We start from the raw sequence: 49,827 nt of genomic DNA on the forward strand, positions 1-49,827 counted from the left end.
CCGATGAAGAACTGCAAGACTTCACCCCTGACTTTATCGTGATGAACGGCGCGAAATGCACCAACCCGCAGTGGAAAGAGCAGGGTCTGAACTCCGAAAACTTTATCGCCTTCAACCTGACCGAGCGTATCCAGCTGATCGGCGGTACCTGGTACGGCGGCGAAATGAAGAAAGGGATGTTCTCGGTCATGAACTACCTGCTGCCGTTGCGCGGTATCGCCTCCATGCACTGCTCGGCGAACGTCGGGGAAAAAGGCGATGTAGCAGTGTTCTTCGGCCTTTCCGGCACCGGTAAAACAACGCTGTCCACCGATCCAAAACGTCGTCTGATTGGCGACGATGAACATGGCTGGGATGATGACGGCGTGTTTAACTTTGAAGGCGGCTGCTACGCGAAGACCATTCGCCTGTCGGAAGAGGCAGAGCCGGATATCTACCACGCGATTCGCCGCGATGCGCTGCTGGAAAACGTCACCGTGCGTGCCGATGGCTCTATCGACTTCGACGATGCGTCTAAAACCGAAAACACCCGCGTCTCTTACCCGATCTACCACATCGAGAACATCGTCAAGCCGGTATCGAAGGCGGGTCACGCCACGAAGGTGATTTTCCTGACCGCGGATGCATTCGGCGTGCTGCCACCGGTTTCCCGCCTGACCGCCAGCCAGACGCAGTACCATTTCCTCTCCGGCTTTACCGCTAAACTGGCGGGTACCGAGCGCGGTGTGACCGAGCCAACCCCAACCTTCTCCGCCTGCTTCGGCGCGGCGTTCCTGTCGCTGCACCCAACGCAGTACGCGGAAGTGCTGGTGAAACGCATGCAGGCATCCGGCGCCCAGGCATACCTGGTAAACACCGGCTGGAACGGTACGGGCAAACGTATCTCCATCAAAGATACACGCGCCATCATCGACGCGATTCTGGATGGTTCGCTGGATAACGCCGAGACCTTTACGCTGCCGATGTTCGATCTGGCGATCCCAACAGCGCTGCCGGGCGTGGATACGCGTATCCTGGATCCGCGTAACACCTACGGTTCACCGGAACAGTGGCGTGAGAAGGCTGAATCGCTGGCGAAACTGTTTATCGAAAACTTCGAGAAGTATACCGACACCCCGGCGGGTGCTGCGCTGGTGAGTGCGGGACCGAAGCTGTAGGTAAAAGCAAAAAGGCAACGAAAGTTGCCTTTTTTAATGTTTTTTCCCTCTCCCCGTGGGAGAGGGCCGGGGTGAGGGCATCAGGCCCCACCCTTTTTTAACTCTCTTTCACCTGACCCCGTAAAACCGGCACCGGTAACCACGCACGAATGCTCAAACCACCCCGCTCGCTGGTGCCAATTTCCAGCAGTCCGTTATGGTTATCCACAATACGCTGCACAATCGCCAGGCCTAAGCCGGTTCCGCTGGTGCTGCGCGCGCTGTCGCCGCGCACAAATGGCTGGAACAGGTGCTTACGCTGCTCAGGCTTGATGCCCGGGCCATCGTCTTCCACCTGGAACCAGGCGCGGTTGAGTTCCGTACCGCTGCTGACTTTGATCCAGCCGTTGCCGTAGCGCGCCGCGTTGACCACCATATTCGCCACCGCGCGTTTAATGGAGAGCGGGTGCATACGTACCTGAATCTCACCTGCCTGAAGGTCGGTCGCAATTTCACGTTCGTAGCCGCTTTCGGCAGCAACCACTTCGCCCAGAACCGCATTCAGATCCGCCATCTCCATCGGCATCTCCTGCCCGGTGCGCAGGTAGTCGATAAACTGCTCGATGATGGCGTTACACTCTTCGATATCCTTGTTGATGGACTCTGCAAGATAACCATCCTGCTCGCCCATCATCTCCGTCGCCAGCCGGATACGCGTCAGGGGCGTGCGAAGGTCATGGCTGACCCCCGCCATCAGCAGCGTACGGTCGTCCGCCAGCTGTTTAACGCCTGCCGCCATGTGGTTAAACGCACGCGTTACCGAGCGCACTTCCGATGCGCCATACTCGCGCAGCGGCGGTGGGATAATACCTTTACCGACCTGTAATGCCGCATGCTCCAGGTCGACCAGCGGTCGGTTCTGGATACGAATAAACAGCCATGCGCCGCCGATGGCCAGCAGCATGATCGCCAGGGTGTATCGGAACAGCGGTGAGAAGTCGCCCTGATGAATCTCGGTGAGCGGAACACGCACCCAGATGTTGGGTGACAGCCAGGTTTTCAGCCAGACAACCGGCGAGCTTTTATTGACCTCAACGCGCACTTCCGTCGGGCCGCCAAGCTGCTGCGCCATCTGCTGGCTGAGGAATTCATAGTGCTGCGCCCAGCGCAGGCCGGCATCTTCCGCCGCTTCGTTCGAGTAGAGAGAAATGCCCAGCTCACGGTAGATTTCCCGACGGAACGCCGGGGGAACAACCAACTGCGTGCCGTCCTCCAGTTGCAGTTTGTCGGTCATCAGCATACGCACTTCGTATGCCAGCACCTTATTAAACTGCTGGAGGCTCGGCAGGATTGCAAAGTTCAGCACCACCAGGTAGGTCGTCACCAGACTGACAAACAGCAGGGTGACGATCAATAACAGCGTGCGGGCAAACGAACTTCGCGGCGAGAAGCGCATTCGCCTCATGCTTTAGAGCCGTCCGGGACAAACACGTAGCCCAGACCCCAAACGGTCTGAATATAACGAGGATGCGCCGGATCTTCTTCCACCATACGACGCAGACGAGAGATTTGCACGTCGATAGAACGCTCCATCGCGGAGTATTCACGACCACGCGCCAGGTTCATCAGCTTGTCACGGGAGAGCGGCTCACGCGGGTGGCTGACCAGCGCTTTCAGCACCGCGAACTCACCGCTGGTGAGCGGCATTGGCTCATCTTCACGGAACATCTCACGGGTGCCGAGGTTCAGCTTAAACTTACCGAATGCAATGACGGCCTCTTCCTGAGATGGCGCGCCCGGCAGTTCGTTCGCCTGACGACGCAGCACGGCGCGAATACGCGCCAGCAGTTCACGCGGGTTAAACGGCTTTGGAATGTAGTCATCAGCGCCAATCTCAAGGCCGACAATACGGTCGACTTCTTCACCCTTCGCCGTCACCATGATGATCGGCATCGGGTTGCTCTGGCTGCGCAGACGGCGGCAAATAGAGAGCCCGTCTTCGCCAGGCAGCATCAGGTCCAACACCATCAGGTGGAAAGATTCACGCGTCAGCAGACGATCCATCTGTTCCGCGTTCGCGACGCTACGAACCTGGAAGCCCTGCTCGGTCAGATAACGTTCCAGCAGCGCACGCAGGCGCATGTCGTCATCTACGACCAGAATTTTGTAGTTCTCTTGCATTGTGTGTACTCCCAAAGGTTCGGATAAGCCTGGAACAGCGTATTCTAAAAAAGTGCACGGGTTCGACCAGCAAATTCTGGTATAAATTCTAGACGAAATTGTTACAAAGCATATTTAACAGCAGCTTATCTGTTCATTTCATCACATAAATCATTATTAATCTTGTCTGTTACACTGTGCGCTACGTATTGTGCGCAAAGACAGTTAACCGGCATTAAAGGCTGCACCATGAAAACGCCTCTGATCACCCGCGAAGGGTACGAGAAACTCAAAAAAGAGATGGATTACCTGTGGCGCGAAGAGCGTCCGGAAGTGACCAAAAAAGTCACCTGGGCCGCAAGTCTGGGCGACCGCAGCGAGAATGCGGACTATCAGTACAATAAAAAGCGACTGCGCGAAATCGATCGCCGGGTACGCTACCTGACGAAGTGTCTCGAGAATCTCAAAATTGTCGATTACTCCCCGCAGCAGGAAGGTAAAGTGTTCTTCGGCGCGTGGGTCGAAATTGAAAACGACAACGGCGACACCCTGCGTTTTCGTATCGTCGGCTATGATGAAATTTTTGGTCGTAAGGATTACATTTCTATCGATTCACCCATGGCCCGCGCCCTGCTGAAAAAAGAGGTGGGCGATTTAGCCGTTGTCCAGACGCCCGCAGGTGAAGCAAGCTGGTACGTCAACGAAATCGTGTATGTTAAATAGTCCGAGAGCGCCCTCCCCGGCTGGCATTTTTTAGTGTCAGCCCGTATAACTATCCCCCTGATTTTCGATCCACAAGATGAACTGATCATGATGAAAGAGTCGCTCTGCCGCATTATTGCGGGTGAACTTCAGGCCAGAGCCGAACAGGTAGAAGCTGCCGTTCGCCTGCTTGATGAAGGGAACACCGTGCCGTTTATTGCACGTTATCGTAAGGAAGTCACCGGCGGTCTGGATGACACGCAGCTGCGAAACCTTGAGACCCGTCTGGGCTATCTGCGCGAGCTGGAAGACCGACGTCAGGCGATCCTCAAATCTATCGGCGAGCAGGGCAAGCTGACCAGTGACCTGGAAAAAGCCATTAACGGTACCCTGAGTAAAACCGAACTCGAAGACCTCTATCTGCCGTACAAACCGAAGCGCCGCACGCGCGGGCAGATTGCGATCGAAGCCGGCCTTGAGCCGCTGGCCGATCTGCTGTGGAACGAGCCGTCTCACGATCCGGAAACCGAAGCCGCCAAGTTTATCGACGCCGATAAAGGCGTAGCAGACACCAAAGCCGCGCTGGACGGTGCTCGCTATATTCTGATGGAGCGCTTCGCCGAAGACGCGGCGCTGCTGGCCAAAGTGCGTGATTACCTGTGGAAGAACGCGCATATCGTCTCCACCGTGGTGTCCGGCAAAGAGGAAGAAGGCGCGAAATTCCGCGACTATTTCGATCACCACGAACCCATTTCTACCGCGCCGTCTCACCGCGCGCTGGCGATGTTCCGCGGCCGTAACGAAGGCGTGCTGCAACTCTCCCTGAATGCCGATCCGCAGTTTGACGAGCCGCCAAAAGAGAGCCACTGCGAGCAGATCATTATGGATCACCTCGGTCTGCGCCTGAACAACGCCCCGGCGGACAGCTGGCGCAAAGGCGTGGTGAGCTGGACCTGGCGCATCAAGGTGCTGATGCACCTCGAAACCGAGCTGATGGGCACCGTGCGCGAGCGCGCCGAAGACGAAGCGATCAACGTCTTCGCCCGTAACCTGCACGACCTGCTGATGGCTGCGCCAGCTGGCCTGCGCGCCACCATGGGTCTCGATCCGGGTCTGCGTACCGGCGTGAAGGTGGCCGTGGTTGACGGCACCGGCAAGCTCGTTGCCACCGACACCATTTACCCGCACACCGGTCAGGCAGCGAAAGCGGCTGTCGTCGTCGCCGCGCTGTGCGAGAAGTACAACGTTGAGCTGGTTGCCATCGGTAACGGTACGGCGTCCCGCGAAACCGAACGTTTCTATCTCGACGTGCAGAAGCAGTTCCCGAAAGTGACGGCGCAGAAAGTGATCGTCAGCGAAGCGGGGGCATCAGTCTACTCCGCCTCTGAGCTGGCAGCGCAGGAGTTCCCGGATCTGGACGTTTCCCTGCGCGGCGCGGTCTCTATCGCCCGTCGTTTGCAGGATCCGCTGGCGGAGCTGGTGAAGATCGACCCGAAATCCATCGGTGTGGGCCAGTATCAGCACGACGTGAGCCAGACGCAGCTGGCGCGCAAGCTGGATGCGGTAGTGGAAGACTGTGTTAACGCCGTCGGCGTGGACCTGAACACCGCTTCCGTTCCCCTGCTGACCCGCGTGGCGGGCCTGACCCGTATGATGGCACAGAATATCGTCGCCTGGCGTGATGAGAACGGTCAGTTCCAGAACCGCCAGCAGCTGCTGAAGGTGAGCCGTCTGGGGCCGAAAGCATTTGAGCAGTGCGCGGGCTTCCTGCGCATCAACCACGGCGATAACCCGCTGGATGCCTCTACCGTTCACCCGGAAGCGTACCCTGTTGTTGAGCGCATCCTGGCCGCGACTCAGCAGGCGCTTAAAGACCTGATGGGCGACAGCAGCGCGCTGCGTAACCTCAAAGCGGTGGATTTCACCGACGAACAGTTCGGTGTGCCGACGGTCACTGACATCATCAAAGAGCTGGAAAAACCGGGCCGCGATCCCCGTCCTGAGTTTAAAACCGCGACCTTTGCTGACGGCGTGGAAACCATGAACGACCTGCTGCCGGGCATGGTGCTGGAGGGGGCGGTAACCAACGTCACCAACTTTGGCGCGTTTGTGGATATCGGCGTGCATCAGGACGGTCTGGTGCATATCTCTTCCCTCGCCGACAAGTTCGTTGAAGATCCGCACACCGTGGTCAAAGCGGGCGACATCGTGAAGGTGAAAGTGCTGGAAGTGGATCTCCAGCGCAAGCGTATTGCCCTGACCATGCGTCTGGACGAGCAGCCGGGCGACACTAACGCGCGCCGTGGCGGTAATGGCGGTGGCCGTGAACAGCAGCGTCCGGCAGCGAAAGCCGCGAAGCCACGCGGACGTGACGCACAGCCAGCAGGCAACAGCGCGATGATGGATGCGCTGGCAGCGGCGATGGGTAAGAAACGCTAATACTGTAAATGCCCGGTGGCGCGACGCTTACCGGGCCTACGGTTTTGTAGGCCGGGCAAACGCAGTGCCGCCCGGCAAGCAGGCCGCAGGGAATTAAAATAAATAAGTTGTATCCATATTTAAACCACGAATTATCACCTCATTAACAAATAGCCTTCTTTTTATTTTCACCTCAATTTCGCAAATATTGAGCAAGGTCAAGCAGACCGCAAATTAATACGATTAACAACATCCCGTCACATTTTTATTATTGCTGATAAAAACTATTCTCATTATCATCGCAGTGTAGATTATTTAACCTCTCGTGGAATCAGGCGCTATGCAATTCACTCCAGACAGTGCGTGGAAAATTATCGGTTTTACCCGTGAGATAAGCCCGGCCTATCGGCAGAAGCTGCTGTCCCTGGGCATGCTACCCGGCTCATCGTTCCAGGTGGTGCGCGTTGCGCCGTTGGGCGATCCTGTTCATATCGAAACCCGACGCGTTAATCTGGTTCTGCGTAAAAAAGACCTCGCATTAATTGAAGTTGAATCTTTATCCCGTTAACAAGCCAGCGGTTTCAGTGAGTCTATTACAATGAAAAAATTAACTATTGGCTTAATTGGCAATCCTAATTCCGGCAAGACAACCTTATTTAATCAGTTAACCGGCGCACGCCAGCGTGTGGGAAATTGGGCAGGCGTGACGGTGGAACGCAAAGAGGGCCAGTTCACTACAACAGATAATCAGGTCACGCTGGTTGATTTACCGGGGACCTATTCACTCACCACGATTTCATCCCAGACCTCACTCGATGAGCAAATTGCCTGCCACTATATTCTGAGCGGCGACGCGGATCTGCTCATCAATGTGGTGGATGCCTCCAATCTCGAACGAAATCTGTATCTCACGTTACAACTGCTGGAGCTGGGTATTCCCTGCATCGTAGCGCTTAACATGCTCGACATCGCCGAGAAGCAAAAGCTGCGCATCGACGTCGACGCCCTCTCCGCCCGTCTGGGCTGCCCGGTGGTTCCGCTGGTTTCTACCCGCGCACGCGGCATTGACGCCCTGAAGCTGGCGATTGACCGCCACACGGGCAATGCCGACGTCGAACTGGTGCACTACGCCCAACCCCTGCTGCGCGAAGCCGGGCAACTGGCGCAGGAGATGGACAACAGCATGCCCGCCAGACAACGTCTGTGGCTTGGCCTGCAAATGCTGGAAGGCGATATCTACAGCCGCGCCTACGCAGGCGATGCGGCGGATAAGCTGGGCGTCGCGCAGGCTCGCCTGAGCGACGAGCTGGACGATCCCGCTCTGCATATTGCGGATGCGCGCTATCAGGCCATCGCCGCTATCTGTGACGTGGTCAGCAATGCATTAACCGCTGAACCCAGCCGCTTCACCGCCGCCGTGGATAAGATTGTGCTCAACCGCTTCCTAGGTTTGCCGATCTTTTTACTGGTGATGTACGTGATGTTCCTGCTCGCCATTAACATCGGCGGTGCATTACAACCTATCTTTGATGGCGGCTCTGTCGCTATCTTCGTGCACGGTATTCAGTGGCTGGGCTACACCCTCCACTTCCCGGAATGGTTGACCATCTTCCTTGCGCAGGGGATCGGCGGCGGGATCAACACCGTCCTGCCGCTGGTGCCGCAGATCGGCATGATGTACCTGTTCCTCTCCTTCCTTGAGGATTCCGGTTACATGGCGCGCGCGGCCTTCGTGATGGACCGCCTGATGCAGGCGCTGGGGCTGCCGGGCAAATCGTTCGTGCCGCTGATTGTCGGCTTCGGCTGTAACGTGCCGTCCGTGATGGGCGCGCGTACGCTGGATGCCCCGCGCGAACGCCTGATGACCATCATGATGGCGCCGTTCATGTCCTGTGGCGCGCGTCTGGCGATCTTCGCGGTCTTTGCCGCGGCGTTCTTTGGTCAGGAAGGGGCGCTGGCCGTCTTCTCCCTGTATGTGCTGGGTATCGTGATGGCTATTCTCACCGGCCTGATGCTGAAGCACACCATCATGCGTGGCGAAGCGTCGCCGTTCGTGATGGAACTGCCGGTTTATCACGTTCCGCATCTGAAAAGCCTGATTATTCAGACATGGCAGCGCCTGAAGGGCTTCGTTCTGCGCGCCGGTAAGGTGATTGTGGTGGTCAGCATTTTCCTGAGCGCCCTGAACAGCTTCACCCTGAGCGGCCAGGCCGCGGACAACATTAATGACTCTGCCCTGGCCTCCGTCAGCCGGATCATTACGCCGGTCTTCAAACCGATTGGCGTTCAGGAAGACAACTGGCAGGCAACCGTGGGCCTGTTCACCGGCGCGATGGCAAAAGAGGTGGTTGTCGGCACCCTGAACACGCTTTACACCGCGGAAAACATCCAGGAAGAGGAGTTCAACCCGGCAGCGTTCAACCTCGGCGATGAACTGCTTGGCGCGGTGGAAGAGACCTGGCAGAGCCTGAAAGACACCTTCAGCCTGAGCGTACTGGCGAACCCGATTGAAGCCAGCAAAGGCGATGGCGAAATGGCGACCGGAGCAATGGGCGTGATGGGCCAGAAATTTGGCAGCGCGTCGGCGGCCTACAGCTACCTGATCTTCGTCCTGCTCTATATTCCATGCATCTCGGTCATGGGCGCCATTGCCCGTGAGTCCAGCCGCGGCTGGATGGGCTTCTCCATTCTGTGGGGGCTGAACATTGCCTACTCGCTGGCGACCGTGTTTTATCAGGCCGTCAATTACAGCCAGCATCCGCGCTACAGCCTGGTCTGTATCCTCGCGGTGATCCTGTTTAACGTAATGGTGATTGGCCTGCTGCGCCGGGCGCGTAGCCGCGTTGACATTAACCTGCTGGCAACGCGCAAAACCCCAACGACCTGCTGTAACAGCCCAGCAGGCGACTGTCACTGAGGGGAAAAAGATGGCATCGTTGATTCAGGTTCGTGACTTACTGGCGTTACAGGGACGAATGGAGGCGAAGCAGCTCAGCCTCAGCCTGCATACGCCGCAGCCGATGATCGATGCCATGCTGGAAAGGCTGGAGGCGATGGGGAAAGCCGTGCGCATTCAGGAAGAGCCGGACGGTTGTCTGTCCGGCAGTTGTAAGAGTTGTCCTGAAGGCAAAGCCTGTCTCAGGGAGTGGTGGACGCTTCGCTGATAAAACCGGACAGCGCCGAACAAAACTCAGCAGGATGAGAGATGAACGGCGCATGTGCCGCTTTGGCAACCACCATTGATTTACTCTCCGGCCACAGCGCATCCAGCAGCGGAACCACCTTGCGCGGAACCAGTCCATCCAGATAGCCATAAATACGCAGATGCGGCACCGTTAACGACGCCAGCGGCTCGCGCAGATCGGCCGTTTTCAGGATCTCCAGTCCACCGTTCAGCACCTCAACCTCCGGCATCGGCAGAGAAAGCACCGTCTGCTTCAGCGTCCGTGCGTCCTGACGGGCGGTTTCTGTTCCCATGGTTTGTAGCGCCAGAAAACGCTCCACCGTCCGCTGGAAGTCTTCGCTCAGCTGATGCTGGAACCCGGCCAGCACCTCGGGTTTAATGCCCGGCCACGCCTCGCGGGCGCTGAAACAGGGTGATGAGGCAACGGTGATCAGCGCCTGGACCCGCTCAGGATGGCGCAGCGCAATCTGGCTTACCACCAGCCCGCCCAGGCTCCAGCCGAGCCAGACGGCTTTTTGCGGCGCCGCTTCCAGAACCTGCTCCGCCATGTCGTCAAGCGTCATCGCGCCATAGCCGTGGCTACGGCCATAGCCCGGTAGATCCACCAGGTGTACCGTGAATTGCGAGGCCAGTTCCTCACTTATGCAACGCCACACTTCGGCGTTCAGTCCCCATCCGTGCAGCAGCACAAGATGACAATTTCCCGTCCCAACGGTCTGCCACCACAGCGTCTTCATCAGTTAACGTTCTCTTTTTTCACATGGAGGTTGCGTATGCTAACAGTGCCCGGCTTGTGCTGGCTATGCCGAATGCCACTTGCGTCGAGCGCGTGGGGCGTCTGTTCCGTTTGCACGCGAGCGCTGGGTTACCTGAAGGGCTGTCCGCAATGCGGCTTGCCTGCCGTCAGCCAGACGCTTCCCTGCGGCCGATGCCTGAAAAAAGCGCCGCCGTGGAGCGCGCTGGTGGCGGTGGATGATTATGTATTGCCGCTGAGTCGTCTGGTTCATCAGTTCAAATTTTCCAGCCAGATCGCGCTGGCGCAGCCGCTGGCACGCCTGTTATTACTGGCGGTATTGCAGGCGCGAAGAACGCGAGGACTGCCGCCGGTCGACACGCTTGTGAACGTCCCACTGTTTCAGCGCCGCCACTGGCGGCGGGGATACAATCAAAGCGACCTGCTGTGTCGTCCGCTCGCCCACTGGCTGGGTTGCCGGTACCCCGCCTCTGCACTGAAACGTACTCATGCCACTGCCGTTCAGCACCGGCTCAACGCCCGGTCGCGCAAAAGGAACCTGAAAAACGCCTTTCGCCTTGAATTGCCGGTCAACGGCCTCCATATCGCGATTGTGGATGATGTCGTCACCACGGGCAGTACCGTGGCTGAACTTTCCCGACTGCTTTTGCAAAGCGGCGCCGCGTCAGTTCAGGTATGGTGTCTGTGCCGTACCTTGTAGCCCTTCTTCAATGGGCGTATGATTATACCCAGGTAATTTAGTCAACTATTAGGCCAAAGCTATGATCCGTATTTCCGATTCTGCACAAGCGCACTTTGCCAAACTGCTGGCAAATCAGGAAGAAGGGACGCAGATCCGCGTGTTTGTGATCAATCCAGGCACTCCGAATGCAGAATGTGGTGTCTCTTATTGTCCTCCGGATGCCGTGGAAGCAACTGACACTGCCCTTAAATTTGAACAGCTCACCGCGTACGTTGATGAGCTGAGCGCGCCGTATCTTGAAGATGCGGAGATTGATTTCGTCACCGACCAGCTGGGTTCTCAGCTGACGCTGAAGGCACCGAACGCGAAAATGCGTAAAGTCTCTGACGATGCCCCGCTGATGGAGCGTGTGGAATATCTGCTGCAATCGCAGATCAACCCGCAGCTGGCCGGCCACGGGGGACGTGTTTCCCTGATGGAAATCACCGAAGATGGTCTGGCAATCCTGCAATTCGGCGGCGGCTGTAACGGCTGCTCCATGGTCGATGTCACCCTGAAAGAAGGGATCGAGAAGCAGCTGCTGAACGAATTCCCGGAACTGAAAGGCGTGCGCGATCTGACTGAGCACCAGCGCGGCGAGCACTCCTACTACTGATTCAGTGCCCGTCTGTATTGCCCGGTGGCGCTGCGCTTACCGGGCCTACATTTTCTTGCCTCCCCCTCTATATGTTGACCTGCGTCTCATAATTCAAATTTTGCCTCCCTGGGTGATTCTCAATCACGTCATGTTACCCGTATCATTCTCGTGGGCACTCAACACCCTTATAACAGCCGACTAAACTTAACGTTTTCGCAGGCATCAGTATGAGTGCCGTTAACACTCTGTTCCCAGTTGGGACAACCGGAATTTGTCGTTGAAACAATGACGTTACCCATAACAATTCAAAGGCCAGGTCAATCATGCCATTAGTCATCGTCGCTATCGGTGTTGTGTTATTACTGCTCTTGATGATCCGCTTCAAAATGAACGGATTTATCGCTCTGGTTCTGGTGGCACTTGCAGTCGGTCTGATGCAGGGAATGCCGCTGGTTAAAGTTATCAGCTCCATTAAAGCCGGTGTCGGCGGTACGCTCGGCAGCCTGGCGCTGATCATGGGCTTCGGCGCCATGCTCGGTAAAATGCTCGCGGACTGCGGTGGCGCACAGCGTATTGCCACCACGCTGATCGACAAATTTGGTAAGAAGAACATTCAATGGGCAGTGGTGTTAACCGGTTTTACCGTCGGTTTCGCGCTGTTCTATGAAGTGGGCTTCGTCCTAATGCTGCCGCTGGTGTTCACCATCGCCGCTGCCGCCAACATCCCGCTGCTGTTCGTGGGCGTGCCGATGGCTGCGGCGCTGTCCGTCACCCACGGTTTCCTGCCGCCGCACCCGGGTCCAACGGCTATCGCCACCATCTTCCACGCCGATATGGGTAAAACCCTGCTGTTCGGTACGATTCTGGCGATCCCGACGGTGATTCTGGCAGGCCCGGTGTATGCGCGCTTCCTGAAAGGCATCGATAAGCCTATCCCGGAAGGGCTGTACAGCGCCAAAACCTTTACTGAAGAAGAGATGCCAGGCTTTGGCGTCAGCGTCTGGACCTCACTGGTACCGGTGATCCTGATGGCGATGCGTGCCATAGCAGAGATGGTTCTGCCGAAAGGTCACGCGTTCCTGTCCGTTGCGGAGTTCCTGGGCGACCCGGTAATGGCAACGCTGATTGCGGTATTGATTGCGATGTTTACCTTCGGTCTTAACCGCGGTCGCTCCATGGATCAGATCAACGACACGCTAACCTCTTCCATCAAAATCATCGCCATGATGCTGCTGATCATCGGCGGCGGCGGCGCGTTCAAGCAGGTGCTGGTCGACAGCGGCGTGGATAAATACATCGCTGCCATGATGCATGAAACCAACGTATCGCCGCTGCTGATGGCGTGGTCTATCGCCGCCGTTCTGCGTATTGCGCTGGGCTCTGCGACCGTTGCGGCGATTACCGCAGGCGGCATCGTGGCACCGCTGATTGCCACGACGGGCGTCAGCCCTGAACTGATGGTTATCGCGGTCGGTTCGGGCAGCGTGATTTTCTCCCACGTGAACGATCCGGGCTTCTGGCTGTTCAAGGAGTACTTCAACCTGACCATCGGTGAAACCATCAAGTCCTGGTCCGCGCTGGAAACCATTATTTCGGTGTGCGGTCTGGTCGGAGTGCTGCTGTTGAATATGGTGGTTTGATGTAAAAAAGCCGGGTAGCGCTGACGCTGACCCGGCCTACATTCTATTCCCTCTCCCTCTGGGAGAGGGTTAGGGTGAGGGTGAAACTACCGCTTATTACCCACCGCTCTTCTGCGCTTGTCCAAATCCTTAATCAACCTGTTCACCCCGTCATCGGCGAACATCGCTTCAAGCGTTGTGGACAGTTTGCGTCGCCAGTTTTTGTATTGATAGCTGGTGCCGGGGATGTTTACCGGCTCCGCCATATCAATCCAGTCTTCCGGTTGCAGACCGAGCAATGCGCTGTTGCTGTCGGCAATATAGCGCTGTAAGCCACGATTAAGCGTTGGCGTCATCGACATCAGCGACGCCTTATGCCCGGCGCGCTTCGGCAGACAGCCATGCTTATGCAGCGCGTCCAGCAGCCCCTGTTTCGCCAGCTCGCGATCCTGATACAACCCGCGCAGAACCTCTTCATCCGGGTAGAGACCTAACGTTTTGCCGAGCGTCAGGTCGCCGCTTTCCCAGTAACCTCTGAGCGTAGGAAGATCATGCGTCGTCGCGACTGCCATTGACTGTTCAGGGTACGCTTTCGGCGCGCGGAAGGTTTTCTCATGGTCGTTTTCAAAATACAGCACTTTGTAGGAGTAAACGCCGCTGTCGCGGAGCTTACTGACAATTTCCACCGGCACGGTTCCGAGATCTTCGCCAATCACCATGCACTGATGACGTTTACTCTCCAGCGCGAGGATTGAGAGCAAATCGTCCACCGGATATTGCACGTACGCCCCGTGGTCAGCCGTTTCACCGTACGGGATCCACCACAGGCGCAGCACGGACATCACGTGGTCGATACGCAACGCGCCGCAGTTCTGCATGTTAGCGCGCAGCAGGTCGATAAACGGCTCGTAGGCACGCGCCGCCATCACGTGCGGATCCATTGGCGGTAAGCCCCAGTTCTGACCAAGCGGGCCCAGAATATCCGGCGGCGCACCCACCGAAGCATTCAGGCAGTAAAGCTCGCGGTCACACCAGGTTTCCGCCCCGCCTTCCGCCACGCCGACGGCCAGATCGCGATACAGCCCGATCGGCATGTTATAGCCCTGGCTCACCTGCCAGCAGGCGGCAAACTGGCTGTACGCCAGCCACTGCAACCAGAGATAGAAATCCACCTCGTCGGCATGCGTCTCACAGAACGCCTTCACTTCCGGGGTATCCACGGACTGATAGGCTTCCGGCCACACCGGCCAGCCCCAGCGCATCTCATCCTCCTGGACCTGATACGCATGCAGCGCATCAAACGCTGCCTGCCAGTAAAGGCTCTCACCTTCCTGCATCACAAACTGGCGGAAGGCTGCCATCTGCTCGTCGTCACGCTTCGCAAAGCCCTTCCATGCCAGACGCAGCGCCGCCATTTTCAGCGCGGTCACGGAGGCATAATCGACCCAGTCCGCATCGCGGGCCTGTTTCAGCATCTGTTGGGTGGTGTCCAGCTTCCACCACGCCTGCGCCTCTTTGCTGTTTTTGAAATCGTCTAACGCGTTAACGTCGATATAAATCACGTTCAGCCAGCGACGGGACGACGGGCTGTACGGGCTGGCGCTTTCCGGGTTGGCCGGATAGAGGGCGTGGATCGGGTTGAGGCCGATGAACGCGCCGCCGCGCTCGCCCACGGATGCCAGCATCTTTTTCAGGTCGCCAAAATCGCCAATGCCCCAGTTACTGTCCGAACGCAGGGTATAGAGCTGCACGCAGGCGCCCCACAGCTTTTTGCCTTCAAGCAGCGCCTGCGGCTCATAGCAACGCTTTGGCGCCACAATCACCCGACAGTGAAAACGCTGGTCGTCCCGGGTAAGCGTAAGCGTGTGGTAGCCCTCCGGCAGCTTCGCCGGAAGGTTAAGGGTTTTGCCGCCGGTGGCATGGCCTTTGTGCTGATGCCCCTCTTCGGTGGTGAGCAGCCAGCTGAACTCGCCGCGCCCTTCCACCGCCAGCGGCATCTTTTTGCCCGCGGTAAAGACCTTCACGTTCGGCACCGGCGCACCCGACGCTTTCGCGTCGGTTTTGTGCATGGCATCCAGCAAACGTCTTTTGGTGTCCGCACCAATAGACTGCGGTTTGCCGTGCGCATTGATGTAACTGAGGCTAATTCCCGCCGCCTGCGCGGCACTGTCCAGACGTTTACTCTCCATCGCGCTTCCTTAGCGTTTTGCCTGCCAGATACGAGCCTGATAATCACGGATTGAGCGGTCAGAGCTGAACATACCGCAGCGCGCGGTGTTCAGGATACACGCGCGGGTCCAGGCATCCTGGTCGCGATACAGCACGTCGACCTGCTTCTGCGCTTCAACATAAGCCGAGAAGTCAGCCATCACCAGGTACGGGTCGCCGCCCTGTTTGTCCATGCTGTGCAGCATCTGGTCAAACGCGTGCTTGTCGCCGTCGCTGTACTTCCCGCTTTCCAGCTCTTTGAGCACCGCATCCAGCACTTTGTCTTTTTTACGCCATTTCACCGGGTCGTACCCTTTGGCTTTGATGGCTTTCACTTCTTCAACAGTATGGCCGAAGATAAAGATGTTCTCTTCGCCGACCTTCTCGGCAATTTCGACGTTCGCACCGTCCAGCGTGCCGACGGTCAGCGCACCGTTCAGGGCCAGCTTCATGTTGCCGGTACCGGACGCTTCTTTACCGGCGGTAGAGATCTGCTCGGAAATATCCGCCGCCGGGATCAGCATTTCAGCCGCAGAAACGCAGTAGTCCGGCAGGAACACCACCTTCAGCTTATCGCCCACTTTCGGATCGTTGTTGATCGCCGCCGCCACTTTATTAATGGCGAGGATAATGTTTTTCGCCAGGTAGTAGCCCGGCGCCGCTTTCGCACCGAACAGGAACACGCGCGGAACGCGGTCGGCCTGTGGATTCTCGCGGATCTCTTTATACAGCGCCAGAATGTGCAGCAGGTTCAGGTGCTGACGTTTGTACTCGTGCAGACGTTTGATCTGGATATCGAAAATCGCATTCGGGTTGATCTCAATCCCGGTGCGCATTTTCACGAACTCAGCCAGACGAACCTTGTTCTCCAGCTTAATGGCGCGGTACTGCTCGCGGAACTTCGCGTTGTCGGCCTGTTTTTCCAGGTTGATGAACTGGTCCAGGTCGTTGGCCCACTCTTTCTTCAGGGTTTTGTCCAGCAGGCCGGCCAGCAGCGGGTTGCACTGCTTGATCCAGCGACGCGGCGTGATGCCGTTGGTCACGTTATGGAATTTGGTCGGCCACAGCTGGTGGTATTCCGGGAAAAGATCTTTGACCACCAGATCCGAGTGCAGCGCCGCCACGCCGTTCACCGCAAAGCCGCTGACCACGCACATGTTCGCCATGCGCACCTGTTTGTCGTGTACCACGGCCAGCTTCGCCCAGACGGCTTTGTCACCCGGCCAGGTTTTCTCCACCAGCGTTTTGAACTGGTCGTTAATCTTATTGATGATCTGCATATGGCGCGGCAGCAGCGTTTTCACCAGCTTCTCATCCCAGCACTCCAGCGCTTCCGGCATCAGGGTGTGGTTGGTGTAGGCGAAGGTGCGGCTGGTGATGGCCCAGGCGTCGTCCCAGCTCAGCTGATGCTCGTCGATCAGCACGCGCAGCAGTTCCGGGATGGCAATGGTCGGATGCGTGTCGTTAAGCTGAATAACTTCGAAGTCCGGCAGTTGAGCCAGCTTGCGGCCCGCCAGGTGGTGTCGACGCAGAATGTCCGCCACGGAGCAGGCGCACTGGAAGTACTGCTGCATCAGACGCAGCTTTTTACCCGCCAGATGATTATCGTTCGGATAGAGGACTTTAGTCAGCTTCTCGGCGTCGATCCCCTGCTGCTCGGCGCGCAGGAAGTCACCGTCGTTGAATTTGGTCAGGTTAAACGGATGCGCGTGCTTCGCCTGCCACAGACGCAGCGGCTGCGCCACGCCGTTACGGTAGCCGAGTACCGGCAGGTCCCAGGCTTCACCGGTAATGGTGAACGCCGGTTCCCAGAGTCCCTGCTTCGTGACTTTCCCGCCAATCCCGACCTGCACATCCAGCTGCGCGTTGTGGCGGAACCACGGATAGGTATTGCGGTGCCAGTCGTCCGGCGCTTCCATCTGATGGCCGTCGGCAAATGACTGACGGAACAGGCCGTACTGATAGTTCAGGCCATAGCCAATCGCCGACTGGCCCACCGTTGCCATGGAATCCAGGAAGCAGGCTGCCAGACGTCCCAGACCGCCGTTACCCAGCGCCGGGTCAACCTCTTCTTCCAGCAGATCGGTCAGGTTGATGTCGTGTTCTTTCAGCACGTCACCGACCTCCTGATACCAGCCAAGGTTCAGCAGATTGTTACCCGTCAGACGGCCAATCAGGAACTCCATCGAAATGTAGTTGACGTGACGCTGGCCTTTCACAGGCTTCGCCACAGGCTGAGCGTCCAGCTGTTCTGCGAGCGCCCCGCTCACCGCCTGCCACCACTGGTGAGGCGTCATCTCGTTTGCAGCATGAAGGCCAAAACGCTGCCACTGACGCGTCAGGGCAGCCTGAAATTGAGCTTTGTTGAAAGTAGGCTGTGACATAGGGAATCGGCATCCTGTAGAGAGAAAACACATTTGGCGCTAGTGTGCCTGGCTCATTGCGCCTCTTCCTCCTCCTGTCGGGGATTAGGCAGGGAGGAGTAGCGGGGATGAGCATAAAAGTGTGATCGAGGCCACTGTGTAAGTGTGCGCTTCGCGGAAAAAGCGATCCCGGAAGAACGTCAAAGAAATGAAATGCAGTTTCGGAAGAAATTAATCATCGCTGAAATGATTACTTACGTAGAATAATATTTCCGCGCGTCGGGATTATTCAGCACCACTATTAAGCCCATGCAACTTTCCCCAAAGTTAATTAACTTCACCGTCATTATCTCTTTCTGAAACCAGTTTCAGCGCAACCGAGCGTCATGCAGACAAGCCAGAAGCAGCGCGGCATCCAGCCATTTACGGAAAGTTCCATCAGTGATGAGAATGTTTTGTGACAGAGTGCAAATTCAGAGCCTCCAAACCCAGACATAACTTGCAATAGTTCCTCTATTGGCCGAACTTATAGATATTAATTACGAAGCGCAAAAAAATAAATTCTCTCGTTCCCCACAGTGAAGTGAAAACTATGTTGATTCCGTCCAAATTAAGTCGCCCGGTTCGTCTTGACCATACTGTGGTCCGCGAGCGCCTGCTGGCTAAACTTTCCGGTGCGCATAATTTCCGACTGGCGCTGGTTACGAGTCCTGCGGGTTATGGAAAAACAACGCTCATTTCGCAATGGGCGGCAGGTAAAAGCGATCTTGGCTGGTACTCCCTGGATGAAGGTGATAACCAGCAGGAGCGTTTTGCCAGCTATTTAATTGCCGCGATTCAGCAGGCGACCAACGGACACTGCGTCACCAGCGAGGTGATGGTGCAAAAGCGCCAGTACGCCAGCCTGTTCTCTCTTTTCTCCCAGCTGTTTATCGAGCTGGCCGAATGGCATCGCCCGCTGTATGTGGTGATTGATGATTATCATCTGATCACCAACCCGGTTATTCACGAGTCCATGCGTTTCTTCCTGCGCCATCAGCCGGAAAACCTGACGCTGGTTGTCCTGTCGCGTAACCTTCCGCAGTTGGGCATTGCCAACCTGCGGGTGCGCGATCAGCTTCTGGAAATCGGCAGTCAGCAGCTGGCCTTTACCCATCAGGAAGCGAAGCAGTTCTTTGACTGCCGGCTGACGTCTCCGATTGAGGCGTCTGAAAGCAGCCGCCTGTGCGATGACGTTGCCGGCTGGGCCACGGCGCTTCAGCTGATTGCCCTCTCCGCGCGGCAAAACAACAGCCCGACGCATCAGTCCGCACGCCGCCTGGCGGGCATCAACGCCAGCCACCTGTCGGATTATCTGGTGGATGAGGTACTCGACAGCGTTGACCTCTCCACCCGCCATTTCCTGCTGAAAAGCTCCCTGCTGCGCTCCATGAACGACGCGCTGATTGTGCGCGTCACCGGTATTGAAAACGGGCAGCTCCAGCTCGAAGAGATTGAACGTCAGGGTCTGTTCCTGACGCGTATGGACGATCACGGCGAATGGTTTAGCTACCATCCGCTGTTTGGCAGCTTCCTGCGCCAGCGTTGCCAGTGGGAACTGGCCGCAGAGCTGCCTGACATTCACCGCGCCGCCGCCGAAAGCTGGATGGCGCAAGGTTTCCCGAGCGAGGCTATCCACCATGCGCTGGCCGCCGGGGATGCCGGTATGCTGCGCGATATTCTGCTCAACCACGCGTGGGGACTGTTCAACCACAGCGAACTGACGCTGCTGGAAGAGTCGTTAAAAGCGCTGCCGTGGGAAAGCCTGCTGGAGAATCCGCGTCTGGTGCTGCTCCAGGCCTGGCTGATGCAGAGCCAGCATCGCTACAGCGAAGTGAACACCCTGCTGGCGCGCGCCGAGCAGGAGATGGAAAGCGAGATGGATACCACCCTGCACGGCGAATTTAACGCCCTGCGCGCACAGGTGGCGATTAACGACGGGGACCCGGATGAAGCTGAACGGCTGGCGATGGTCGCGCTGGATGAGCTGCCGCTGGCGAATTTTTACAGCCGTATTGTGGCCACCTCGGTACACGGCGAAGTGCTGCACTGTAAGGGCGATCTCACGCGTTCGCTTTCACTCATGCAGCAAACCGAACAGATGGCGCGCCGCCACGATGTCTGGCATTACGCCCTGTGGAGCCTGATCCAGCAAAGCGAGATTTTATTTGCTCAGGGGTTTCTGCAAGCAGCCTGGGAAAACCAGGAGAAAGCGTTCCAGCTGATCCGTGAACAACATCTGGAACAGCTGCCGATGCACGAGTTCCTGTTGCGTATTCGCGCTCAGCTGCTGTGGGCATGGTCGCGTCTGGATGAAGCAGAAAGCTGCGCCCGCCAGGGTCTGAATGTCCTTTCGAGCTTCCAGCCGCAGCAGCAGCTCCAGTGTCTGGCTCTGCTGGTGCAGTGCTCGCTGGCACGCGGCGACCTGGATAATGCCCGTAACCACCTTAACCGCCTGGAAAATCTGCTCGGCAACGGACAGTACCATAGCGACTGGGTCTCCAACGCCGATAAGGTCAGGGTGATTTACTGGCAGATGACCGGCGATAAAAAGTCCGCCGCCAACTGGCTGCGTCACACGCCTAAACCGGAATTTGCCAATAACCACTTCCTGCAAAGCCAGTGGCGCAATATTGCCCGCGTGCAGATCCTGCTGGGTGACTTTGAGCCTGCCGAGATCGTGCTGGAAGAGTTAAACGAAAACGCCCGCAGCCTGCGCCTGATGAGCGATTTAAACCGCAACCTGCTGCTGTTAAACCAGCTTTACTGGCAGGCAGGACGTAAAAACGATGCCCAGCGCGTACTGCTGGAAGCGTTGCAGCTGGCGAACCGCACCGGGTTTATCAGCCACTTTGTGATTGAGGGTGAAGTGATGGCCCAGCAGCTGCGCCAGCTGATTCAGCTCAACACGCTGCCGGAACTCGATCAGCATCGCGCCCAGCGCATTCTGCGCGAGATTAACCAGCATCATCGCCATAAGTTTGCGCACTTCGATGAGAACTTTGTTGAACGTCTGCTGAACCATCCGGAAGTGCCTGAGCTTATCCGTACCAGCCCGCTCACCCAGCGTGAATGGCAGGTGCTGGGGCTGATCTATTCCGGCTACAGCAACGAGCAGATTGCCGGTGAGCTGGCGGTGGCGGCGACCACCATCAAAACGCACATTCGCAATCTGTATCAGAAGCTGGGCGTGGCGCACCGTCAGGATGCGGTGCAGCATGCGCAGCAGCTGTTGAAGATGATGGGGTACGGAGTGTAAATCCTTTGCGGTCTGATGCCCTCACCCCGGCCCTCTCCCACAGGGAGAGGGAGAATGGCTTCTCAACATAACTCTAACTGCAAATTATTATCTTTAATCACCTGCATCACGCCCGCCGGTGGCATCACATCAGTATAAACCGCATCCACCATGCTGATGCTGCCCATGTTCACCATCGCGTTACGACCAAACTTGGAGTGATCCACCACCAGCATCACGTGACGTGAGTTTTCAATGATCGCGCGCTTGGTGCGCACCTCGTGGTAATCAAACTCCAGCAGCGAGCCGTCGGTGTCGATGCCGCTGATCCCCAGAATGCCGAAATCGAGGCGAAACTGAGAGATAAAATCGAGCGTCGCTTCGCCGATAATGCCCCCGTCGCGGCTGCGCAGTTCGCCGCCCGCGAGGATGATGCGGAAATCGTCTTTCTGCATCAACGTGTTGGCCACGTTCAGGTTGTTGGTCACCACGCGGAGGTTCTCGTGGTTCAGCAGCGCATGGGCGACCGCTTCCGGCGTGGTGCCGATATCAATAAACAGCGTCGCGCCGTTCGGGATCTGGCTCGCCACTTTACGGGCGATACGCTCTTTCTCTGCCGTTTGCGTCGCCTTACGGTCATGCCATGAGGTGTTCACCGAGCTGGACGGCAGCGCGGCACCGCCGTGGTGACGCAGAATACGGTTCTGATCGGCCAGGTCGTTGAGGTCACGACGGATGGTTTGCGGGCTAACGGCAAACTGCTCCACCAGCTCTTCAGTACTGACGTATCCCTGTTTTTTTACCAGTTCGATAATGGCGTCATGACGTTGTGTTTGTTTCATGAAATATCCCTGGGAATTATGTTCGCTTTCGCGCATGGAGCGTATCGGCCAACGCCATCGCCAGCCCGACCGCCAGGCCGGTAACGTGCGCACCATTGGCGATAGACATACCAAACAGATCAAACCATCCGGCAATAAGCCATATTAACGCAAAGGTTATTAATCCACGTTGTAAATAGATGCCGCTATCCGGGTCGCGCTCGCCTCTGAGCCAGGCGTAACCCATCAGGGCGTACACCACGCCGGATAACCCGCCAAACCATGGACCGCTGAATTTATGCTGCACGTAGCCGCTTAACAGGGCGCTGATAAGGGTGATCACAATCAGCTTGCCGCTGCCGAGCCGCTTCTCCACCGCCCCGCCGAGATACCACCACCACAGCAGGTTAAAGAGGATATGCATCACCGAGAAGTGCATCAGCGCATGCGTGAAGTAGCGCCAGACGTCAAATTGCAGGGAGGGATCGTACGGCCATGCGAGGGCAATCATCACGCTCTGGTCACCCACCACGCTCATAATAATGAAGACGATGATGCAGGCTACCATTAAAAGCAGCGTAAACGGTCCTGCGCGCTCGCGGAGGGTGGCGAGAAACGGAAAACGTTGATAGTGCAGGCCACTGCCGGTCTGGCCAGATTGCCAGCTTGCCGCCAGATAACGCGGGTCGCCCGGGTTTTCCAGGAAACGCGCCAGCTCGGCGTTCACGCGCCCAGCCTGGCTTTCGTCTGCCAGCCAGACATCCGTCTGTGTATGCTGCTGAATAGTCAGGATAATGCCCTGCGTCGCCATATAGTCGACAAACGCCTGGGCGACGCGCGGGTTGCTAAAAGAGGTGATCATCAACATGGGCAGCGGTCGCTTATTTCCACACAAAAGGGGACAGTATAACGGGATCAGCGCTCAAACGCGTATTCAACTTCTGCCGGGAAATGACGATGCCAGGCATCGAAGCCGCCATCGACGCTGTATACCGCCTCGTAACCCTGCTGGAGCAGATACTGCGCCGCGCCTTTACTGCTGTTGCCGTGATAGCACATCACCATCACCGGGGTATCGAAGTCGTTATCGCGCATAAACGCGCCCAGCGTGTCGTTGGTGAGATGGAACGCGCCCGGCGTGTGGCCCATCGCAAAGCTCTGCGGATCGCGGATATCCACCAGCACCGCTTTTCCCTGGTGCATCTTCTGGTGGGCTTCTTCTACGTTAATACATTCAAACTGATCCATGGTGTTCTCATCTTATATTCAGGTGTGGTGCGGTTTTCCCCTCACCCTACCCTCTCCCGGAGGGAGAGGGCTGGGGTGAGGGCATCAGACCGCACGATTTTACCCCGTAGTGTACGTCCTGGCGGCGGGTAAACGCCATTATGTTATCCATATCACTCTAAATTGTTTTTTTGATGTTACCAAAAGCGCGTTCCTTTGCTATTATGAGCGATATCGAACATTTTTGAGCTTTAACGAAAGTGCATGAGGGTGTTATGGAAACCAAAGATCTGATTGTGATAGGCGGTGGCATCAACGGTGCCGGTATTGCGGTTGATGCCGCAGGACGCGGTTTATCCGTGCTGATGCTGGAAGCTAACGATCTCGCCTGCGCGACGTCGTCCGCCAGCTCCAAGCTGATCCACGGTGGCCTGCGCTATCTGGAACACTACGAATTCCGCCTGGTCAGCGAAGCGCTGGCCGAACGCGAAGTGCTGCTGAAAATGGCCCCGCATCTGGCGATCCCGATGCGCTTCCGCCTGCCCCATCGCCCGCATCTGCGTCCGGCGTGGATGATCCGCATCGGTCTGTTTATGTACGATCATCTGGGTAAACGCACCAGCCTGCCGGGTTCAACCGGTTTGCGTTTTGGCTCAGAATCGGTCCTTAAGCCTGAAATCGTGCGCGGTTTCGAATATTCCGACTGCTGGGTGGACGATGCGCGTCTGGTACTGGCTAACGCGCAGATGGTCGAGAAGAAAGGCGGCGAGGTGAAAACCCGCACCCGCGCCACCGCCGCACGCCGCGAAAACGGCCTGTGGATTGTGGAAGCGGAAGACGTGGATACCGGCGAGAAGTTTAGCTGGAAAGCGCGCGGCCTGGTGAATGCCACCGGCCCGTGGGTGAAACAGTTCTTCGACGACGGCATGCACCTGCCTTCACCGTACGGCATCCGCCTGATTAAGGGCAGCCACATCGTGGTGCCGCGCGTGCATACCCAGAAACAGGCTTATATCCTGCAAAATGAAGACAAGCGCATTGTGTTTGTGATCCCGTGGATGGACGAGTTCTCCATCATCGGCACCACCGACGTGGAGTACAAAGGCGATCCGAAAAACGTTGAGATCGATGAGAGTGAAGTCAGCTACCTGTTGAAAGTGTACAACGCGCACTTTAAGAAACAGCTGGCGCGCGATGACGTGGTCTGGACCTACTCCGGCGTGCGTCCGCTGTGTGATGACGAGTCTGACTCACCGCAGGCCATCACCCGTGACTATACGCTTGATATTCACGACGTTGACGGTCAGGCGCCTCTGCTCTCCGTGTTTGGCGGTAAGCTCACCACCTACCGTAAACTGGCGGAGCACGCGCTGGAGAAACTGGCGCCGTATTACAAAGGCATCGGCCCGGCGTGGACGAAAGGCGCCGTGCTGCCTGGCGGCGATATCGGCGATAACCGCGACGATTACGCCGCGAAGCTGCGTCGCCGCTTCCCGTTCATTACCGAAGGCATGGCGCGCCACTACGCCCGCACCTACGGCAGCAACACCGAACTGTTCCTCGGCGACGCGAAAGAGATTGCCGATCTGGGCGAGCATTTTGGCCATGAGCTATACGAAGCCGAGCTGCGCTACCTGGTGGAACACGAGTGGGTGCGCCGTCTGGACGATGCCATCTGGCGTCGTACTAAAGAAGGGATGTGGCTGAATGCCGAGCAGCAGTCTCGAGTGGCGCAGTGGCTGGCGCAACATGCGGGAAAGCGTGAATTGTCGCTGGCGTCGTAATTGAAAAAAAGCCGGGTGTCGGCTCCGCCTTACCCGGCCTACTCGATCCCGTAGGCCCGGTAAGCGCAGCGCCACCGGGCTTTGTTTTTACAACCGCACCGGATCAATATGCCAGATATTCTCGGCATACTCTTTGATGGTCCTGTCTGACGAGAAGTAGCCCATGTTGGCGATGTTATGCATCGCGGTGCTGGTCCACTTCTCCTGCTGACGGTACAGTTCGTCCACCTTATCCTGACAATCCACGTAGCTGCGGTAATCCGCCAGCACCTGATAGTGATCGCCAAAGTTAATCAGCGAGTCCACCAGGTCACGATAGCGTCCAGGCTCCTCAGGGTTAAACACTCCGGTGGCGATTTGCGTCAGCACCTGGCGTAACTCTTCATCCTCTTCATAATACTCACGCGGCGAGTAGCCCTGCTTGCGCAGCGCCTCCACCTCTTCCGCCGTATTCCCGAAGATAAAGATATTCTCCGCGCCCACATGCTCCAGCATTTCGACATTTGCGCCGTCCAGCGTGCCGATAGTCAGCGCGCCGTTCAGGGCAAACTTCATGTTGCTGGTGCCGGATGCTTCCGTCCCCGCCGTGGAAATCTGCTCAGAGAGATCCGCCGCCGGAATGATCAGCTGCGCCAGGCTCACGCTGTAGTTCGGGATAAACACTACCTTCAGCTTATCGCCAATGTCCGGATCGTGGTTCACCACCTTCGCCACATCGTTGATGAGATGAATGATGTGCTTCGCCATGTAATACGCGGAGGCCGCCTTACCGGCAAAGATTTTCACACGCGGCACCCACTCCGCCGTCGGGTCAGCCTTAATGCGGTTGTAGTGGGTAATGACGTGCAGGACATTCATCAGCTGACGCTTGTACTCGTGGATACGTTTGATCTGCACGTCGAACAGCGCTTTCGGGTTCGCCACCACGTTCAGATGCATCGCCAGCCAGACCGCCAGACGCTTCTTGTTCAGCAGCTTGGCTTCCCGTACCGCTTTGTTCACCGTCGGGAAATCGATGTGCTGCTCAAGCTCGCTCAGCTGGCTCAAATCGGTGCGCCAGGTGCGGCCAATGTTCTCATCCAGAACGTCGGAGAGCGGCTGGTTCGCCAGCGCCAGCCAGCGGCGCGGGGTGACGCCGTTGGTCACGTTGCAGAAACGCGTCGGGAAGATCTTCGCGAAGTCCGCAAACAGCGACTGCACCATCAGGTTCGAATGCAGCTCTGATACGCCGTTGACCTTGTGGCTGATCACCACCGCCAGCCAGGCCATGCGTACGCGACGCCCGTTGGATTCATCAATGATCGAGGCGCGGCTCAGCAGACCGGTATCGTTCGGGTACTGCTCCTGCAAGGTCTTGAGGAAGTAGTCGTTGATCTCGAAGATGATTTGCAGATGGCGCGGCAGAATTTTGCCGAGCATATCCACCGGCCACGTCTCCAGCGCTTCACTCATCAGCGTATGGTTGGTGTACGAGAACACCTGGCAGGTTACTTCAAACGCGTCATCCCAGCTGAACTTATGCTCGTCAATCAGTAGGCGCATCAGCTCAGGGATCGACAGCACCGGATGGGTATCGTTGAGGTGAATAGCGGTTTTTTCCGCCAGATTCGCATAGGTTTTGTGCAGCTGATAGTGACGGCTAAGGATATCCTGAATCGTTGCCGAGACGAGGAAATACTCCTGACGCAGGCGCAGCTCGCGGCCTGAGTAGGTCGAGTCATCCGGATACAGGACGCGGGACACGTTCTCAGAATGGTTTTTATCTTCCACCGCCGCGAAGTAGTCGCCCTGGTTGAATTTACCCAGGTTGATCTCGCTACTGGCCTGCGCGTTCCACAGGCGCAGCGTATTGGTCGCATCGGTGTCGTAGCCGGGGATGATCTGGTCGTAGGCCACGGCCAGGATCTCCTCGGTTTCCACCCAGCGGGATTTTTTACCTTCCTGCTGAATACGCCCGCCAAAACGCACCTTGTAGCGCGTGTTGTGGCGCTTGAACTCCCACGGGTTACCGTACTCCAGCCAGTAGTCCGGGGACTCTTTCTGACGGCCATCCACGATGTTCTGCTTGAACATGCCGTAGTCGTAGCGAATACCGTAGCCGCGCCCCGGCAGCGCCAGCGTCGCCAGTGAATCGAGGAAGCAGGCGGCAAGACGCCCGAGACCACCGTTACCCAGCCCCGGGTCGTTCTCTTCGTCAATCAGCTCTTCTAAATCCAGCCCCATCTCTTCCAGTGCGTTTTTGACGTCGTCATAAATCCCGAGCGATAACAGCGCATTGGAGAGGGTGCGACCAATCAGAAACTCCATCGACAGGTAATACACCTGTCGCGTCTCCTGCGAAAGCTGGGCGCGGTTGGAGCGCAGCCAGCGTTCGACCATGCGGTCGCGCACCGCAAACAGCGTGGCGTTCAGCCACTCATGTTTGTTGGCAATAACGGGATCTTTCCCAATGGTAAACATCAGCTTATAGGCGATGGAGTGTTTCAACGCCTCAACGCTGAGCGTGGGGGAAGAGTAGCTAAATGGAGCATTCATATCAGTAACTTCGCCTCGTTACATCAAGCGTTGATAAAGGTCGCGGTAGGACTGCGCCGCAACGTGCCAGCCAAAGTCCATGGACATCGCCTGACGTTGTACGTAACGCCACAGGGATGGACGGGACCACAAGACGAAAGCACGCCGGATCGCCCGAAGCAGCGACCAGGCATTACTGTCCTCGAAAACAAACCCGCTGGCGATACCATCCGCCAGGTTTTCCAGGGAGCTGTCAGACACCGTATCCGCCAGCCCGCCCGTGCGGCGTACCAGCGGCAACGTACCGTATTTCAGACCATAGAGCTGCGTCAGGCCGCAGGGCTCGAAACGGCTCGGCACCAGAATCACGTCCGCGCCGCCCATGATGCGGTGCGAGAACGCTTCGTGATAGCCAATCTGCACGCCCACCTGCCCCGGATGTTCCGCCGCGGCCGCAAGGAAACCTTCCTGCAATACCGGGTCGCCCGCGCCGAGCAGCGCCAGTTGCCCACCTTGCTCCAGTAATCCCGGCAGCGCTTCCAGCACCAGATCCAGCCCTTTCTGGCTGGTCAGGCGGCTGACCACCGCAAACAGCGGTACCTTGTCGTTGACCTTCAGCCCCATCGCAATCTGTAGCTGGCGCTTGTTCTCCGCTTTGTCCTCCACGGAGTCGCGTCCATAGCGCGCCGCCAGCAGGAGGTCCGTTTCCGGATTCCAGATCTGTTCATCTACGCCGTTCAGAATGCCCGACAGACGACCTTCACGGTGGCGCTGTTGCAGCAGCCCTTCCATACCGTAACCGAACTCCGGCTGGGTAATTTCACGCGCGTAGGTTGGGCTGACCGCCGTGATATGGTCGGCGTAGTACAGACCCGCCTTCAGGAAAGAAATCTGTCCGTTAAACTCCAGCCCGTGCATGTTAAAGAACGACCATGGCAGATCGATGTCATTCATATGATGCGCGTAATACATGCCCTGATACGCCAGGTTGTGCACCGTAAACACCGATTTGGCCGGGTGCCCCTTCGCCGCCAGATACGCAGGAGCCAGCCCCGCGTGCCAGTCGTGCGCGTGCACCACGTTCGGACGCCAGAACGGATCCAGCCCGACGGCCATCTCCGCCCCCACCCAGCCGAGCAGGGCAAAGCGCAGCACGTTATCGGTATAGGCGTACAGGTTGGTATCGTGATACGGGCTGCCGGGTCGATCGTATAAATGCGGGGCATCAATCAGGTAAATCCCTGTGCCATTGTAATGTCCAAACAGCAGGGTGATACGTCCCGCGAAGGTCTCGCGACGGGTAACAACCTTTGCATCGGGAATACCACGCCGGATATCCGGAAAAGCGGGCAACAACACGCGGGTATCCACCCCTCCGGCAATTTGCGCCGCCGGTAGTGCACCAAGAACATCCGCCAGTCCGCCCGTTTTTAACAACGGGAACATCTCAGAACATACGTGTAAAACCTGCATCATCGCTCCTGTTTGATTTGCAGCTTCCGCAACATTTCCCGTGTTACTAACACGATCCCCTCTTCCGAACGGTAGAAACGACGCGCATCTTCTTCCGCGTTTTCCCCAATCACCATCCCTTCGGGAATGACGCAGGCACGGTCGATAACGCAGCGACGCAGACGACATGAGCGCCCTACCCAGACATCCGGCAGCAGGACTGCCGAATCGATATTACAGAATGAGTTTATACGCACGCGCGGGAACAGCACGGACTGCACCACCACCGAACCGGAGATAATGCACCCGCCAGAGACCAGCGAGTTGAGCGTCATACCGTGGCTGCCGGAGCGGTCCTGGACGAACTTCGCCGGCGGCAGCGATTCCATATGGGTGCGAATCGGCCAGTTCTGGTCGTACATATCCAGCTCAGGCGTGACGGACGCAAGATCGAGGTTGGCTTTCCAGTACGCTTCCAGCGTTCCCACATCGCGCCAGTAAGGTTCCGCATTCGGATCGGACTGCACGCAGGACAGCGGGAAAGGATGTGCATACGCCATGCCAGCTTTGGTAATTTTCGGGATAATGTCTTTGCCGAAGTCGTGACTGGAGTTCTCGTCTTTGTCGTCCTCTTCCAGCAGTTCATAAAGATAATCGGCGTCAAAGACATAGATCCCCATGCTGGCGAGCGATTTGGTGTCATCTCCCGGCATGGTTGGCGGGTTCGCCGGTTTTTCGACAAAGTCGATAATCTTGTCGTCGCCATCTACATGCATCACGCCAAACGCGGTTGCTTCCGCAACAGGCACCGGCAGGCACGCCACGGTGCAGCGCGCCCCTTTTTCGACGTGGTCGATCAGCATGTGGGAGTAATCTTGCTTGTAGATGTGGTCCCCGGCGAGGATAACGATGTATTCCGCGTTGTAGCGGCGAATGATGTCGAGGTTCTGGGTCACGGCATCCGCCGTGCCGCGGTACCAGTTCTCCCCGTGAACGCGCTGCTGCGCCGGGAGCAGATCGACAAACTCGTTCATCTCTTCGCTGAAGAATGACCAGCCGCGCTGAATGTGCTGCACCAGCGTGTGCGACTGATACTGGGTAATGACGCCAATACGACGAATGCCTGAGTTCAGGCAGTTTGACAGTGCAAAATCGATAATACGGAACTTACCACCAAAGTGAACGGCCGGTTTAGCGCGCTTGATGGTCAAATCTTTCAGACGGGTACCACGCCCGCCCGCGAGTATCAGGGCAACTGTTTTTAATGGTAGCTGGCGCGCCAACATTAACGGATCGTTCTTCTCTAATCTAACCATGACTAACTCCTTTTTTATCATCTTTGGAATACGCACACTCCGTGCGCAGGCCCGTGCCAGACAGCCATAACAACCGGATTATCCGCTCCGGCAAAGGGAGGAATGGCTCGCCACTCCCCGTCAGGTAAAACAATCTCTGCGACGTCATCCGTCGCGTTCAGCGTCACCAGCCACGCATCCGAAAGCAGGATTTGCAGACAGGGTATGCCGTGTTGCCACTCTTGCGCGCTTAACGGTTGCGCGTCTTTATTCAGCCAGCGAACGTTGCCGTCGCCCTCTTCCCACCAGCGGTCGGCGGTGAGCGCGGGGATGCGCTGGCGAAGATGGATCAGCGCCGCGGTGAAATGGGTCAGCCCGCTGTTCGCTTCTCCCCAGTCGAGCCAGGTCAGGGTGTTGTCCTGGCAATAGGCGTTGTTGTTGCCGTGCTGGCTGTGGCCGTGCTCATCGCCCGCCAGCAGCATCGGCGTGCCCTGCGACAACAAAAGCGTCGTCAGCAGCGCATGAACGCTGGCGCGTCGCCGCTCGATCACATCCAGACTTCCGCCTAACCCTTCTATACCATGGTTAAAGCTATGGTTATTGTTAGTCCCATCGCGATTCTCCTCGCCGTTTGCCTCATTGTGTTTCTGATTGAAACAAACGCAGTCGCGCAGCGTAAAACCGTCGTGCGCCGTCACCAGGTTAATGGTGGCCGACGGACGTTTGCCGTCACGCTTAAAGAGATCGCTGGAGCCGGCAAAGCGACCGGCAAACTCCCCCAGCGACAGATCGCGCGTCAGCCAGAAGCGGCGGACGGCATCGCGGAAGTGGTCGTTCCACTCGGCAAACAGCGGCGGGAAGTTCCCCACCTGATAACCGCCCTCGCCGATGTCCCAGGGCTCCGCAATCAGCTTCACCTTTGAAAGCACCGGGCAGTTTTTGATGGCCTCAAACAGCGGCGCCTGCTGGCTGAACGCCGGGGTGCGCCCCATCACTGGCGCCAGGTCGAAGCGAAAACCATCCACGTGGAACGTCTCAACCCAGTATTTCAGGCACTCGTACGCGTAATGCGTAACGGCCGGATGACTGAGGTTGAGGGTGTTACCGCACCCGGTCCAGTTCTCGTAATCGCCGTCGTCCCTGATCCAATAATAGCTACGGTTATCGATTCCGCGCTGTGAGAGCGTCGGGCCGTCAAGATCGCTTTCCGCACTGTGGTTCAACACCACGTCCAGAATGACCTCGATACCCGCCGCGTGAAGCGCCTTCACCGCATCGCGAAACTCATCCCGCGCCTTCTCAGGATTCACCGCATAACGCGGATCGAGGGCGAACAACGCCAGCGGGTTGTAGCCCCAGTAGTTGCTTAACCCGAGACGCTGTAGCCGCGGCTCGCTGGCGAAATGCGCCACGGGCAACAGCTCCAGCGCGGTGATCCCTAAGTGCTTCAGGTACGCGACCATCGTCGGATGCCCAAGCGCTTTGTAGGTGCCGCGCATCTCTTTGGGAATTGACGGGTGCAGATACGTCAGCCCTTTAACGTGGGCTTCATAAATAACGGTGTTGCCCCAAGGCGTACGCGGCGGGGCATCGTCTTCCCAGTCGTAGAGATCGTGCACCACCACGCTTTTGGGCGCGACGGGCGCGCTGTCGCGGTGGTCAGGTTCGCCGTAGCCAACGTGGAACAGCGGGTCATCTTTAAACTCACCGTCCACCCGGTGCGCACACGGGTCAATCAGCAGCTTCGCCGGGTTAAACCAGTGCCCCTGAGAGGGCTCCCAGGGGCCGTTTACGCGAAAACCGTAGTGCATCCCCGGCCGTCCTCCGGCCAGGTAGCCATGCCAGGTATCCCCCGTGCGCGCCGGTAAATCGTAACGGTGCTCGTTACCTTCCCCGTCAAACACACAGAGTTCCACCCGCTCCGCATGGGCGGAAAAGAGCGTAAAGTTCACTCCCTTTCCGTCAAAACTCGCCCCGAGCGGTTCGGGTTTACCTGCCGTAAGCTGCGTCATTCTCCCTCCCGCACCAGCCAGATTGTGCCAAGCGGCGGCAGTGTCAGGCTCAGGGAGTTCGGACGGCCATGGCTTTCAATGGCATCGCTCTGCACCAGCCCGCCGTTACCCGCATTGCTGCCGTGGTAATGCATGGAGTCGGTATTGAGAATTTCGCGCCATTTGCCCGGCTGGTTAATGCCGAAGCGGTAGTGTTCACGCGGCACTGGCGTGAAGTTGCTGGCGACGATGATCTCGTTACCCGCCTTGTCGCGGCGCGCAAAGACAAACACCGAGCGCTCGTGGTCGTCCACCACCAGCCACTCAAAGCCGTACGGGTCGAAGTCCAGCTCGTGCAGCGCTTTGTGGTGGCGATAGGTCAGGTTCAGGTCGCGGACCAGACGCTGTACGCCGTGGTGCCAGTTGTCCGCGCCTTCCAGCAGATGCCAGTCAAGGCTGGTATCGTGGTTCCATTCGCGCCCCTGCGCAAATTCGTTGCCCATAAACAGCAGCTTTTTGCCCGGGAAGGCGAACATCCAGCCGTAGTAGGCGCGCAGGTTGGCAAACTTCTGCCACGCGTCCCCCGGCATGCGGTCGAGAATGGATTTCTTGCCGTGCACCACTTCATCGTGCGACAGCGGCAGCATGAAGTTTTCGGTGTAGTTGTAGAGCAGCCCGAAAGTGAGCTTATCGTGGTGATACTGACGATAAACCGGGTCGAGCTTCATGTAGTCGAGCGTGTCGTGCATCCAGCCGAGGTTCCACTTGTACCAGAAGCCCAGTCCGCCCATTGACGGTGGACGGGAAACGCCCGGGAAGTCGGTGGACTCTTCCGCCATGGTCACGGCACCTTCCACCTGCTCCCCGATGATGCGGTTGGTGTTGCGCAGAAACTCAATCGCTTCGAGGTTTTCACGCCCGCCATACTCGTTCGGGATCCACTCACCCTCTTTGCGGCTGTAGTCGCGGTAAATCATCGACGCCACCGCATCGACGCGCAGGGCATCAATGCCGAAACGCTCGATCCAGTACAGCGCGTTCCCGACCAGGTAGTTCGATACTTCACGGCGACCGTAGTTGTAGATCAGCGTGTTCCAGTCCTGGTGATAGCCTTCGCGCGGGTCGCTGTGCTCGTAAAGCTTTGTGCCGTCGAACTCTGCCAGCGCAAAATCATCCGACGGGAAGTGGCCCGGCACCCAGTCGAGGATCACGTTCAGCCCGGCGGCGTGCGCGGCATCGATGAAATAGCGGAAGTCATCGCGCGTGCCGAAGCGGCGCGTAGGCGCATACAGCCCGGTTGGCTGATAGCCCCAGCTGCCGTCGAACGGGTGCTCGTTGATCGGCAGCAGTTCCAGGTGCGTAAAGCCCATCCATTTGGCGTACGGCACCAGCTGGTCCGCCAGCTCGCGATAGCTCAGCCAGAAGTTGTTATCGGTGTGGCGACGCCACGAGCCGAGATGCACTTCATAGACGGAGATCGGCGCATCAAAGCGGTTAGCCTGCTTGCGCTCTTCCGTCTGGACAACCTTCTCCGGCAGGCCGCAAATCAGCGAGGCGGTATTCGGGCGCAGTTCGGCCTCAAAGGCGTACGGGTCAGATTTAATGCGCAGCTTGCCGTTGGCATCGATCATCTCGAATTTGTAGAGCTGACCGTTGTGCGCACCGGGGATAAACAGCTCCCAGATGCCGGTTTCCCGGCGCAGGCGCATGGGGTGACGACGACCGTCCCAGTAGTTGAACTGCCCGACAACGGAGACGCGCTGGGCGTTTGGCGCCCATACGGCAAAACGCGTGCCGGTGATACCGTCCATGGTATCCGCATGGGCACCCAGCGTTTCGTAAGGGCGTAAATGGGTCCCTTCGGACAGCAGCCAGGCGTCCATCTCTTTTAAAAGCGGGCCGAAGCTATAGGGATCGTCAATCAGGTTTTGCTGACCGTGCCAGATAACGGCAAGCTGATAACGAAAAGGATTTTTACGGCGGGGCATGACGCCCGAGAAGAAGCCACGCGAGTCGAGGCATTCCAGATTACCCACCTTGCGGCCGGTTTTGGGTTCGATAACCCACACTTCTGTTGCATCCGGTAACAGCGCACGAACTTCCAGTCCGGCCTCTGTACGGTGCATCCCTAGCACAGAAAAGGGGTCGGCAAAGTGACCCGCAATAAGCGCATTAATCACGTCTCTCGAAATACGATCGGACATGGTATTCATCCTGTTTTTTTATGTCGCCCTTTTTACGCGCTCCGGGACGACTTTTAATGTGACCTAAACGGTGCAGTTAATCCTCTCTGCTCCGCCCTACCCTCAGGTGAGAAATAAATCTTCCTTAAAGCATAGCCAACGTCGTGGGTCCTCCTGATAAAAAATAAGACATCTGCGTTTTACTCCATGTAGTACGCAAAAAAAGGGGGTGACAATCACCCCCCGTGTTTAACAAATTATTACGCCAGCTGGCGCAGCATGCGGCGCAGCGGCTCGGCGGCACCCCACAGAAGCTGGTCGCCAACGGTGAACGCGGAGAGGTACTCAGGCCCCATGTTCAGCTTGCGCAGGCGGCCAACCGGGGTGGTCAGCGTGCCGGTGACGGCTGCCGGGGTCAGTTCGCGCATGGTGATATCGCGATCGTTTGGCACCACTTTCGCCCACGGGTTATGCGCGGCCAGCAGCTCTTCCACGGTCGGAATAGACACATCTTTTTTCAGTTTAATGGTGAAGGCCTGGCTGTGGCAGCGCAGCGCGCCGATACGCACGCACAGACCGTCAACCGGAATGGTGTTCGCGGTGCCGAGGATTTTGTTGGTCTCAGCCTGGCCCTTCCACTCTTCGCGGGTCTGGCCGTTATCCAGCTGTTTGTCTATCCACGGGATCAGGCCGCCGGCCAGCGGTACGCCGAAGTTATCCACCGGCAGCTCGCCGCTGCGGGTGAGCTGAGTGACTTTATGCTCGATATCGAGGATCGCGGACGCCGGGTCTGCCAGCTCGGCAGCGACGCTCTGGTGCAGCTGGCCCATCTGGGTCAGCAGCTCGCGCATATGACGCGCGCCACCGCCGGACGCCGCCTGGTAGGTCGCCACGGAGACCCACTCCACCAGATCCTGTGCGAACAGACCGCCGAGAGACATCAGCATCAGGCTGACGGTGCAGTTACCGCCAACAAAGGTTTTCACGCCGTTGTTCAGGCCGTTGGTGATGACGCCCTGGTTAACCGGGTCGAGAATAATGATGGCATCGTCTTTCATGCGAAGCGAAGAGGCCGCGTCAATCCAGTAGCCCTGCCAGCCGCTTTCACGCAGCTTCGGATAGATTTCGTTGGTATAATCGCCGCCCTGGCAGGTCACAATAATGTCGAGTGCCTTCAGCGCCTCCAGGTCGTAAGCATCCTGCAACGTGCCTGTGGTACCCCCAAAGGACGGTGCAGCCTGGCCGAGCTGGGAAGTGGAGAAGAAGACCGGGCGGATGGCGTCGAAATCGCGCTCTTCAACCATGCGTTGCATGAGTACAGAGCCGACCATACCGCGCCAGCCGATAAAACCAACGTTTTTCATAGCATTTTTTTCCTGCAAGGGGTGTGTGCTGATTGTGCAAGCCAGTATTGAACTGGGATATGCTTCACATTACAAAATGCTGCCAAAGTCGCAAGCGAAATTAATCGATGATTGCCCGGCAATCAGAAAAAGTGCTAATCATCGCAATGACCACAATAAGTATCAGGGATAATTTAAGATGAGTGAAATCATTTCCGCAGCGGTTTTATTGATCCTGATTATGGATCCGCTCGGTAATCTGCCGATCTTCATGTCGGTGCTGAAGCACACCGAGCCGAAGCGCCGTCGGGCGATCATGATCCGCGAGCTGCTCATCGCCCTGCTGGTGATGTTTATCTTCCTGTTCGCCGGTGAAAAAATTCTCGCTTTCCTGAACTTACGCGCCGAAACGGTCTCCATTTCCGGCGGGATCATTTTGTTCCTGATTGCCATTAAGATGATTTTCCCGAGCGCGGAGGGCAGCAGCAGCGGCCTGCCTGCGGGTGAAGAGCCGTTTATCGTGCCGCTGGCGATTCCGCTGGTCGCCGGGCCAACGATTCTGGCCACGCTGATGCTGCTGTCGAATCAGTATCTGAATCAGATGAGCCATCTGGTGATTGCCCTGCTGATCGCCTGGGGCGGGACGTTTATTATCCTGTTGCAGTCGTCGCTGTTCCTGCGCCTGCTGGGTGAGAAAGGGGTGAACGCGCTGGAGCGCCTGATGGGGCTGATTCTGGTGATGATGGCAACGCAGATGTTCCTGGACGGGATCCGAGCGTGGATGAAAGGATAGGTAAAAGCAAAACGGCAATCCTTGATTGCCGTTATTAGTGTTTGCTCCCTCTCCCCGTGGGAGAGGGAGAAAACCGGGATTAACTCAGCAGCGTAAACGCAATCATCCCGACAACCGCACCCGTCGTGCCGAGGATGGTTTCCATCAGCGTCCAGGTTTTCAGGGTTTGCGCTTCGGTTGCGCCGGTAAATTTACCGAACAGCCAGAAGCCTGCATCGTTCACGTGAGACACCACAATCGAACCACCCGCGATACAGATAGAGAGCGCCGCCATCTGCGCGCCGGAGTAGTTCAGCTGTTCAATCACCGGCATTACCAGACCCACGGCGGTTAAGCACGCCACGGTCGCGGAGCCCTGAATGATACGCACCGCCGCGGCCAGCACAAAGCAGGTGACCGCAATCGGCAGGCCCATTCCGGTCAGCGCTTCGCCCAGCGCCGGGCCAACGCCGGAATCCACCAGCACCTGCTTGAACACGCCGCCCGCCCCGATCACCAGCAGGATAATCCCCGCCGGTTGCAGCGCGGCACCACAGATCTCCATCACGCGGTCTTTCGGCATGCCCTGACGCATTGCCAGGCCGTAAATCGCGACCAGACACGCCACCAGAATCGCAGTGAACGGATGACCAATAAATTCGAACCATTCGTAAGCGGTTGACCCCACCGGCACAAAGCGTGCAGCGATGGTTTTCAGGCCCACCAGCACCAGCGGCAGCAGGATCAGCGACAGACTGAAGCCGAAGGACGGCATTTTACCCTCGCCCAGGTGCGGCTCGGTGATGTCGTCCGGAATGTGCAGCTCAACGTAACGGCTGATGAAGTTTCCCCACAGCGGACCGGCGATAATCATCCCCGGGATCGCCGCACACAGGCCAATCAGGATCATCCAGCCAAAGTCAGCATGCATCTGGGAGGCCAGCAGCATCGGCGCAGGCCCCGGCAGCAGGAACGCCGCCGCCGCCGCCACGCCCGCAAACAGCGGAATGACCAGCTTCACGAGGTTAGTACCAGTATGGCGCGCCATGGAGAACGCCACGCTTATCAGCAGCACAACGGCCACTTCAAAGAACAGCGGCAGCGCGCAAATCAGACCGGCCAGACCAATCGCGTAGTGCGCACGGCTGTGCCCGAAGGATTTCAGCATCTTGACCGCAATCTGATCGACCGCGCCCGTCTCGTGCAAAATCTTGCCAAACATCGCGCCCAGTGCCACCACAATGGCCAGGAAGCCGAGCGTGCCGCCCATCCCTTTTTCCATCGTCGCCGCGATTTTGTCGAGCGGCATGCCGGAAAAGAGACCAGCACCAATAGAAACCACCATCAAAGCAACGAAGGCGTGCATACGTGCCTTCATCACTAAAAACAGCAGCAGCAATACGGAACCCACTGCTGTCAAAACTAGCGTTAATGTACTCAAAACTTACTGCCTTTTATTAATAACCTCGATGGTGCTGGCAACAACACCTTCCAGCGGCTGATCGATATCAACCACTAAGACATCCTGCTCGTCAGCACCCGGCTCCTGCAACGCTTCGAACTGCGTTACCAGCATCTGGGTTTTGAAGAAGTGGCCTTTACGCGCCTTCAGGCGGCTTTCAATCACCCCGAAATCGCCTTTCAGGTAGATGAAAGAGAGGTTCGGGTTGCCGTCGCGCAGCAGGTCGCGATAGGTTTTTTTCAGCGCGGAACAGACGATCAGGGAGACTTTATTGGTGCGCTGCATCGCGAACGCGGCGTCATTCAGCGCCTGCAACCACGGTTTGCGGTCGTCGTCGTTCAGCGGCTCGCCGGAAGCCATTTTCATGATGTTGCTACGCGGATGGAGGAAGTCACCATCAAGAAACGCAGCCTGGAGTTGATGCGCCACTTCGCTCGCCACGGCAGATTTACCGCTACCGGACACGCCCATCAGGACGTAAACGTGGTGATCGTGATTAGTCGTGCTCAAAGGGTGTCCCTCAGTCAATTGTTACGGGTAACAGTTATCGGTAACATTGTCCTGCCGGGGCATAAGAGAAGCAATATCCAAACGTGCGCGAAGTGAATAAGTGTGAGCTACTTCAAATTTGTCGGATTAAATAGATCCACCCGGTGACAAGGTGAAACCTAAATCTAACATTTTAGGGGTAACTGCCTCACCACGAATGCGCGCCAGCAGGCGTTCTGCACCAATGCGGCCCATGCGTTCACGCGGGGTCAGGACGCTCGCCAGACGCGGCTCCATCACCTGGCCAATGTCGTGGCCGTGGAAACCGGCAATCGCCATATCATCCGGGATTTTTAAACCCAGACGCTGGCACTCAAACGCCGCGCCGACCGCAAGGTCATCGTTGGTACAGAAAATACCGTCCAGTTGCGGATACTCGCGTCGCGCCTGACGCATCAGCTCAATACCCGACGTGTAAGAAGAAGATTGCTCCACCATCACGCTGTACGGGGTTAAACCGGCGTCGAGCATCGCCTCCTCGTATCCCTTCTGTTTGATGATAGTACGTTCATCCAGACGCGCACCCAGATAGGCCACATGGCGATGACCGCGGGCGATGATCGCCGCCGTCATCTGACGCGCCGCTTCAAAGTTATCGAACCCCACGGCGATGTCGAGGCACGGCGACTGGCTGTCCATCAGCTCCACCACCGGAATGCCTGCCACTTCAATCATTTTCAGCGTGCGCGGGGTGTGAGTACGTTCCGTTAAAATCAGGCCGTCGATGTTCCAGGAAAGCATCGATTCAAGACGTTCCTCTTCCAGTTCCGGCTTGTACCCGTAGTGGGCGAGCATGGTCTGATAGCCAAACGCATCGGTGACGCTTTCGATGCCACGCAGCACTTCGGCGAATACCTGGTTGGTTAAGGAAGGAAGCAGGACGCCCACCGCACGGCTGGTCGCATTGGAGAGAATATCGGGCGCGCGGTTGGGGATATAACCCAGTTCATCAAGGGCGGCGGCAATCTTGCCACGCAACGCCACGGAAACCTGTTCCGGGTTACGTAAAAAACGGCTGACCGTCATTTTGGTCACACCGACGCGATCGGCGACATCCTGAAGTACGGGGCGTTTCTTTTTCATCGTCCTGAGAAATCTTGAAGTGAGAGATTTGCTCAGTTTATCACGGACAAAGCTCAACCTTCCCCGTTTAAAGGGAAGGTTGAGAAATTATTTAGACCGGCGGCAGGTCAAACAGCAGAATTTCACTTTCGCTGTCGGCATGCACGGAGAGCGCCTGCTCATCCCAGACGGCCAGACCATCGGCGGTTGTCGCTTTGGTGCCATTGATGGACACCTCCCCTTTCACCACCTGGATCCACACGCGGCGGTTGGCGGCGATCTGGTGCACAGACTGTTCATCTTTCGCCAGCGCCCAGCGGTACAGCTCCATATCCTGATGCACTTTCAGGGAACCTTCACGCGCATCCGGCGAGAGCACCAGCTGTTTGCCCTGTTTCGCGTCGAAGCGGCGCTGCTCGTAGCGTGGCGTGATGCCGGTCTCTTCTGGAATGATCCAGATTTGATACAGGTGCAGTTTTCCCGTTTTGCTCGGGTTGTACTCAGAGTGACGCACCCCGGTCCCCGCGCTCATAATCTGGAACTCGCCCGCCGGAACCTGCTCTTTGTTGCCCATGCTGTCCTGGTGCTCAACCGCCCCTTCCAGCACATAGGTCAGGATTTCCATGTCTTTGTGCGGGTGGGTACCGAAGCCCTGGCCTGCATCAATCACGTCATCGTTAATCACGCGCAGTGCGGAGAAGCCCATGAAGTTCGGGTCGTAGTAGTCGGCAAACGAGAATGAATGCCATGAGTCCAGCCAGCCATGATTCGCGTGACCACGTTCGTTTGCTTTGCGTAAGTAGATCATTGTTTTCACCCTCAGTTCGTTTCGATGGAGTAAGTGTGGACGCAAACGCCCTGGGATCATAGAGGGTGAAAATTGACTCCTCTGTTCAAAAATTGTGAACAAGCGCAGAGGAGCCGTTTTTGCTTATTTCGCGAGGGTTACCGTGGCAGGAGAAGCCTGTTCGAAGGCCCGTTCGAGGATTTCCAGGTTGGTCAGAACGTCAGATTCCTTGACGTAATTCGCCGTGCCGTTTGTGAGGGTCTCAAACAGCGCATCATAGACGCGTCCATAGTCGCCCGTTTCCGGCTTCAGCTCTTCCCTGACCGTCACGCCCTCGTCGTTCACGTACTCCAGCACGCCCACGGAATCATCTGCCGCAAAGCCCGGTTCACCCGGCATGATATTGGCCTTCAGGCTGGTCTCCTGCTGGTCAATGCCGTACTTGATAAAGGAGCCTTTCTTGCCGTGAACGATAAATTTCGGGTAGTCGATTTTCACCAGGTGGCTGGTTTTCACGATGGCTTTGAGATCGCCGTAGAACAGCTGTGCTTCAAAGGTATCGTCCGGGTTGGCCTTATTGCGCAGGCTGCGGATGTCATACGCCACGTGGTCCGGGCGGCCAAACAGGGAAATAATCTGGTCCATGGTGTGCACGCCCAGACCGTAGAACGACCCGTCCTGCGGCAGTCCTGGCTGGGTTTCCGCCACCGGGCGGTAGTAATCGAAGTGGCTTTCGATTTCCACGATCTCGCCGAGTTTGCCGCTTTCAATCGCCTTTTTCGCCGTCAGGAAGCAGCTGTCAAAGCGTCGGTTCTGGTACGGCGTGACGGTCAGCCCTTTGCTTTTCGCCAGCGCGAACAGCTCCTTCGCTTCGGCGATGGTCGGAGTGAACGGTTTTTCCACCAGCACGTTTTTACCTGCTTCCAGCGCGCGTTTCGCGTAGTCAAAGTGGCTGTCAGCGTGGGTACAGACCACCACCAGCTTCACCTGCGGATCATTTAACACTTCATCAAGATCGCTGGTGAAATGAATATGGGAATACTGCGGAGACTGTTCTTCCGGCTTCGCGCTGCGGCGGTAGATATGAGCGACGTGCCAGGTCTCTTTACGGTTGAGAACATACGGAAGGTGGTAACGCGTGGTGCTTTTGCCAAATCCAATAAATGCGCAGTGTAGTGTCATGGCTCAGTCCTTTTTCGAAGGTTGCTGAGTCTAACCATAACAAAAAAAAGCCAGCTAAAAGCTGGCTAAAGTAATACTGGAAGCAATGTGAGCAATGTCGTGCTTTCAGGTTCCCGTAGGAGGTCTTCCTGAACGCAGAGCAATAATAATCATTCTCATTCGCACTTGTCCAACACTTTTTGCAAAAAATAGCGATTGACTCAACTTTTAAAGTCACTGATGTTGGAGGGGACTTTTAACTGACTGAGGAACAAGGAATGAGTGAGATAGTGATACGCCACGCTGAACCGAAAGATTACGACGCCATTCGTCAGATCCACGCCCAGCCGGAGGTGTACCACAACACGCTACAGGTTCCTCATCCTTCAATGGAAATGTGGCAAATGCGGCTAGGCGAACAGCCGGGCATTAAACAGCTGGTTGCCTGCATTGATGATATCGTGGTCGGCCACCTCACCATTGATGTCGCCCAGCGACCACGCCGCAGCCACGTTGCCGATTTCGGTATATGCGTTGGCGCAGAGTGGCATAACCGCGGCGTGGCCAGCGCGCTGATTCGCACCATGATCGATATGTGCGACAACTGGCTGCGCGTCGACCGCATCGAGTTAACGGTGTTTGTGGATAACGAACCGGCAATCGCGGTGTACAAAAAGCACGGGTTTGAGATTGAAGGCACCGGCAGGCGCTATGCCCTGCGCAACGGCGAGTATGTGGATGCGTATTATATGGCGAGGATGAAGTAATGAGTTGCCGGGTGGCGGCTTCGCCTTACCCGGCCTACGTCCGTGTCGTTGTAGGCCCGGTAAGCGCAGCGCCTCCGGGCAACAAAATCAATACCCCGCCGTTAAATCATCCACCGAACGCGGGTCCGACGCGCCAAACAGCGCGCCATCCGGTCCGACCATAATGCTCTGGGTGCTGCCCATCGCCTCCTTCACCGCCACCTTCTGCCCGCGCTGCTCAAGCAGCTTGAGGGTGTCCGGGCTAAAGCCCTTCTCCACGCGCAACTCGTCCGGCAGCCACTGGTGATGGAAACGCGGCGCATTGGTCGCTTCGGCGACGTTCATCCCAAAGTCGATGCTGTTCACCACCATTTGCAGTACGGTGGTGATAATCCGGCTCCCGCCAGGGCTGCCGGTCACCAGCCAGGTTTTGCCGTCTTTCACCACAATGGTGGGCGACATGGATGATAGCGGACGCTTCTTTGGCCCTACTGCATTTGCATCGCCGCCGACCAGGCCGTAGACGTTCGGCACGCCCGGTTTGGCAGAGAAATCATCCATCTCGTTGTTCAGCAAAATACCGCTATTGCCCGCCACAATCCCGGTGCCAAAGGTGGTGTTAAGCGTGTAGGTCACCGCCACCGCGTTTCCGTCTTTGTCCACGACCGTGAAGTGGGTGGTCTGGTTACTTTCATACGGCGCCAGCTTGCCCGGGCGGATCTCGCTCGACGGTTTAGCCTTGTTGATGTCGATCTCATCGGCAATCGATTTGGCATAGGCTTTGTTGGTCAGCGCCTGCCACGGCACCTTTACGAAGTCCGGGTCGCCGAGGTATTCCGAGCGGTCAGCGTAGGCGCGCTTTTCCGCCTCGGCCATCACCTGCATGGCATCGGCGCTACCGAAGCCATACTTGTGCATATCGAAGTTTTCCAGAATATTGAGGATCTGCACGATGTGAATGCCCCCGGAAGACGGCGGCGGCATGGAGAAGACCTCGTAGCCGCGATAGGTGCCACTAATCGGCTCGCGCTCCACCGCCTTATATTCCGCCAGATCCGCTTTGGTGATCAGCCCGCCGTTCTTCTGCATCTCATCCGCAATCTGATCGGCAATCGGCCCCTTATAGAAGGCATCCGGACCGTTTTCGGCAATCAGTTCGAGACTTTTTGCGAGGTTCTTCTGCACCAGCTTATCGCCCTTCTTCAGCGGCTCGCCGTCTTTCCAGAAGATAGCCTTGCTGTTCTCATGATTGGGAATAACTTCGCTGCCGTAGGTTTTGAGGTCGTCCGCCAGCGCGTCGTTGACGACGAAGCCGTCGCGCGCCAGCCTGATGGCAGGCTGCACCACTTTATTCAGCGGCAGCGTGCCGTATTTTTCCAGCGCCAGCGAGAAGCCCGCAACGGTGCCCGGCGTGCCGGAGGCAAGGTGCGAGGTCAGGGATTTTTTACTGTCCGGATTGCCCTGATCGTCGAGGAACATATCGCGGGAGGCCTGGTTCGGCGCCATCTCACGGAAGTCGATGGCCGTGGTTTTACCGTCTTTGGTGCGCAGCATCATAAACCCGCCGCCGCCCAGGTTCCCCGCCTGTGGATGCGTCACCGCCAGCGCATATCCCACCGCGACCGCCGCATCCACCGCGTTACCGCCCTGTTTAAGAATATCGACGCCCACCTGCGTTGCCAGCGCGTCAACCGAGGCCACCATGCCGTGCGTCGCCCGCACGGGGTGAAAAACATCCTCCTCCACGCCGTAAGAGACCGGTGGAGCGGCGGGCGGGTTGGCCGCCACGGTAAATGTGCCGCCTGCCATCAGCGCAGCGATGGCGACCCAGCGCAAAAAGGTTGGTTTCATCATTATTGTTCTCCAGGTAAAGGGCCCATATTCCCCGCTTAAGCCTGGTTCACAACTCTTAAAAAATCATCGTTATGCCGGAATGAGGGTAAACTTAAGAGAAGCCTCAAAGGAGGAGATAACCATGAAACGATTACTGATCCTGACCGCGCTGCTTCCGTTCGCCGCGCTCGCACAGCCAATCAACACCCTGAACAACCCGAACCAGCCGGGCTACGTCATTCCGAGCCAGCAGCGTATGCAGACGGAGATGATGAGCCAGCAACAGCAGCAGAAAGGGATGCTCAATCAGCAGTTAAAGACGCAGACCCAGGTGCAGCAGCAGCACCTGCAAAACCAGATGAATACCAACACCCAGCGCGTACAGCAGGGCCAGATGCTTGAACAGCCGCTGCCCAATGCAAACGGTGGGATGTTAGGAGGCGGAGTATCGCAAAGCAGCGGTCAGCAGCACATGCTGCCGACCCAGCAGAACGGCAGTATGCTTAATAAATAAAGTTCGGCCCGATCTGGTCAATCGCATCGGTACAGATGCTGTCCACGCCCCAGCGCAGCAGCTCGGCTGCACGCTGGGGTTTGTTGACGGTATACACCAGGATATGCAGACCGGCCTCCTTCAACAGCGTCACGCGCGCTTCATCCAGCAGCTTATGGTTGAGGTGGATCGACACGCAGCCTAAGCGGGTCGTCAGCGCGCGCCAGTCTTCTCGCCACGCATCCAGCAGCAGCCCGCGCGGCAACTCCGGAACGGCGGCCTGTGCGGCTTCCAGCGCGTCGATGTCAAACGACGACAGCAGCGGCGCGGTCATCCCTTCCCACAGCTCACGTGCGGCAAGGGCAATCACTTTACCCGTCAGCGGCCCGGTGCCGGTGGTCGGTTTGATTTCAATATTGGCCATCATGCCGTGTTGACGACAGCGGTCCGCCACTTCCGCCAGCAGCGGCAGCGGTTCGCCTTTGAATTCGCCGCTGAACCAGCTTCCGGCGTCCACCTTCAGCAGGTCACGCCACGGCAGTTCACCCGCCACGCCCCAGCCGTTGCTGGTGCGTTCGAGGTTGTCGTCGTGCAGCAGGAAAATTTCGCCGTCCTTCGACAGCTTGGCGTCGAACTCGATCATCGTGTGGCCGTAGCGTGCGCCAACGTCAATTGCCGCCAGGGTGTTTTCCGGCGCCAGTTTACCGCCGCCACGGTGGGCGACGATGTGGGGGTAAGGCCAGTTGCTCATACTCGTTGTCCTGTTTCACCGTCAAATAAGTGCAGGTGATTTTCCGGCATATGCAGCCACAGCGTGCTGCCTGCTTTCGGGCGCTCCTGATGCGGCAGACGCACTACCAGCTTTTGCTCGCCCCAGCGTCCGTGCGCCAGGTTGTCTGCGCCCAGCATCTCCAGCGTGTCCATCACCAGCGGCACGCCGCCGTCCGCCTGAGACGTCAAACCAATATGTTCGGGGCGGATACCAAGCGTCATCTTACGCCCGGCGTAGCCACGATAGTACCAGTTGATCGGCAACGCCATCCCGCTTTCCAGCTCGAAGTGGGTTCCCGCCGCATTGATCCGCCCGTCCAGCAGGTTCATCGCCGGGCTGCCGATAAAGCTCGCCACAAAACGGCTGGCCGGTTTTTCGTATACCTCCACTGGGGTGCCAATCTGCTCGGCGATGCCTTTGTTCATCACCATCACGCGCTGGGCGAGGGTCATGGCTTCAACCTGATCGTGGGTCACATAGAGGGACGTGGTTCCCAGCCGCCGATGCAGCTGCTGTAGCTCAAGACGCATCTGCACGCGCAGTTTGGCGTCGAGGTTTGACAGCGGTTCGTCGAACAGAAATACCGCCGGATCGCGCACGATGGCGCGCCCCATCGCCACGCGCTGGCGCTGGCCGCCGGAGAGCTCGCGCGGGCGACGCTTGAGCAGGCCGTCCAGCTCCAGAATGCGCGCAGCCTCTTTCACGCGCTCCTCGATATGGCCTTTGCCCATACCGCGAATTTTCAGCCCCCAGGCCATGTTCTCTTCCACGCTCATGTGCGGATAGAGGGCGTAGTTCTGGAATACCATCGCGATGCCGCGATCTTTGGGTTCCATCTCGGTAACGCGCTGGCGGTCAATCCAGATATCCCCGGACGTCACACGCTCCAGCCCGGCCACCATACGCAGCAGGGTGGATTTTCCGCAGCCGGACGGGCCGACCATCACGATAAATTCCCCGTCCGCCACGTCGAGCGTCAGCGGCTGAATGACCTGGGTTTTGCCGTCCCAGCTTTTGGTTACTGCCTGTAATTTTAAACCTGCCATCTTATTTCTCGCTATCGACCAGGCCGCGGACAAACGCGCGCTGCATGGCTAAAACAATGACTACGGGTGGGATAAGGGTGAGCAGCATCGCCGCCATCACCTGGTTCCAGAGGGTGGTGCCTTCGCCGGTGGCGATCATGCCTTTGATGCCTGCCACGGCGGTGCCGAGGTTGACGTCCTGAACGATCAGCAGCGGCCACAGATACTGGTTCCAGCCGTAGATAAAGGTGATCACAAACAGCGCCGCGAGATTGGTTTTCGACAGCGGCAGCACGATGTCGCGGAAGAAGCGCATCGGCGAGGCCCCGTCAATGCGCGCGGCTTCAATCAGCTCATCCGGCAGGGTCATAAAGAACTGGCGAAACAGGAAGGTGGCGGTCGCCGAGGCCATCAGCGGCAGGGTCAAGCCCGCGTAGCTGTCGAGCATCTTCAGGTTGGCGATCACCTCCACCGTCGGGAAGATACGCACCTCCACCGGCAGCATCAGGGTGATGAAAATCATCCAGAAAAACAGGTTACGCAACGGAAAGCGGAACCAGACGATGGCGAAGGCCGAAAGCATCGACACGGTGATTTTGCCGACGGTGATGCCGAACGCCATGATGAAACTGTTGAGCATCATCAGCCAGAACGGCGCGCTGTTAGCGCCCACGCCCTGCGTCCAGATAGTTTTCATGTTCTCGAAAAGATGCGTGCCTGGGATCAGCGTCATTGGCGTGTCGAACACCGCTTTGGTGTCCAGCGTGGCGGCGACGAAGGCCACGTACAGTGGGAACAGGATGACGAGGATGCCCAGAATCAGCAGGGTATGGCTGAAAATCGTCAGCCCGCAACGGTTCTCAATCATTGGTAGCGCACCTTACTTTCGACATAGCGGAACTGCACCACCGTGAGGATGATGACGAGGAACATCAGCACGACCGACTGTGCAGCAGAGGCTGAGAGATCAAGCCCGGCAAAGCCCTCGCGGTAGATCTTGTAAATCAGCGTGGTGGTTGCCTGCACCGGGCCGCCCGCGGTGGCGGCGTCGATCACCGGGAAGGTGTCGAAGAAGGCGTACACCAGGTTCACCACCAGCAGAAAGAAACTCACCGGGGCGATCAGCGGCAGCGACAGCCGGAAGAAGCGGCGCACCGGCCCTGCGCCGTCGATGGCGGCGGCCTCCACCAGCGAACGCGGGATAGACTGTAGCGCGGCAAAGAAAAACAGGAAGTTATAGCTGATCTGCTTCCACACCGAGGCGAACACCACCAGGAACATCGCCTGACCGCTATTCTGGGCGTGGTTCCAGTCATAGCCAAACTCACCCAGGAAGTGGGTAATCAGCCCGCGGCCCGGGTTAAACAGGAAGATCCACAGCACGGCGGCCACGGCGGGAGCCACGGCGTAGGGCAGCAGCATCAGGGTCTGATACAGACGGCTGCCCCGTACTACGTAATCCACCAGCGCGGCGAAAAACAGCGACGCGACAAGACCGCTGACTGTGACCAGCGCGCTGAATTTGATCGTCGTCCAGAAGGAATCCAGGTAGTAGCTGTCGTGGAACAGCGCGGTAAAGTTGTCCAGCCCGACAAACTGGCTGGAAAGCCCGAACGGATCGACGCTTTGTACCGAGTACCACAGCGCTTCGCCCGCAGGCCAGATAAAGAAGATGACGGTGATGACCAGCTGCGGCGCGACCAGCAGATACGGCAGCCAGCGGGAACGGAACACCGGACGGGATGATGACATAGGTTAGCTCAGGTTGGTTTCCCCTCACCCCGTCCCTCTCCCAAAGGGAGAGGGTTAGTGAGGGCAAAAAGATTAAGATTTCGTCGACTGCTCAAAGCGGCGCAGCAGCTGATTCCCGCGCTCTACCGCGGAATCCAGCGCCTGCTGTGGCGTTTTCTTCCCGGTCCACACGCTTTCCAGCTCTTCATCGACGATGGTGCGGATCTGCGGCATGTTGCCCAGGCGCAGGCCTTTGGTGAACGGCAACGGCGGCTTGTTCAGCATCTGACGCGTCGCGATATCCGCGCCCGGGTTCTTGCTGTAGAAGCCCTGCTCGCGGGTCAGGTCATACGCGGCTTTGGTGATCGGCAGGTAGCCGGTCTTCTGGTGCCACTCGGCGGCGTTTTCCGGCTTCGCCAGGAAGTCGAGGAACTCGGCCACGCCTTTGTAGGTGCCGTTGTCTTTACCCTGCATCACCCACAGGCTCGCCCCGCCGATGATGGCATTCTGCGGCGCGCCTTTGACGTCAGCGTCGTACGGCATCATGCCCACGCCGTAATTGAATTTGGCGTAGTGACGGATGTCTGCCAGCGAGCCAGATGAGGCGGTGGTAATGGCGCAGTCGCCGTTGTAGAACTTCTCGGTGGATTCGTCTTTACGCCCGAAGTAGCTGAAGTCGCCCTTCTTATTGAGTGCTTCCAGCAGCGCGATGTGCTTCACCTGCTCCGGCTTGTTGAACTCCAGCACCGCGTCGGTACCGTCGAAGCCGTTGTTTTTGGTGGCAACCGGCAGGCCGTGCCAGGCGCTGAAGTTTTCAATCTGGATCCAGCCCTGCCAGCCGCTGGCGTAGCCGCACTTCATCCCCGCCGCTTTCAGCTTCGCGGTGTATTCGGCCAGATCCTGCCAGGTTTTTGGCGGCTGCTCCGGATCTAAACCGGCTTTCCTGAAGGCGTCTTTGTTGTAGTACAGCACCGGCGTGGAGCTGTTAAACGGCTGGGACAGCAGATGCCCGCTTTTGGAATCCGTATAGTATCCCGCCACGGTTGGCACGAACTGGGACTCGTCAAAGTTAATGCCCGCCTCTTTGAACACCTCGTACACCGGCTTGATGGCTTTGGAGGCCATCATGGTCGCGGTGCCCACTTCATAAACCTGTAACAGCGCAGGCGCGTTACCGGTACGGAAGGCGGCGATGCCCGCGCTCAGGCTCTGCTCGTAGTTGCCTTTGTACACCGGCACAATTTTGTAATCCGGGTGGGTGTCGTTGAAACGCTGCGCCAGGGAGTCAACTTCTTTACCCAACTCCCCTTCCATGGAATGCCAGAACGGAATGGTCGTCACAGCCATTGCGTTCGTCGCAAAAGCCAGACCCAGTGCCAGACCCAAAGCTGTGTGTCGTAACGATGTCATTGTCATCTCTCTTATTGTGCCGGATGCGCGATATCACGCGTTTTATGCTCGCGAGGTAACATGACATGCTCGAATGACAGAAAAATAACTGTTTGTTTACAGACAGGTGACAGCCAGGCGTCAGAGGGATGATGGTTGTGTGAAGGGGTTTAGATGTTGGGTGCGGTCTGGTGCCCTCACCCCGGCCCTCCCCCTGTGGGCTGAGGGATCCCCAGTAATATGGTCATGCCACCATGACCATATTACTGTACTCTTTTCCCAGCTTTTTCATCTC

Annotated in this window: 39 protein-coding genes (1 of these 39 only partly in view); 14 read left to right on the forward strand and 25 right to left on the reverse strand. The window is 57.5% G+C overall.

Annotated elements, in window-relative coordinates; genetic code table 11:
* Nucleotides 1-1,157, forward strand: the 3' portion of a protein-coding gene (gene pckA, locus ACOTYB_RS12900; RefSeq protein ID WP_003861616.1) for a phosphoenolpyruvate carboxykinase (ATP). 463 nt of this gene lie to the left of the window's left edge; the window shows 1,157 of its 1,620 coding nt (coding positions 464-1,620); the start codon falls outside the window, past its left edge; the stop codon is at nt 1,155-1,157.
* Between the two features lie 97 nt (nt 1,158-1,254).
* Here the strand turns inward: pckA and envZ are convergent, their stop codons facing one another.
* Entirely contained in the window at nt 1,255-2,601 is a 1,347-nt protein-coding gene (envZ, locus tag ACOTYB_RS12905; RefSeq protein WP_003861615.1) for a two-component system sensor histidine kinase EnvZ, read from the reverse strand.
* Nucleotides 2,598-3,317, reverse strand: coding sequence for a two-component system response regulator OmpR (ompR, locus tag ACOTYB_RS12910; protein ID WP_001157751.1), 720 nt, complete (start codon nt 3,315-3,317; stop codon nt 2,598-2,600). The genes envZ and ompR overlap by 4 nt, the downstream gene beginning before the upstream one ends.
* Before the next feature lie 228 nt (nt 3,318-3,545).
* On the opposite strand from ompR, the gene greB reads away from it, so the two are divergent.
* The 5 genes from greB to feoC all read left to right on the forward strand — a co-directional run bounded on the left by greB (nt 3,546) and on the right by feoC (nt 9,580).
* Nucleotides 3,546-4,019, forward strand: a complete 474-nt coding sequence (gene greB, locus ACOTYB_RS12915) for a transcription elongation factor GreB (protein ID WP_003861614.1) — start codon at nt 3,546-3,548, stop codon at nt 4,017-4,019.
* Nucleotides 4,020-4,106: 87 nt separating this feature from the next.
* Nucleotides 4,107-6,437, forward strand: coding sequence for a Tex family protein (locus ACOTYB_RS12920; RefSeq protein ID WP_023314958.1), 2,331 nt, complete (start codon nt 4,107-4,109; stop codon nt 6,435-6,437).
* A gap of 319 nt (nt 6,438-6,756) precedes the next feature.
* Nucleotides 6,757-6,984, forward strand: coding sequence for a ferrous iron transporter A (gene feoA / locus ACOTYB_RS12925; protein WP_003861611.1), 228 nt, complete (start codon nt 6,757-6,759; stop codon nt 6,982-6,984).
* 30 nt (nt 6,985-7,014) lie between these two features.
* A complete protein-coding gene (feoB, locus tag ACOTYB_RS12930) occupies nt 7,015-9,333 on the forward strand; it encodes a Fe(2+) transporter permease subunit FeoB (protein WP_023314959.1) in 2,319 nt (772 codons plus the stop codon).
* A 10-nt stretch (nt 9,334-9,343) separates the two neighbouring features.
* Nucleotides 9,344-9,580, forward strand: a complete 237-nt coding sequence (gene feoC, locus ACOTYB_RS12935; protein ID WP_017384148.1) for a [Fe-S]-dependent transcriptional repressor FeoC — start codon at nt 9,344-9,346, stop codon at nt 9,578-9,580.
* Here the strand turns inward: feoC and bioH are convergent.
* Nucleotides 9,555-10,337 carry a pimeloyl-ACP methyl ester esterase BioH gene (gene bioH / locus ACOTYB_RS12940; RefSeq protein WP_003861604.1) on the reverse strand — a complete coding sequence of 261 codons (783 nt, stop codon included), beginning with the start codon at nt 10,335-10,337 and terminating at the stop codon, nt 9,555-9,557. The two genes, feoC and bioH, sit on opposite strands and share 26 nt — an antisense overlap.
* A 36-nt stretch (nt 10,338-10,373) precedes the next feature.
* Here bioH and gntX point away from each other — a divergent pair, with 36 nt between their 5' ends.
* From gntX to gntT, 3 genes are all read left to right on the forward strand, one after another.
* Complete coding sequence (gntX, locus tag ACOTYB_RS12945; RefSeq protein ID WP_126524852.1) at nt 10,374-11,054, forward strand: DNA utilization protein GntX; 681 nt, start codon at nt 10,374-10,376, stop codon at nt 11,052-11,054.
* A 61-nt stretch (nt 11,055-11,115) separates the two neighbouring features.
* Nucleotides 11,116-11,691 carry a Fe-S biogenesis protein NfuA gene (nfuA, locus tag ACOTYB_RS12950; protein WP_003861601.1) on the forward strand — a complete coding sequence of 192 codons (576 nt, stop codon included), beginning with the start codon at nt 11,116-11,118 and terminating at the stop codon, nt 11,689-11,691.
* 305 nt (nt 11,692-11,996) lie between these two features.
* Entirely contained in the window at nt 11,997-13,313 is a 1,317-nt protein-coding gene (gene gntT, locus ACOTYB_RS12955; protein WP_017384145.1) for a gluconate transporter, read from the forward strand.
* Nucleotides 13,314-13,399: 86 nt separating this feature from the next.
* Here gntT and malQ read toward each other — a convergent pair whose 3' ends face one another.
* A complete protein-coding gene (gene malQ, locus ACOTYB_RS12960; RefSeq protein ID WP_126524850.1) occupies nt 13,400-15,481 on the reverse strand; it encodes a 4-alpha-glucanotransferase in 2,082 nt (693 codons plus the stop codon).
* Nucleotides 15,482-15,490: 9 nt separating this feature from the next.
* A complete protein-coding gene (malP, locus tag ACOTYB_RS12965) occupies nt 15,491-17,884 on the reverse strand; it encodes a maltodextrin phosphorylase (RefSeq protein ID WP_045343565.1) in 2,394 nt (797 codons plus the stop codon).
* 571 nt (nt 17,885-18,455) lie between these two features.
* Here malP and malT point away from each other — a divergent pair.
* Nucleotides 18,456-21,161 (forward strand): HTH-type transcriptional regulator MalT, encoded by a 2,706-nt coding sequence (malT, locus tag ACOTYB_RS12970; RefSeq protein WP_220317093.1) that lies wholly within the window; start codon nt 18,456-18,458, stop codon nt 21,159-21,161.
* 62 nt (nt 21,162-21,223) lie between these two features.
* On the opposite strand, the gene ACOTYB_RS12975 is transcribed toward malT, so the two are convergent.
* The 3 genes from ACOTYB_RS12975 to glpE are packed head-to-tail and all read right to left on the reverse strand — an operon-like array spanning nt 21,224 to nt 23,209.
* Nucleotides 21,224-21,982, reverse strand: a complete 759-nt coding sequence (locus ACOTYB_RS12975) for a DeoR/GlpR family transcriptional regulator (protein WP_003861593.1) — start codon at nt 21,980-21,982, stop codon at nt 21,224-21,226.
* Nucleotides 21,983-21,998: 16 nt separating this feature from the next.
* Complete coding sequence (glpG, locus tag ACOTYB_RS12980) at nt 21,999-22,829, reverse strand: rhomboid family intramembrane serine protease GlpG (protein WP_003861592.1); 831 nt, start codon at nt 22,827-22,829, stop codon at nt 21,999-22,001.
* 47 nt (nt 22,830-22,876) lie between these two features.
* Nucleotides 22,877-23,209 (reverse strand): thiosulfate sulfurtransferase GlpE, encoded by a 333-nt coding sequence (glpE, locus tag ACOTYB_RS12985; protein ID WP_003861590.1) that lies wholly within the window; start codon nt 23,207-23,209, stop codon nt 22,877-22,879.
* Nucleotides 23,210-23,463: 254 nt separating this feature from the next.
* Here glpE and glpD point away from each other — a divergent pair, with 254 nt between their 5' ends.
* Nucleotides 23,464-24,972, forward strand: a complete 1,509-nt coding sequence (gene glpD, locus ACOTYB_RS12990; RefSeq protein ID WP_023314965.1) for a glycerol-3-phosphate dehydrogenase — start codon at nt 23,464-23,466, stop codon at nt 24,970-24,972.
* Between the two features lie 87 nt (nt 24,973-25,059).
* Here glpD and glgP read toward each other — a convergent pair whose 3' ends face one another.
* The 6 genes from glgP to asd all read right to left on the reverse strand — a co-directional run bounded on the left by glgP (nt 25,060) and on the right by asd (nt 35,771).
* A complete protein-coding gene (glgP, locus tag ACOTYB_RS12995; protein ID WP_023314966.1) occupies nt 25,060-27,507 on the reverse strand; it encodes a glycogen phosphorylase in 2,448 nt (815 codons plus the stop codon).
* 18 nt (nt 27,508-27,525) lie between these two features.
* Nucleotides 27,526-28,959, reverse strand: a complete 1,434-nt coding sequence (gene glgA, locus ACOTYB_RS13000) for a glycogen synthase GlgA (RefSeq protein ID WP_003861584.1) — start codon at nt 28,957-28,959, stop codon at nt 27,526-27,528.
* On the reverse strand, nt 28,959-30,254 hold the full coding sequence (glgC, locus tag ACOTYB_RS13005; protein ID WP_003861582.1) for a glucose-1-phosphate adenylyltransferase: 1,296 nt from the start codon (nt 30,252-30,254) through the stop codon (nt 28,959-28,961). Before glgC ends, glgA begins: the two co-directional genes overlap by 1 nt.
* Before the next feature lie 17 nt (nt 30,255-30,271).
* On the reverse strand, nt 30,272-32,245 hold the full coding sequence (gene glgX / locus ACOTYB_RS13010) for a glycogen debranching protein GlgX (protein WP_409248870.1): 1,974 nt from the start codon (nt 32,243-32,245) through the stop codon (nt 30,272-30,274).
* Complete coding sequence (gene glgB, locus ACOTYB_RS13015) at nt 32,242-34,428, reverse strand: 1,4-alpha-glucan branching enzyme (RefSeq protein ID WP_023314968.1); 2,187 nt, start codon at nt 34,426-34,428, stop codon at nt 32,242-32,244. Before glgB ends, glgX begins: the two co-directional genes overlap by 4 nt.
* Nucleotides 34,429-34,667: 239 nt before the next feature.
* The gene (gene asd, locus ACOTYB_RS13020; protein ID WP_409248871.1) at nt 34,668-35,771 is read right to left on the reverse strand and encodes an aspartate-semialdehyde dehydrogenase; all 1,104 of its coding nucleotides are present in this window, start codon (nt 35,769-35,771) and stop codon (nt 34,668-34,670) included.
* A gap of 178 nt (nt 35,772-35,949) precedes the next feature.
* Between asd and ACOTYB_RS13025 the strand changes: the two genes are divergently transcribed.
* The gene (locus tag ACOTYB_RS13025) at nt 35,950-36,543 is read left to right on the forward strand and encodes a YhgN family NAAT transporter (protein WP_421765819.1); all 594 of its coding nucleotides are present in this window, start codon (nt 35,950-35,952) and stop codon (nt 36,541-36,543) included.
* A 79-nt stretch (nt 36,544-36,622) separates the two neighbouring features.
* Here ACOTYB_RS13025 and gntU read toward each other — a convergent pair whose 3' ends face one another.
* From gntU to ACOTYB_RS13050, 5 genes are all read right to left on the reverse strand, one after another.
* Nucleotides 36,623-37,963: a gluconate transporter gene (gene gntU, locus ACOTYB_RS13030; protein ID WP_003861572.1), complete on the reverse strand. Its 1,341-nt coding sequence runs from the start codon at nt 37,961-37,963 to the stop codon at nt 36,623-36,625.
* A gap of 3 nt (nt 37,964-37,966) precedes the next feature.
* Nucleotides 37,967-38,494, reverse strand: coding sequence for a gluconokinase (gene gntK / locus ACOTYB_RS13035; RefSeq protein WP_003861569.1), 528 nt, complete (start codon nt 38,492-38,494; stop codon nt 37,967-37,969).
* 126 nt (nt 38,495-38,620) lie between these two features.
* Nucleotides 38,621-39,616 carry a gluconate operon transcriptional repressor GntR gene (gene gntR, locus ACOTYB_RS13040; protein WP_220153398.1) on the reverse strand — a complete coding sequence of 332 codons (996 nt, stop codon included), beginning with the start codon at nt 39,614-39,616 and terminating at the stop codon, nt 38,621-38,623.
* Between the two features lie 91 nt (nt 39,617-39,707).
* Nucleotides 39,708-40,403: a pirin family protein gene (locus tag ACOTYB_RS13045; protein WP_409248872.1), complete on the reverse strand. Its 696-nt coding sequence runs from the start codon at nt 40,401-40,403 to the stop codon at nt 39,708-39,710.
* A 123-nt stretch (nt 40,404-40,526) separates the two neighbouring features.
* Nucleotides 40,527-41,564, reverse strand: coding sequence for an oxidoreductase (locus tag ACOTYB_RS13050; RefSeq protein WP_003861563.1), 1,038 nt, complete (start codon nt 41,562-41,564; stop codon nt 40,527-40,529).
* Nucleotides 41,565-41,821: 257 nt separating this feature from the next.
* Between ACOTYB_RS13050 and yhhY the strand changes: the two genes are divergently transcribed.
* Nucleotides 41,822-42,310, forward strand: a complete 489-nt coding sequence (gene yhhY / locus ACOTYB_RS13055; protein ID WP_003861561.1) for an N-acetyltransferase — start codon at nt 41,822-41,824, stop codon at nt 42,308-42,310.
* 87 nt (nt 42,311-42,397) lie between these two features.
* Here the strand turns inward: yhhY and ggt are convergent, their stop codons facing one another.
* Entirely contained in the window at nt 42,398-44,143 is a 1,746-nt protein-coding gene (ggt, locus tag ACOTYB_RS13060) for a gamma-glutamyltransferase (protein ID WP_220153400.1), read from the reverse strand.
* 121 nt (nt 44,144-44,264) lie between these two features.
* Here ggt and ACOTYB_RS13065 point away from each other — a divergent pair, with 121 nt between their 5' ends.
* Nucleotides 44,265-44,636, forward strand: a complete 372-nt coding sequence (locus tag ACOTYB_RS13065; RefSeq protein ID WP_022651960.1) for a DUF2756 family protein — start codon at nt 44,265-44,267, stop codon at nt 44,634-44,636.
* On the opposite strand, the gene ugpQ is transcribed toward ACOTYB_RS13065, so the two are convergent.
* The 5 genes from ugpQ to ugpB all read right to left on the reverse strand — a co-directional run bounded on the left by ugpQ (nt 44,626) and on the right by ugpB (nt 49,553).
* On the reverse strand, nt 44,626-45,366 hold the full coding sequence (gene ugpQ, locus ACOTYB_RS13070; protein WP_045336146.1) for a glycerophosphodiester phosphodiesterase: 741 nt from the start codon (nt 45,364-45,366) through the stop codon (nt 44,626-44,628). The genes ACOTYB_RS13065 and ugpQ overlap by 11 nt on opposite strands.
* Nucleotides 45,363-46,433 carry a sn-glycerol-3-phosphate import ATP-binding protein UgpC gene (locus tag ACOTYB_RS13075; RefSeq protein ID WP_003861554.1) on the reverse strand — a complete coding sequence of 357 codons (1,071 nt, stop codon included), beginning with the start codon at nt 46,431-46,433 and terminating at the stop codon, nt 45,363-45,365. The genes ugpQ and ACOTYB_RS13075 overlap by 4 nt, the downstream gene beginning before the upstream one ends.
* 1 nt (nt 46,434) lies before the next feature.
* A complete protein-coding gene (ugpE, locus tag ACOTYB_RS13080; RefSeq protein ID WP_003861552.1) occupies nt 46,435-47,280 on the reverse strand; it encodes a sn-glycerol-3-phosphate ABC transporter permease UgpE in 846 nt (281 codons plus the stop codon).
* The gene (gene ugpA / locus ACOTYB_RS13085) at nt 47,277-48,164 is read right to left on the reverse strand and encodes a sn-glycerol-3-phosphate ABC transporter permease UgpA (protein WP_003861551.1); all 888 of its coding nucleotides are present in this window, start codon (nt 48,162-48,164) and stop codon (nt 47,277-47,279) included. Before ugpA ends, ugpE begins: the two co-directional genes overlap by 4 nt.
* Nucleotides 48,165-48,236: 72 nt before the next feature.
* Complete coding sequence (gene ugpB / locus ACOTYB_RS13090) at nt 48,237-49,553, reverse strand: sn-glycerol-3-phosphate ABC transporter substrate-binding protein UgpB (RefSeq protein ID WP_022651963.1); 1,317 nt, start codon at nt 49,551-49,553, stop codon at nt 48,237-48,239.
* Nucleotides 49,554-49,827 lie beyond the last annotated feature (274 nt).

Origin of the sequence: Enterobacter cloacae complex sp. IR5450, from assembly GCF_049238665.1 — a bacterium.
Lineage (GTDB): Bacteria > Pseudomonadota > Gammaproteobacteria > Enterobacterales > Enterobacteriaceae > Enterobacter > Enterobacter hormaechei_C.

Excerpts from the sequence above, each read along its gene's own strand:
- envZ (WP_003861615.1), bottom strand. The coding sequence starts at position 2,601 with ATGAGGCGAATGCGCTTCTCGCCGCGAAGTTCGTTTGCCCGCACGCTG.
- ompR (WP_001157751.1), bottom strand. The coding sequence starts at position 3,317 with ATGCAAGAGAACTACAAAATTCTGGTCGTAGATGACGACATGCGCCTG.
- greB (WP_003861614.1), top strand. The coding sequence starts at position 3,546 with ATGAAAACGCCTCTGATCACCCGCGAAGGGTACGAGAAACTCAAAAAA.
- ACOTYB_RS12920 (WP_023314958.1), top strand. The coding sequence starts at position 4,107 with ATGATGAAAGAGTCGCTCTGCCGCATTATTGCGGGTGAACTTCAGGCC.
- feoA (WP_003861611.1), top strand. The coding sequence starts at position 6,757 with ATGCAATTCACTCCAGACAGTGCGTGGAAAATTATCGGTTTTACCCGT.
- feoB (WP_023314959.1), top strand. The coding sequence starts at position 7,015 with ATGAAAAAATTAACTATTGGCTTAATTGGCAATCCTAATTCCGGCAAG.
- feoC (WP_017384148.1), top strand. The coding sequence starts at position 9,344 with ATGGCATCGTTGATTCAGGTTCGTGACTTACTGGCGTTACAGGGACGA.
- bioH (WP_003861604.1), bottom strand. The coding sequence starts at position 10,337 with ATGAAGACGCTGTGGTGGCAGACCGTTGGGACGGGAAATTGTCATCTT.
- gntX (WP_126524852.1), top strand. The coding sequence starts at position 10,374 with ATGCTAACAGTGCCCGGCTTGTGCTGGCTATGCCGAATGCCACTTGCG.
- nfuA (WP_003861601.1), top strand. The coding sequence starts at position 11,116 with ATGATCCGTATTTCCGATTCTGCACAAGCGCACTTTGCCAAACTGCTG.
- gntT (WP_017384145.1), top strand. The coding sequence starts at position 11,997 with ATGCCATTAGTCATCGTCGCTATCGGTGTTGTGTTATTACTGCTCTTG.
- malQ (WP_126524850.1), bottom strand. The coding sequence starts at position 15,481 with ATGGAGAGTAAACGTCTGGACAGTGCCGCGCAGGCGGCGGGAATTAGC.
- malP (WP_045343565.1), bottom strand. The coding sequence starts at position 17,884 with ATGTCACAGCCTACTTTCAACAAAGCTCAATTTCAGGCTGCCCTGACG.
- malT (WP_220317093.1), top strand. The coding sequence starts at position 18,456 with ATGTTGATTCCGTCCAAATTAAGTCGCCCGGTTCGTCTTGACCATACT.
- ACOTYB_RS12975 (WP_003861593.1), bottom strand. The coding sequence starts at position 21,982 with ATGAAACAAACACAACGTCATGACGCCATTATCGAACTGGTAAAAAAA.
- glpG (WP_003861592.1), bottom strand. The coding sequence starts at position 22,829 with ATGTTGATGATCACCTCTTTTAGCAACCCGCGCGTCGCCCAGGCGTTT.
- glpE (WP_003861590.1), bottom strand. The coding sequence starts at position 23,209 with ATGGATCAGTTTGAATGTATTAACGTAGAAGAAGCCCACCAGAAGATG.
- glpD (WP_023314965.1), top strand. The coding sequence starts at position 23,464 with ATGGAAACCAAAGATCTGATTGTGATAGGCGGTGGCATCAACGGTGCC.
- glgP (WP_023314966.1), bottom strand. The coding sequence starts at position 27,507 with ATGAATGCTCCATTTAGCTACTCTTCCCCCACGCTCAGCGTTGAGGCG.
- glgA (WP_003861584.1), bottom strand. The coding sequence starts at position 28,959 with ATGCAGGTTTTACACGTATGTTCTGAGATGTTCCCGTTGTTAAAAACG.
- glgC (WP_003861582.1), bottom strand. The coding sequence starts at position 30,254 with ATGGTTAGATTAGAGAAGAACGATCCGTTAATGTTGGCGCGCCAGCTA.
- glgX (WP_409248870.1), bottom strand. The coding sequence starts at position 32,245 with ATGACGCAGCTTACGGCAGGTAAACCCGAACCGCTCGGGGCGAGTTTT.
- glgB (WP_023314968.1), bottom strand. The coding sequence starts at position 34,428 with ATGTCCGATCGTATTTCGAGAGACGTGATTAATGCGCTTATTGCGGGT.
- asd (WP_409248871.1), bottom strand. The coding sequence starts at position 35,771 with ATGAAAAACGTTGGTTTTATCGGCTGGCGCGGTATGGTCGGCTCTGTA.
- ACOTYB_RS13025 (WP_421765819.1), top strand. The coding sequence starts at position 35,950 with ATGAGTGAAATCATTTCCGCAGCGGTTTTATTGATCCTGATTATGGAT.
- gntR (WP_220153398.1), bottom strand. The coding sequence starts at position 39,616 with ATGAAAAAGAAACGCCCCGTACTTCAGGATGTCGCCGATCGCGTCGGT.
- ACOTYB_RS13045 (WP_409248872.1), bottom strand. The coding sequence starts at position 40,403 with ATGATCTACTTACGCAAAGCAAACGAACGTGGTCACGCGAATCATGGC.
- ACOTYB_RS13050 (WP_003861563.1), bottom strand. The coding sequence starts at position 41,564 with ATGACACTACACTGCGCATTTATTGGATTTGGCAAAAGCACCACGCGT.
- yhhY (WP_003861561.1), top strand. The coding sequence starts at position 41,822 with ATGAGTGAGATAGTGATACGCCACGCTGAACCGAAAGATTACGACGCC.
- ggt (WP_220153400.1), bottom strand. The coding sequence starts at position 44,143 with ATGATGAAACCAACCTTTTTGCGCTGGGTCGCCATCGCTGCGCTGATG.
- ACOTYB_RS13065 (WP_022651960.1), top strand. The coding sequence starts at position 44,265 with ATGAAACGATTACTGATCCTGACCGCGCTGCTTCCGTTCGCCGCGCTC.
- ugpQ (WP_045336146.1), bottom strand. The coding sequence starts at position 45,366 with ATGAGCAACTGGCCTTACCCCCACATCGTCGCCCACCGTGGCGGCGGT.
- ACOTYB_RS13075 (WP_003861554.1), bottom strand. The coding sequence starts at position 46,433 with ATGGCAGGTTTAAAATTACAGGCAGTAACCAAAAGCTGGGACGGCAAA.
- ugpE (WP_003861552.1), bottom strand. The coding sequence starts at position 47,280 with ATGATTGAGAACCGTTGCGGGCTGACGATTTTCAGCCATACCCTGCTG.
- ugpA (WP_003861551.1), bottom strand. The coding sequence starts at position 48,164 with ATGTCATCATCCCGTCCGGTGTTCCGTTCCCGCTGGCTGCCGTATCTG.
- ugpB (WP_022651963.1), bottom strand. The coding sequence starts at position 49,553 with ATGACATCGTTACGACACACAGCTTTGGGTCTGGCACTGGGTCTGGCT.